Consider the following 52,038-nt stretch of genomic DNA (forward strand, 5'->3'; position numbering starts at 1 on the left):
TTGTCGATCCAGCACCTGATCCGCTTCCCGATACCAGCGTCACCGTAGGAGGCATAACATATACAAGGCCACTGGCCCACGCCGTTGGCACTTCCCAGGTTATGGTTGCAGCAGCGAGAATTAAAGGCGGACAACCAGCAGTCCTTATGACGTTTACCTTCATGATAAACGACGTTGCTGGTATTTCAGACAATGTAATCCCCCTTTCCATTCAGCCAAGCGTTGTCTCCGACACCAGCGCCGGGTACAAAGCTTCAGGAGAACAGGTCCCCATTCTGTACGGCATGGTGGAAGGAGAAACTGATCCTGCCCTTGCCTATCCGGCCTATTCTCCGGCAACTGTCTCCGGCTACATAGATGCCACAGAGACTTTTCAGGACGATGATGAAGATGGCATGGATGACAGTTGGGAGATACGATACTTTGCAGACACAGAAACAGCGGATGCATTGACAGATTTTGACGGAGACCACTATACAGATCTCCAGGAGTTTCTCAATTCTGTGGCCAATTTGACAGATCCGAACGGAGCTGACTTTGTTCCAAATGTTGCGAATGCAGCAGGAGGCGTCGGGTATAACAATCCCAACACCTCCAAAGCATTCTGGAACCTCATGCTGCCTGTACTGATTCACCAGCATGAAAAAAAACAGCCGCAGAAAAACTCCCCCTGATCCTTCAAGGGAGTGAACTGCGGCGTTCTCTTCGCGCCTCGCCTCTACGAAAAATATTCTCCTGAAAAATCCTGATCAAGCCCCCTTAGGGAGCACGGAAAATAATAAATATCCAAAAATTGCGTGGGATATCGGTTTGGTAACGCCGTCGCGTCAATGGCTCAATACGGCCAGCATGGAACCATTGACGCGACGACGTTAGCGAGTTGAGAGACAAGCAAGATTGGATAATTTATTTTTCCGTGACCCTTAATCAGCCTGTTGCAAAAGGAGATATATGGGCGCCATTATCAATCCTGATGGGGTCTTCTCAACTTCCCCCACGTAAGATTCGATAAAAGATATGTACTGAGAGGTACGTGTATTCACGCCATAATATCCAGCTAAGGCGCATCCATACCCCCATGAGACTATACCGGCGTGCCTCCATTTATTGTTATAATAGACCATGAGCGGCCCACCGGAATCACCCTGGCAGGAATCTTTGCCCCCATAAGAGTAACCTGCACACACCATGTTACTGGTAATCTGATTTGAATAGCTGGCATTACACACCGAATTGCTGACAATGGGAACCTCCACCTGTTGGAGCTTTTCGGCATAATCTATGTCATAAGAAGCCTGATTTCCCCAGCCGATGAGGGTTCCTGTCTCCCCGCTCAGACTGTTGCTGCTGTCGGTAAAAAGGGCCAATGTCTCTTCAGATGATTCCCGTGCAAGTTCAAGCAATGCCAGGTCACCATCATTGGTACGGCTATTATAGCCTGGATACGGCACAATTCTTTTTACACTGATTCTGTCACCGCTATTTGTGGTCAAGTCATGCACCCCCATGGCCACATCAATTTCACCGGCTGCCCTGAGGGAGCTACCATTATAAACGCAGTGAGCAGCTGTAAGCACCCATTTCTTTGTGATCAGGGCTCCTCCACAAAATTGCGCAGAAAAGAAGTCGTTGATATCTGAGTACAAGAGAGCAGCCATCCACGGCCAGGCACCTTTGACGGCGGTTTCTCCACCCACAATTTTTGTCTGGTTGGAATCTATGGCACTTTCTTCAGCAAAACCGATCTGCACTGTACCCAGTGAGGATACAATGCACATCTGGAGACAAAAGACCGTTAGTTTGACCCAACGTGCAAGGACTCGCTTACTCTCATCTTTGTTGTTCTTTGATTCGTTTTGTGTCTTCAACATACCGCATACCTTACTGCTGGGCTAAAAAGAGAACGAAAAAACAACTTACGAACGTTTCTCTCTTCAACCATCATCAATTATCTGGTTAACTGCCGATAACGGATTCGATGCGGCTGGTCAGCATCGGCCCCTTTCCTTCGTTTGTAATCCTGCTCATATTCACTGTAATTGCCTTCGAACCAGACCACTTCCGAGTTTCCTTCAAAGGCCATTATATGGGTGGCTATACGGTCGAGAAACCAACGGTCATGACTGATAACCACAGCACAGCCGGCAAAATTTTCCAGTGCTTCCTCCAAAGCACGCATGGTATTCACATCCAGGTCATTTGTCGGCTCATCAAGCAGGATGACATTCCCACCCTCCTTGAGCATTCGAGCGAGATGCACCCGATTGCGCTGGCCACCGGAAATCTCGCTGACCTTATTCTGCTGTTCAGCACCTGTAAAATTAAACTTGGCCACATAGGCCCGGGAATTGTATTCCTTGGTTCCCAGCCAGATAGTATCCTGTCCTTCCGAGATAGCCTCCCAGATGGTCTGATTTGCCCCCAGCGATTCCCGGGACTGGTCCACATAGGAAAGTTTCACAGTCTCGCCGATACGTATTGTCCCCGCGTCCGGCTGTTCTTTACCTGTAATCATTTTGAACAAGGTTGATTTCCCTGCACCATTGGGTCCCACAACACCGACAATGCCGCCGGGAGGCAAAGAAAATTCCACATTATCCAACAGAACCCTGTCATTAAAGGATTTACATAAGCCTTCCGCCTCGATAACAACCTTGCCGAGCCGAGGTCCTGGTGGGATATAAAGTTCCAGATCGGAATCCATTTTATCCACTTCCTGATTGAGCAGCTTTTCATAGGCAGTGATACGGGCTTTGGATTTGGAACGTTTACCTTTGGGACTCATGCGAATCCATTCAAGCTCTCGCTGCAGGGTACGTTGCCGTTTGGTTTCTTTTTTCTCTTCCTGAACCAGTCGTTTTTCCTTCTGTTCCAGCCAGGAAGAATAATTCCCTTTCCAGGGGATACCCATGCCACGATCAAGCTCAAGAATCCAGCCTGCCACATTATCCAGAAAATAACGATCATGTGTTACCGCGATAACCGTACCGGCATACTGTTGCAGATGCTGTTCCAGCCAGGAGATGGACTCTGCATCCAAATGGTTCGTAGGCTCATCAAGGAGCAGGATGTCTGGTTGCTTGAGTAGAATACGGCATAAAGCTACCCGGCGCTGTTCACCACCGGAAAGCACTCCTGTTTTCATATCACCAGGAGGACAACGCAACGCATCCATGGCCATATCCAACTTGCTGTCCAGGTTCCATGCATCCAGAGCATCCAGCTTATCCTGTACCTCTGCCTGCCGTTCGATCAATGCCTGCATGGCATCATCATCCATGGGCTCTGCGAATTTTTCATTAATGGCATTGAATTCAGCTATCAGATCAACCGTTGACTGAACGCCTTCCTCCACCACTTCCCGTACTGTTTTTTCCGGATCAAAACTTGGTTCCTGGGGCAGATAATCAATGGTAAAGCCTTCTGAAAGCATGGTTTTGCCATCAAAATCCGTTTCCAACCCGGCCAGAATACGCAACAGGGTACTTTTTCCTGCACCGTTCAATCCTAAAACACCAATTTTGGCGCCGTAGAAATAACTGAGGGAAATATCTTTCAACACCTGTTTCTGCTTATACTTCTTGCTGACTTTGATCATCGAATAGATAATCTTATTCGGCTCATCACTCATATACACATACTCCAAAATATGTTCAGTTTACTGAAGAAATAGACACGGCAAGACCTTTGCTTTTCCCTGTGAGGCCGCGAAAAATAAATTATCGGATTATACCTTCCAAAGCGTCGCAACTCAACATCTACCCATCTCTCCTTTACATTTTCATATACAGTATTGGCCTCCTCAGATGCATTACATCTGCCTGTCAGGGAATATTCCCTGTAATAGCTGTGTACTGGAAATATCATATTTGCTTTTTGTCAAATGTCTTTTACCTATTAAATCATCAGGAGTATGGACCAGCAGGGTAATATACAGTATGATACATACCGCAATACCAATACACACAGAATATTTCCTTCTGTGTGAAATATAAGCATGCCACAGATAACAACAAAATCTCACGTAATTGCCCTTAAACCCAGGATGTTTACCTCTGCCAGGTTTTTCCTTAGGGTCGCGGGAAATAAGAAATATCCGAAAATTGCGTAGGATATCGGTTTGCTAACGTCGTCGCGTCAATGGCTCAATACGGCCAGTATGGAACCATTGACGCGACGACGTTAGCGAGTTGAGAGACAAGCAAGATTGGATAATTTATTTTTTCCGTGCCCCCAACACTATACGTCATCACAGGTACCGCTGCCATGTGCAGTCATGATTGCCTGCCATGGCATATCAATGCGGATGCTCACGATGAGGTAACACGTACGACGCAGCGGTAATCTCCTACATTTATTCACACGTCTCCGGAGATACAATGTAACACCAATACAGAGATCAGGACGACAGACAGTTTCCCCCTTGCTTTCCGTTCCTCCAACGAATGGAAAACACAAGAAGCAGTTGATTTTAGGGTCGTGGAAAGTAATAATTCTCCAAAAACTTGGTAGGATAACGGTTTATCCTCATGACTTTTTCAATGGATCAAGAGCCAGCATGGAACCCTTGAAACAGTCATAAGAAAGAGTTGAAAGACCAACAAGATTGGATAATATATTGTTTCTGCAACCCTTACTTCCAGAGGACCAGTTTATATGGAGAACAACAAAGGACTTTACCTGCAACTCTTCAGTATTCATGGACTTATTCGTGGCAATATGCCGGAACTGGGAAAAGATGCCGATACTGGCGGTCAGATCAAATATGTTCTCGAGCTTGCCCGGGCCCTGGGAGATCATCCCGATGTGTGCCAGGTCGATCTGGTTACCCGATATATCGATGATAAGCGCCTGGCAGCGGATTATGCCCAGATCATAGAGCCTCTTTCTGAAAATGCCCGCATCGTCCGGATTCAATGCGGCGGGACCAAATATATGCGGAAGGAACTGCTCTGGCCGCACCTGGAGGAGTTCATCGAAAGGACTATCCGTTTCATCAAATCAGAGGGACGTATTCCCGATGTTTTTCACGGTCATTATGCTGATGCCGGATATGTTGCCATGCAACTCGCCAATGCATTTGACGCCCCTTTTCTGTTTACAGGCCATTCCCTTGGACGAAACAAACGCGTCAAACTGATCAGTGACGGCATGGATGAGAACAGCATCAATAAACAATATAAAATCGACCATCGCATTCAAATGGAGGAAGACATCATTGCCCAGGCTGATCTCATTATTACCTCCACCAGACAAGAGATAGAGGAGCAGTACGGCCTGTATAACGCTACGGCCAAAGGGTTTTGCGTTATTCCACCAGGCATTGATCTAGAGGCTTTTTACCCGTTCTATGACCTTGAACTGGATTCTGACCTCCTCAGTGAAGAAGTGAAACAGACCCGTTATACACTGCGCAAAGAATTGGACCGTTTCTGGGCTAACCCGGAAAAACCATTTATCCTTGCCCTCTGCAGACCTGACAAACGTAAAAATATCACAGGACTCCTGGAAGCATACGGTACGAGCAAAGAACTGCAAGCCATTGCAAACATGGCGATATTCGCTGGAATACGCAGTAATATCAACATCATGGAAGAAAACGAAAAAGCTGTCTTAACCGATATGCTCCTGCAGATGGACAGGTATGACCTGTATGGTAACCTCGCCATCCCTAAGAAACATGACTTTGCCACCGAGGTTCCCGAGTTATACAGGTTATGTGCTGAAAGTCATGGGGTATTCGTCAATCCGGCGCTTGTGGAACCTTTTGGGCTGACACTCATTGAAGCATCGGCCTGCGGCCTGCCTATCGTGGCGACCAATTATGGAGGCCCCGTTGATATCATAGGTAACTGTGAAAACGGACTTCTCATCGATGCGTCGCAGCCTGAAAAGATCGCAACGGCAATTAAAAACATTCTCATTGATCCGCAAAAATGGTCACAATATTCAAACAATGGTATCAATGGAGTCCGACAGCATTATGCATGGCAGGCACACTGCACCGCTACGCTGCAAAAAATTTATGATCTCCTGCCCGATTTCATTCAACCCTCACAGGAGAAGGATGCAATGAAAGACTCGCGCTCTTCAAAAAAATCGTACGGCGCCAGACTCACCAACGTGAATCACCTGCTCATAACCGACATTGACAACACCCTGGTAGGGGACGCAAAAAGCATGCGTCAACTGTTCAATATTCTGGATGACAATCAAGGACATTTAGCCTGGGGAGTTGCCACCGGACGCAGTCTGGAACTCACCATTGAGGCCATGACCGAATTCGACATTCCAGTACCTGATATCCTGATCTGCAGTGTTGGCACGGAAATCTATTATGGACCTGATATCAGGCATGACAAGGGCTGGCAGAAACATATCTCGGTCCACTGGAAGCCAGAGCGAATTAAGGAAGTGCTGGATGATCTGGGCTTTCTGGTGTTCCAGGAAGCAGAAGGACAGCGCAGCCACAAAATCAGCTACTACCTGGAAGATAAAAACACCCGACTGGATCGGGTGTACCAGGCGTTACAGGAACATAAGCTGCGCTGCAAGGTCATTTATTCCCATGGCCAATTCCTTGACATCCTGCCCCAAAATGCTTCCAAAGGTAAAGCCATTGATTACGTCAGCTATAAATTTGATTTTTCACCACGCCATGTCCTGGTTGCCGGAGACTCGGGTAACGACGAAGATATGATAGCCGGAAAATCCCGTGGCCTTGTTGTAGGCAATCACAGTGAAGAACTCAAGCATCTCCAGGGCCAGCCGGATATCCATTTCAGCAATGATGAATATGCGGCAGGCATTATAGACGGCCTGCGTCATTACGGTTTTATCTGACTGAGATATATTATTTTTTCAACCAACGCAGTAACGAAAAACCCCTTTATAACAGGGTGGTTCCATGCGCCAGTGCCGACATAAAAACACCCTGTTGTAACAACGTGAAAAATTGAAGCGGCTAATCCATTTCTACACAATTCATGGAAAGTTCGGATTAGCCGACATTGCGCATCTGCTCAGCTCTGTGACGAAACTGGAGATGATACAACATTTCCAGATAGCGGTTTGTTTCCTCTCGCTCCAGATTCGTCGAAAATTTCCAGAAGCCGTAAATGCAGGTCAGGGTAAGCAGCCTCTTGGCATACAGCTTCCACGTATACCGTTCGGCAACCCTCTGCCGGCCCTGGGCGCTGATAGTCTCCCAGTAATTGGGATCCTCCGCACATTTTTGGAAGAAATCCAACATAACCTGCGTCGCTTTATCACCATGATTAGGATCGATATGAAATCCAGAACGTCCATGCTCTATGATTTCCAATGGCCCACCAAAGCAGGTGGCGAATGTCGGCAATCCGGACACCATGGCTTCAATGACAGTCAGGCCAAAAGCTTCAAAGTAGGCAGGTTGTACAAAAACCCCTTTCCTGTCGGCCACATAACGATACAACTCACCTGAAAGTTTTTTATCCAGGCGAACTCCCAACCACCGCACCTTGGATTCCAGGTTATAGGTATCAATAATTTCATGCATCCGTAAAACCTGCTCACGCTCTTCATTATCCCCGCTGTAATCAGGATTGGTGGTACCTCCTATAATCAACAGGTTGCTCAGCTCCTGCAATTCAGGATTCTCTCCATACCACTGCACAAGCCCGGTGAGATTTTTAATGTGGTCCAGCCTGGCCATGGAAAACAGGAGGGGTTTATCCTTATCCGCCAGTTCTCCGCGACTGTCCGCTTGCGCCGAGCCATAAATCAAATCCTCAAGCTCTCCATGCAGACCATAGAGCCGCATGTCATTTTCAGTATAGGAAAAATAGGTTTCTTCGTCGGCTCCCGGGGACACGATATTGAATTTGGGGTCAAACACATCTACACCGTGAATGATACGCTGTAATCCTGGCATGGTAAATGAGCTGTAACTTTCATACTGCCCCACCACGTCACTGGATCCAGCTATCTCCTGAAAGGTGGAACTGATAATGAAATCAGCGGAATTCATCGCTATGAGATCAGCCGTAAACTGGCAGGAAAAGTGGTATTGTTCCTCCATATCCTTCCAATACAGGGCGGAATACAGATATTTGGTCTTTTCCAGGGCATGGGCAATGGTGCACATGGTAACTTCAAGACTCCGGGCAAGGAGGTAGGCCACCAGATTTCCATCGGAATAATTTCCGATTATCAGGTCAGGGCGCCTGCCCAGCCTGGCGAGAATCTCTTTTTCCGCCTCACGACTGAATTCCTCCAAATAAGGCCAGACCTGGAAACGTGATATCCAATGGGGGATAATTGTACCATCGTGGTTCCGAAAAGGGATACGTACAATACTGGCATTGTCCGTTCCATGAACCTGCTCCACCGGGTAGGAGCAGGTTGTACCTTCAGAATCCGGAATAAGACGGGTGATAATCAGAATCTGGGGAGTAAAGTCCAATCCCTGATTGTAAATTCGTTTCTGCATCTCCCTTTCCAGAGCACGGACCTGGTCCAGAATATATACAACCTGGCCACCGGTATCTGGCCTTCCGAGCACATGTTCCTGCCCGAAAAAACCATGGGGAGAAAGAATAACCACATTAAAAATCATGGGAATCCTGGCAAGAAACTGTTCCAGGATTTCGTGATCAGGAGCCTCGAGAAGATCTGCCAGCAGGCTCATACTGATCCTGATTCCTTCGATGGTGCGGCCCCATCCTGGTTCAAACCCCAAAACCCTCAAATCATGGGCGAGATCCGGCCATTCCCGATCCGGGGGTTGTTTATCCAGATATTCCATGCCCCTGATCAACGCCCTGCGCAAGTCTGCCGTACTATCAATCTTGTTATTGATCATAAAAGAGACATCCTGGTAGCCATGCACTTTGAGAAAGGCAAGCAACGGCTCTTCACCCTGGGCAAGTTCATTGGTCAGCTTGGTGGAAAAACGTCTGTTCAGAAACTCTACTCCATGACCGATTGAGCGTGACTGATTCATTTTAGGAAAGTTACGTTCAAAGGGATTAAAGTCGATTTCGAGAATGGGTATATTATAACTGTCATTGACGAGATTTTCCTTAAACGCAAGAAATTCTGCAGTGGAAACCTCTTCAAAACTCATACTTTCAAAATGGTAACGCACGTAGAGCCAGCGGGCTACCCGAGGCCTGATATCCAGATACAGCCAGGGATCTACAATGGTCGCTTCCTGGCTCTTTTTCAGTGCTTCTGCCAAAGGCGAGTCAAGGAGATACTCATGTCCGTTTTCTTTACAGAACCGAAGAAATTCATCCCAGATCTCACTGCCTAAAATAAGATTTCTGCCATCTCCCTGAAAACGTCTGAAGAGGCTGTATACAGCATCCTGATTATCTTCTACAAAGCGTCGTAATTTTGTCAGCATTACGGTCTCCTTTTTGATGGGATGTGCCTCGAAAGAGAAACACATCTGTTAGGGAAGCTATGCGATGTTCCTGGAAGGTTTATATACTGAAAAAATAAAGCCTATCAACATGGGTGGCTCAGCTTGCAAAGAGTGCAGTTGAGTACGCTCAATCTGAATATTTAAACAAGGTTATTTTTGGTTATAAACCAAAAGAGTGCAGCTAGCAACCAAGGCAGGGCAAATACAACCAGGTTACTCGGACAAACAGGTAAATCAAACCAGAATGCTTTGCAATTTACCTTGACATCCATTCTCAAAATAGTATGCTGCAATATTATTTATCCACAAACAGTATCATTCAACATAATATTTATTCAACATAATATTACCTAAAGCAATGAAGTCGGATACCCGACGACCTCATATAAATTGTTGTTCTTTCTGCTTTTCACTTCGCCCAGACCGGGCAAGGGGAAGTTGATTCCTGAACCCTGGTAATTTGAGCAGAGAAAAATCATGGAAAAAATCGTTGTTAAAAATCTTTTCAAAATTTTTGGCGAAAACCCCAAAAAAGCCCTGGAGTTGTTGGATAAGGGTTTGGATAAAGAAGCTATTCTGGATAAAACCGGGATGACCGTGGGTGTCCAGGACGCCAATTTCGAAGTACATGCCGGTGAAATTTTTGTCATCATGGGGCTTTCCGGTTCTGGAAAATCCACCCTCGTCAGGATGTTAAACAGACTCATCGAACCCACTGCTGGCTCCGTCCATGTCGATGGAAAAAATGTAGTGGAGATGACACCGAAAGAACTGGTCAGTTTTCGACTCAATAACATGAGCATGGTGTTTCAATCCTTTGCCCTGCTTCCCCATCTCACCGTCATTGATAATGTTGCCTTTGGCCTTGATCTGGCAGGAGCAGACAAACAGAAGAAAAAGGAACGTGCCCAGGAAGCTCTGGATCAGGTGGGGCTTTCCGGATGGGAAGACTCCTACCCCTCTCAATTAAGCGGAGGTATGCAGCAAAGGGTTGGCCTTGCACGAGGGCTGGCCGTTGATCCTGATATCATTCTTATGGACGAGGCATTTTCCGCACTGGACCCGCTCATTCGCACTGAAATGCAGGATGAACTGCTCAAATTGCAAAAAAACCACCAGCGAACCATTGTTTTTATTTCCCACGATCTTGATGAAGCACTTCGCATCGGGGACCGTATCGCCATTATGGAAGGTGGAAGTATTGTACAAGTCGGAACGCCTGAAGAAATACTTCAAAGTCCGGCAGATGATTATGTCCGAGCGTTCTTCCGAGGTGTGGACCCAACCAATGTTATTTCTGCGGGCGATATTGTCCGGGATACCCAACTGACAATTATCAAGTCCAAGGCAGGTAGTCTGCGAACCACCCATGAACTCATGTCCAGTAAAGACAGAGACGTTGGATATGTGCTGGATTCACATAGAAAATTCCTGGGCGTTGTCACTGTGGACAAAATCCAGCAGCTCATTGAAGAAGGAGCCAAAGACAACCCCATAGACCAGGGATTCATCGAAAATGCTAAACCCGTACGAGTGGATGACTCCATGCAGGACATTCTGCCGGAAGTTGCCCGCAGCCCCTGGCCGGTTCCTGTAATTGATGAAGACGGAAAATATCTTGGTGTGGTTTCCAAAAACCGTTTCCTGCGCACACTGCACCGTGCAGAGCAAGAGATGACTACCGCATAAAACAACCTACAGGAATACGTAATTATGTTTGAGGATAAAGTAATTCCCCTTGACTCCTGGGTCTCCCAGGCTGTGGATTTTCTTGTTGAAAATTATCGAGAATTTTTTCAAACCATCAAGTGGCCGGTTGAAAAAACGCTTAACGCATTGGATGTAGGGCTTAATGCCGTTCATCCTCTTATTATCATAGCAGTGATAGCTGCTCTTGCCTACCGGTTTGCATCCAAGGGGCTGGCTCTGTTTTCTGTTGTCACCCTGGTGCTCATAGGCCTGCTCGGACTGTGGGAGGATACCATGACCACTCTGGCCATGGTGCTGTCCTCTGTCCTGTTCTGCATGCTGGCTGGTGTTCCGCTTGGCATATGCTCCGGGCGCAGCGACCGTTTTGAAGCAGGATTACGGCCTGTTCTTGATGCCATGCAAACCACTCCTGCTTTTGTCTATCTGGTTCCCATTGTCATGCTCTTTTCCGTGGGTAATGTTGCGGGCGTCCTGGCGACCATCGTTTTTGCCCTGCCGCCACTCATTCGTTTGACAAGTCTCGGTATCCGCCAGGTGCATCCGGAGCTGGTTGAAGCAGCTCAGGCTTTTGGTGCCACACGCTGGCAGGTACTGCATAAAGTGCAGATTCCCCTGGCCATGCCTTCCATCATGGCCGGTTTGAATCAGACGATCATGATGGCACTTTCCATGGTTGTTATCGCAGCCCTTATAGGTGCGGGCGGCCTTGGCTCACCCGTTATTCTTGGTCTGAACACCCTGGATATCGGCATGGCTGTCATTGGTGGCTTCGGCATTGTATTGCTGGCCGTCATCCTTGACCGCATCACCCAGGCTATGGCACAGAAAAAATAAGAGACCGTATACGTCAGAGGAACTTATCGCTACAGATAACTCTAAAAAGGAGAAAGTAATGCTCAGATTTACCAAAGCCGCACTTGGCCTCACCCTTGCTCTTACACTGAGCGCCGGTTCTGCCCTTGCTTCGGATAAACCCGGAGAAGGAAAGACCCTGCAACCTGCCAGGGCCACCTGGAACACCGGTTTTTTCCAAGAGGCACTGGTACGTAAGGGCCTGGAAGAACTCGGGTACAAAGTCAAAAAACCAAAAGATCTGCAAAATCCGATCTTTTATAAATCCGTTGTTTTCGGGGATGTAGACTACTGGACCAACGGCTGGTTCCCCAACCATGACAGCCAACTCCCCAAGAATTTCGATGAAAAAGCAGGCAAATACGGATATGTCGTCAAGGCAGGTGGTTTACAGGGATACCTGGTATCCAAAAAAGAAGTGGATAAATTCAACATCCAGTCGCTGGACGATTTCAAACGGGAAGAGGTAAAAAAAGCCTTTGATAAAAATGGTGACGGCAAAGCGGATCTGACCGCATGCCCTCCAGGATGGGGATGTGAAAATGTTATCTCACATCATATGAAAGTCTATGATCTGGATGCGCATATTAACCCTGTGAAAGCTTCCTACGAGGCGGGTATGGCCTCAGCGCTGGCAGCTTACAAAAGCGGTGAGCCTATCTTTTTCTATACCTGGGCACCAAACTGGACGATCTTCAAGCTCAAACCAGGTAAAGATGTCATGTGGATTAATGTTCCGAAAATCATGCCAAAGGAATCCCAGAAAGCCGCAGAAGATCGTATGACTGTCTCCGGCATCCAGGGTGCTGTAAGCGATCCTGTGAAGCTTGGCTTCGTGGTTTCAGATATTCAGATAGTTGCCAATAAAAAATTCATTGCGGAAAATCCCGCTGCCAAGAAATTCTTTGAGGTGTTCACGCTTCCTCTGGAAGATATCAACGAACAGAACACCAAAATGAATGAAGGTGAAAAATCTCCACAGGATATCGAACGGCACGTCAGCGATTGGATTGCCAAAAATACCGACAAGTGGAACAGCTGGCTGGACGAAGCCCGTAAAGCAGCAGAATAAAACTGACCTGACAAGCCTGCAAGAGACCTCAGGCACTGCAAAGGAGCCTGGGGTCTCGCTGCATTTTTCAGTAACACATAGAAGTTTTTCCTTTCCTTTGTCATACGGTTTTCTGTTATCAGCAGGTGAGAACATAATTTTGTATCCTCTGCATTGTCCCATTGACAGATCTTGAACCTTTATTCTATATACACTGTGCATACGTCCATGGACCACCATGCCAAACATACCAAAAAATGCTGAAACCAGTCGTACCAATAGCCTTATGGATTTTCGCCAGCAACGAATGCAAAATATTACCAAACAGCTGCGAGTAATTTTCAGAGCTGTTCAGGCCCACTCTAAAACCGTGGAACGTTCCTGCGGCCTGAGTGGTGCAAAACTCTGGATGCTTTGGGAACTTTTTGCCAGTCCCGGATTAAAAGTTTCCGAGCTGGCCAGGGCTCTGACAATCCATCCTTCCACATGCAGCAACATGCTTGACCAGCTGGAAGCCCAGGATCTGGTACGCAGGGATCGATCAAAAAAAGATCAGCGTGCAGTGCATCTGTACCTCACGGAATATGGTACCAAACTTTTGGCAGATGCTCCCAGACCTGCTCAGGGAACATTATCCGAAGCTCTGGCTAGGCTGAACGATACTCACCTGGTCAATCTGGAAGATGGGCTGAACCAGTTAATAGCTGAAATGCATGCCACAGATGAAAGTGCAGGAATGCTGCCCATACCGGGAGAATAATCCATATAGCGGCTACTGGAATATACGCGTACCGCCGAGGATAAAAATTTAAGAAGAATACAGTCAACGGGCAAAAAAAGTATTTATGGACAGTCACAAGCCCAAAAGATGCTCGATCCCACCGCATAATTAGGCTATAGTCATTGTAGTTGAACTCAATTTTTCTTACCTGCACGGAAAAGTAATGGAAGTACCACCGATCACTACCTTTCAGGACGCCATTAAACGTCTTGCCCGATTTGGCATCGAAGAACAGCATATCTACCTGGTAGACTTGGTAATTCTGGCGGAAATGGCCTGGGCCGATGAATGTATTCAACAGGCAGAGGTCGAGCTTCTGGTCGATTACATGCTCGATCATGTTCAGGAAATCAACCAACTGGCAGGCTGCCTGGTACTGGATGAATACATGGCTGCAGATTTTGTAGCAGAACTGCTTGGCCAGAAACCAGAGCCCTCAATGCTCCATGCCATGCGCCAGGCATTTATTCCCATCCGACTTGCCAACAAAAGCCAGCAGGAAGCAGAAGATATTACTGCCAACCTGCTCAGTGCCTGCCTGGATATCGCCGCCAGCTCTGTCACAAAATATCCTTATGGGCTCAAGGAACGTTTTACAAGGGAAGAAAAATCCTATTTCCACGCCCTGCAGCGTTTGCTCAGCCAGGCTTTATGATTTTTAGTAACCGGTAACAAAAATACAGGGGAGTTTCAAGCTGACCGTCTCCCCTACGAGGTGGTATCCATTTTTAACGGTTACCTTTTTCGCACCCTTTTCATATTCCCTTCACATTCTGTTCACACTACCTGGCTAAGATGAAAGAAATACCATTATTCATCTTTTACCAGGAGGTTCCCCATGTATTCCGATCGAATACTGTTCTTCTGCTTGATCGTATTCATCTGTGTGCCCTTCACAGCTACGGCAAAAATACAAAGAGATACAACACTCTCCCCGTATTTCTTTATTGAAGGTGCAGAAAAATCCCACGATGATTTTCCCCTCAAGGACACCAAAGTCGAAGTAGTGATAAGTGGCGTAATCGCCAATGTCACAGTTCGTCAATACTATGCGAATAACGGCTCACATCCAATCAATGCAAAATATATTTTTCCCGGATCAACCAATGCGGCTGTTCATGGCATGACCATGACCATAGGTGAACGCCGGATCACAGCGCAAATTCACAAAAAAGAAAAAGCAAAACAAATTTTTGAACAGGCAAAGGCTGCGGGTAAAAACAGTTCGCTGCTCAGCCAGCAACGCCCCAATGTCTTCAGCATGGATGTCGCCAACATCATGCCTGGAGATACTGTTGAAATCGAGTTACGCTACAGCGAACTCCTGGTACCATCTGAGTCGATATACAGTTTTGTATTCCCAACGGTTGTCGGCCCCAGATACTCTGACCAACCAGCAACAAATGCCAGACCCGAGGACCAATGGATCGCCAATCCCTACCTGAAAAAAGGTGCTCAACCCCATACCGGTTTTTCCCTCTCTGCACGTGTAGCCGCCGGCATGCCCATCCATGATGTTCAATGCAGAACCCATAAAACACGTACAACCTATATCGACGAAAAAAATGTCGACGTACAACTTGATCCCGCAGCATCCTTTGGAGGAGACCGGGATTTTATCCTCAAATACCGTCTGCAGGGAAAGCAAATCACCTCCGGACTGCTCTTGCAGAAGGGGGAAAAAGAGAATTATTTCCTGCTCATGGCCCAGCCGCCTCAACGTGTCTTGCCCGAAGCAATTCCACCACGTGAGTATCTCTTTGTCGTTGATGTTTCCGGCTCCATGCATGGCTTTCCGCTACATACAGCCAAAACACTGATAAAAGACCTGGTCATGGGGCTTCGGCCGACAGATCACTTCAACCTGCTCCTCTTTGCCGGTTCGTCAGCAGTAATGGCCCCGGCTTCTCTTCCTGCAAACCAAGAAAACATCGACCAGGCTCTTCACTTTGTGAATAACCAGCAGGGAGGTGGAGGAACCAATCTGCTTTCTGCCATGAACGAAGCCCTGAGCCTCCCCAAACGAGAAGGTGTTTCCCGGACCATTGTCGTGCTCACAGATGGCTACATAGATGCGGAAAAAGAAGTGTTTCACACCATTCAGGAAAACCTGCAGCATAGCAACCTGTTTGCTTTTGGAATAGGCTCCAGCGTCAATCGATACCTGATTGAAGGCATGGCAAAATCCGGACAGGGCGAACCATTTATCGTCACTGACCCGGATATGGCACCAGCAACTGCCCAGCACTTTCGCGACTATATTTCAGCTCCAGTGTTGACCAATATTCAGGTTACTGCCAACAACTTCACAATGTATGATGTAGAACCTCAAAAATTCCCGGATCTTTTTGCACAGCGACCGGTTCTTGTTTTCGGCAAATGGAGGGGAGAACCGAACGGTGTTCTGGAAATTTCGGGAGCAGGCGGCAATGGCCCTTTTCATCAAAGCTACCAGGTGACAGAAGCAACCATTGTGCAGGATCGGGGACTGGAGTATCTCTGGGCACGAACTCGCATAAGCCGTCTATCTGATTTTGCGCAAAACAATATCAACCCTGAACACGTGGCAGAAGTTACCACTCTTGGGCTGACTCATAATCTGCTTACTGCCTTTACCAGTTTCGTTGCTGTTGACGAACGTATTCGTAATCCCCACACCCAGGCAGAAGATGTCACCCAGCCACTGCCCCTGCCTAAGGGTGTAAGTAACGCCAGCATAGGAAACGGTTCCATGCACAGGGTACCTGAGCCGGAACTTATTTTTCTGCTGCCTTTCATTGGACTGGTTCTTGCCTTCAGATACAGAAAACATCGCAAGGCCCAATCATGAACCTGTATCGACAGATAACACAGCACCCTGCCCGCATATGGGCAGGATGCTGTGTTCTCCTGTTTGCCCTGATATTAAAACTGTGGTTCAGCTCTGCCACCCCCGCTCAACTGTGCTGGCTTCTTGGCCCCATAGCAAAACTTATACAACTGTATACCTCTGTGCAGTTTACCTTTGATCCGCATCTGGGATATGTTAACCAACAACTCCAGATCATCATTGCACCGGTATGCTGCGGACTGAATTTCATGCTCATTGTCTTGTGCATGGTTGCCTTCCAGGGAATCATCACCCTGAACAGTTCTCAGCTCTGGAAATGGCTGCTGGTCACTCCGCTGCTGGCCTACACATACACAATCCTGGTCAACTCAGTACGCATTATTCTGGCAATCTGGCTTTTCAAACATCACATGGAAGCTGGTTGGCTTACCCCTGAGCGTGTACACAGATTGAGCGGCATTCTGATATATTATCTTATGCTGTTGTTTCTCTATAACGCCACCACTATATTGTTGGAAAAGATCGAACAATCAGCCCAGACGTGCTCATCGCAGGTTCTCGCTCTTTTCCCATTCTTCTGGTATGCTGGCATGACACTGGTTATACCGCTGCTCAACAGAAACAGCTATACGCTCAGGTACTGGGAGCACAGCGCCTCCATTCTGTGCATGTGCATTGTACTCACAACGGCATACTCTCTGTCCCGCAAACTGTGGCAGTCATATCGATCATCCGGTAAACATACAAATTCCCATGGACAAACCCCTGATCTTGATTGTTGAAGATGAACCCACCATCGCCGACACCATTCAATACGCACTGGAGACCGATGGTTGTCTCACTGAACGAGTGACGGCAGCCTTTCCTGCATTGGAAAGAATACAAGGTAACGTGCCTGCACTGGTAATTCTTGACATAGGCCTGCCTGACATGAACGGCATTGAGCTCTGTCGACAAATCCGTACATTCAGCTCCGTTCCTATTATCTTCCTCACTGCACGTACCGATGAAATCGACAGGGTAGTCGGTCTTGAAATAGGTGGAGATGATTATGTGGTCAAGCCATTCAGTCCACGGGAACTGGCAGCACGGGTTCGAGCAATACTGAGAAGGACACGGCAATCAGATACAGCCGAATTTCCAACGCCTTTCACCTGTATTCCGGAGAAACGGTTGATATACTATTACAAGACCCCCCTGGAGCTTTCCCGCTATGAGTACAATCTTCTTGCGCTACTTATAGCCTCTCCCGGAAAGGTATTTACCAGAGATCAGCTCATGGCCAGGGCATGGGACGAGCCAGATGCCAGCATGGACCGCACAGTGGATGCCCACATTAAAAACCTGCGTGCCAAACTCAAACAAATCCGTCCGGATATGGACATTATCACCACCCACAGAGGAGTAGGATACTCTCTCAAAGAGCTGTCATGAAACTGGGATCTCGAATTTTTTGCTGCAACCTTCTGCTGCTGAGTCTTTGTCTCTACTATCCGGTGAGCCAATATATCGGCACGCTCAGAACTCGTTATCTGGAAGGGGTGGAAGATCCCCTGGTTGATCAAGCCAATATACTGGCCGAATATGCTGGCAGGGAGATGGCTGCAGGCAATTTTTCCTCTCAACAATGGCACAACTGGTTCGACAAAGTCTACCATAGGAAACTACGGGCAAAAATATATTCCCTTACCAAAACCAGGGTCGACCTCCGGGTCTATATCACTGATGCAAAGGGCAAACTCCTGTTTGACTCTAGCCGTAAGGATGCCCTTGGAAGCGATTATGTTCTGTGGCGGAACGTGCAACGTACCTTACTGGGAGAATATGGCGCCCGCACCACCAGAATGGACCGTCTGGATGAGACCTCATCGGTTCTCCATGTTTCAGCCCCTATTCATGAAAAACAAAACATCATCGGAGTGCTGACTGTCGCCAAACCGACAGGTAATATCTGGTACTTTCTCAGACAGGCAAAACTGCAGATTATCGGCACCGCGCTATTCACCCTGGCCGTTGCCGCACTGTTCAGTTTTCTGCTGGCGCGCTGGTTAGCCGGACCTATTCGTAAATTAACCCGGTATGCCCAGGACATTGCCAACGGCAGACATCCTCCACGTCCCAAGTTGGGAAACAGTGATATCGGTATAATGGGAAATGCTTTTTATCACATGCAGGACGCTCTTGAAGGCAAACATTATGTTGAACAGTATATTCAGAACCTGACACATGAAATGAAAAGTCCGCTCTCTGCCATTCGCGGAGCTGCTGAACTGTTGACAGAACCCATGCCACCGGAGCAGCAGAAGCGTTTCCTGGCAAATATCCGGGAAGAATCCCTGCGCATGCAACAGGTAATCGATCGTATGCTGGAACTCTCATCCCTGGAGAACAGGAAAGAACCACTGCAAACAGAAACGGTGGCAATACAATCTCTGCTCAACAATCTTATAGAATCAGCCCAACCGATTCTTGAACAGAAGCAATTGCGCCTTATAGCTCCTCCCAGAAGAGAGGATACTGTGCAGGCGGATCTCTTTCTGCTTAACCGTGCCCTGAACAATCTACTCACAAATGCCATGGACTTCAGCCCGACCGGTGGAACCATTGAAATACGGCTTGAGACCTTTCCCGGTTCCATAACCTTTGTCTTTCTTGATCAAGGGCCAGGAATTCCTGACTTTGCAGGGGAAAGAATTTTTGAAAAATTTTACTCCCTCGAACGTCCTGAAACAGGGAAAAAAAGCACAGGATTAGGTCTGAGTTTTGTGCGCCAGGTAGCCAGGCTCCACAATGGACAGGTTATCCTGAAAAATCGCTTGCAGGGAGGCACCTGTGCCCAGCTTTCCCTGCCAATAGCCATCTTCTAAATGAGAGCCTGCACCCACACGCTTTGCCATTGAATATACTTTTACCATGAATGACAAGCTGTTCATCTCCATTAGGAGATGATTAGGATCAGCCTGTTGCCATTGACAAGCAAATACTCCAAAGTTTTAATTGGTTCATAGTGGGGAAGGACTAAGTGGTGCTGAACGCTTAGTCTTCTCCTGAAAGCATCACGAAAGGCAAACCGTACAATTCTCTGCTTCCTCAACCTATGACCAAATACATGAAAACTCTTCTTGTTATCGACAAACCAAGCCAAAACAGACAGTTATACATAGAACAACTTCAAAAAGAGGGGTACACAGTCACAGTTACTCCCACCAATGAAATTGCAGCGACTTTTCTGCTTAAAAACTCGACCTTTGATGGAATAATCTGTCCGGAAGCCATCCTTTCCCAACCAAACAACACACTCCTACCGCTCCTACAGTCGACTCTTCCCAATACACGGATTATACTACTGAAAAAGAACTCAGACGCCACCTTAAACGAAACTCTCCAACTTCCCTTATCAGGCCTTATAACCCAACCCGTTGATCCAGCCAGACTCATAACCCTGTTGCAGTTCATTGATACACCGGAACAAAGAGTCCAGCTCAGTGATATAGACTTCCCGCAGTATTTGACAAGCCTGTCCAGCCAGAGTGGCTCAAAAGCCATCAGTATTCAGGGCGAACAAGGCAAAGGATACCTGATTTTTCACCAGGGCAAACTTCATTACGCATCATATGGTGATCTGCGGGGAGAGTTGGCTTTTCAGGCCCTGATTGCGCTGGCAAAAGGCTCCTGTCAGGAAAAAAAATTGAAACAGATGCCCCCGGTCAATATTCACACATCTTTTGAACAACTCATGGAGCAAAGTCAGAAGCAGCAGCAACACCAAGCTGAAGATGCGATTCCTGTACTGAGTTCAGATTTTCTGATGGATGAAGAAAAAGTCCCCTCCAATACAGCCACTCTTGCCGGCAAACAGGCAACACCCTGGTACCAGCACACTCTTTTCTATGTATCGCTGGTACTTTGTATCTGTGCGGCACTGGGTGGTTATATCTTTTTTTACCACCAGAAGGACAGCAAAATTACAAATCTATCCAAAACAGACCCAAAGCTCGCCTCGCATCAGCAATCAGATAATAGTGCATCCAATAGCCACCGACTCGCGTCAGCCACTGGCAAAATTTCCACGGTATCAACAGCAAACGTAAATTCCGCTCTGGCAGTTACTTCATCCGCTTCTCCTGCAATCATTCTCAGGCTCCACGGATCAAACACCATTGGTTCCAAGCTGGCACCTAATCTGGCCTATACATATATGGAGCAGGTCTTACATGCCAAAGACATCAGAATTGAACAGAAAAAAGCAGCAGTTGAAAAAATCGTTACAGGCCAAACCAACGAAGGGCTTGTTGGCATAGAAATTTTTGCCCATGGCTCTTCCACTGGATTCAAAGATTTGCTTGCCGGAAGCTGTGATGTGGGTATGGCAAGCCGTAGAATTAAAGACAAAGAAAAAGCGGCGTTGAAAGAACACGGCGAAATGACCTCTCCCTCCAGTGAACATATTCTGGCCCTGGATGGCATTGCAGTTATCGTCAACAAGCATAACAACCTGAAAAATATAAACATTTCTCAAGTTGGGGATATTTTCAGCGGCAAGATTACAGATTGGGCACAAATACCCGAAAGTGGGTTGAAGGGAGCCATCAACGTGTATTCTCGTGACGACAAATCAGGAACTTACGACACCTTCAAAAGTATTGTCCTGAAGAAAACGCCTCTTACAGATGGTGCAAAAAGATTTGAATCAAACCCCGAACTCTCGGACAAGGTGTCCATGGATATGATGGGAATCGGCTTTACTGGCCTTCCCTACATACGTCAATCAAAGGCGATCGCCATTTCCTCACAGGGAACAGCGCCGGTGCTCCCAAGTTTTTTCACTGTTGCCACAGAGGATTACCCACTGGCACGTCGTCTGTACCTGTACCTTCCTGGAGATTCAAACAACCCGGTTGCAGCTCGTTTTATTGATTTTTGTCTTGCCAGGGATGGACAAAAAGTTGTGAACAGCACGGGCTTTGTTGACCTGCAGATTCGTGCTTTTACCGCAGCCATTGATACAGCACAAAATCAGGTGCAAAACCATGAAATATTCAACCGCTACCTACAGGAAATTGAGGGAAAAAAACGCCTCTCCCTCAACTTTCGCTTCAATGAAGGCAGCAAAAATCTGGATAACCGTTCTCTGCGGGATTTGGATCGTATGGTGGACTTTCTTAAAGAATACACCTTTGACACCCTGACCCTTATAGGGTTTACCGATAACATGGGCTCATATGCAAACAATACCAGGCTTGCCCTTGAACGGGCCAAAGCCATAGAAAACGAACTCAAGATAAGGGGAATACCTGTACGATCAATTCTCAGTGCATCAGAAGAGTTGCCGATTGCCTCCAATACAAGTATTGAAGGCAGGGATAAGAATCGAAGAGTTGAAATATGGGTAGGCGGCCATAACGGATAAAAGAATCCCGCCGACACCTTGTTTCTCGGAGTCTGCTTTGTTCTGCAAGCTATAAAGCTATTGCAAAACGGCAGACTCCGAAGATGGATGAATATTGCTCACAGCTCCTCCACACTCTTTCCCTGCCGAACGATTTCCCGCATATGCTGTAAATGCTTTTCCTGCTGCCCCACTCCACTTTCCAGATGTTGATACAACGGATCATCTTCACCAAGCAGTTTACCGACTTCATTAAGTAGTTGCTTTCCCCTGGCACAATATCGCTCAACTTCTTCCAAGGCCTGTCGTCTTCTGCGCTGTTTTTTCTGTTCCGAATCCAGAACGGGCTGTAATCTCTGTATGGATACCTCAACAAGAATGTCCCTTGGCATTTCGTGCTGTTTGGAAACCCGTTCCAGGGAAATCAAAGAATTCCTGCTTAATACATAGGTCTTCTGCTGTCTTGACTGGGCCTGACTGGTGTATTTTTCAGCTTCCCGGGCAACCCGATCAAGAACATCCTGGTCTTCAATCAGTTGGTCAAATAACGTCTTCTGTTTAATTCCTAGCTGGGCTGCTGCAATACTTAACAACCTGATGACCTCTTCGGGCAACCGAAATGTGGCGCGTACAGATTGCTTGCCTTTTAATGTATCTGCCGTCAATCCCAGGGTGTCAGTTTCTTTTTTCATACAATCACCTCTCGTCCCGCCTTTTACCCTTTTTATCATTAATAAGCAATTTGCATTACTTTGTCCATGCAATACAAAAAAGTAATGAAAGCCAAAAAAACATTTTTTTACACATCTCTTCATTGACACTATTAAAGCAATTACTATTTTATGAGACAAGAAAGAAATAGATCCAAATTATTAATTGGATAACATCAGGAGGTTACACTATGTGGATGAGAAGACATGATTTTGAAAGTTTATTTGAGCCCATGCATTTTTTCAGAACACGCCTTGGCCATGTGCTAGATGAGTTTGACCGGGTCTATACACATGGCACCCCTTGGCAAGCTGCTGGAAACTATCCGAAAACCAATATGGTTGATACCGGAGAAACACTGGAAATTGTTGCCGAATTGCCAGGCCTGCAAAAAGAAGACCTGGCTATCAAAATCCAGGGAAATTACCTGGCCATCAGTGGTAAAAGCAGCAACACGGTTCCCGAGGGGTACAGTATTCAGCGGTCAGAGCGCGGAGAAAAATCATTCAGCCGAAGCTTTACATTACCCTATGAGGTGAATTCAGAAAAAGCTACAGCAAGTCTAAAAGATGGCTTGTTAAAACTGACACTGCCGAAATCTGAGGCAGCCAAGCCAAGACAGATAACCATCAACTGATGGATGAATTGACAACGCGTTTACAGGGTCACGCCTGCAATGCAATACCACCAAATTGTGCAGGATAATACAGGTCATTCAGATGAAAAATTGACCGACGTTGATGGAACACAGGAAGGAGGAAAAATATATGAGTACAGGTAAAGACGTGGCCACAACCACACAACATGAAGTAGCAAAGCCCTCACAGTCTCTGACTGTGGTTACACCAGCTGTTGATATTTTGGAAAATGATCATGAAATTCTTGTACACGCAGAAATGCCTGGAGTACTCAAAGACGATATCGTGATCCATATTGACAACGGCAAATTGTTTGTTTCAGGAGAACGAAAACTAGTTTCTACAGGGACATCGGCATGGCAGGAATTTGGTGACGTTGAATTTCGACGTACCTTTGCCATTCCTCAGACCATTGATGTGGAAAAGGTTCAAGCGCATCTTAAAGACGGCGTCCTGGAACTGCATCTGTCAAAATCAGAGACAGCAAAACCCAGGCAGATAGAAATACAGGCTAATTAATTTACACCTGCATCAGCCGGATTCCTCAAACTGGCTACGAAAAAAGCAATACACCAGGGGCGTCATCAATGATGCCCCCTTTTTTTTCACAAACAAGACAAAATCGTTGCAGGACAACTAGAATTTTCGCCTCCCGCCCAAACCTGTCATCAATGGCCGACAAACACATTGCAACGCTGTACTATATGGCATATAGTTGTTGAAAATTTCCTTATCTCAACATCAACCATCCATACTATTGACTGAATATTCTTTTATGCCGTTCTGTATAGTTCCACTGAAAACTGAAACAGTTCCCAGCTTTTCCCTTATGAAGATTGTTTCAATATTTCAGGCACAGGTTTGTATCTTTCGGAATTATCCAGTAACAGCAGTATCTCCAGAAAATTAACGCTAGAATTACCCCTGTTATATGTCAAGCTCATCTCAACATCTCCAGAACCAACAATATCCTGGTCTTCACCCCTGGTACGTATATATTTTTACAGGAATTTCCGTTTCCGGGCTTTATCCATGGCTGCTTGTCTGCCGCCTTTTCTTCAGACAGGGATATAAAGCAACGGCCTGCCTGCTTGTACTGTGCAACCTGGGCCTATTTGCAGGCCTTGTTTTTCTCTCAATTTTCAGCCAGTTAACCTGGGACACCCTGTTGGCTATTGCTGTGACGACCAACACCCTCTGGTCCGCAGCAGCGTGGATTATGCAACGTTCTTTTTTCGGAAGAGCGCCAAAAAGATATTACTTGCGTTCCTGGAAAAGCTGGCTGGCACCATTTTGCATAGCTTTACTCATCGGTGCCGGACTAAGCGTTATCCATGCACTGTTCCCCATCATTGGCGAACGATTCAGGATGATTCAAAGCCGGGATCTGGAGGAAACCAGGGTTTTGCTCTGGGATCTTTTCCGCTATTTACCCTGGTATCTTCCATATAGTGCACTGGTAGGAATCTGGTGGGCAGGAGAAGAACGACGATTTTCTCCTGCCCATATTATTTCATTCCTTGGCGCGATCCTGTTTTTCGGCTGCTGCCTTATTCTGTTGAGCTGGCTGACCATGTTTATTCTTTTTCAGGGGGAGCTTTCTTACACTGGTTCCAGCTGGGCTCTGTTTCCACGAACAGATACAGATCTGTCTGTGAAACTGCTCTCTTTCTGGTCTAAAAATATGATTCCCTATGCGGTTATCCCCTTGCTCATTGGAGCAGCTCCCCGATTTAGAGATTTCTGGAAACGTTCATTCATGATCTATCCCCTGGTCTGCGTATTGCTTATTGGCCAGGAATTCTTTTCCCCCGAGCTCTGGCAAACATACCAAAAACAGATCATCTATGAACTCTCATCGCCGTCGTCAGTCAACCGTGAAAGAGCACATAGACAGATGGAGGTCATGATACACCGTTTCCCAAAACATGAAATCCATGCAGACCTCACTCAGGAGCTGGCTGATTTTTATTACCAGCAGGGAAAAAAGGAAAAAGCCCGGGACCTGTACCATCAACTTATTTCCAGCCCCTCAAGACCCCAGCTTTTTTCCGCCAGAACGCATGCTGAAGCCGCGCTGTCAAAACCGAAGTATCTCTACACGTCTTCTCCCATCGATATGCCGCTTATAAGCTATAACAAGTATATGACCAATAACTGGATGGTCCTGCTCAAAGCTGCCCGCCTGCATCGTAAAGATGTTTCCACTGAAGCAGAGCTACTGAGCTCTTTGAAGGATCTCTCAACCAAAAAGGAAAGTATTGCCCTCAGTCCAATGCCAACCCTGGCTGAACTGGATGATAATGCCCGGAATCTCGGACTTGCCTCATTTATTTTACACACAGATTTTGAGGTCACCCAGAAGCTTCTTGCCCATGGTTACCCGGTGATTGTACCGGTTAAAAACACCTTTCTCCTTGTATATGGCCTGGACTCTGAAAGAAATTTTGCCATCTGCTCTGACTACAGATACCTCTTATATAATCTGAAGCGCAACACAGGAGAAGACATAGATAAAGACCTTCTTCTTGAAAACGGTTCTGACGCAGACCGACACGAAGAACGAAAGCGCATCGAACATATAAGCAAATTTTATCTTCCCGGAACATACTGGGACAGTCCTTCTCAAAAAGATCTTTCTCCTTTCATGAGCGTACTTTTTGTACCTGGTGAGGAAAATACAATTGCGGAAATCCTTGGACAGCCCCCCCATGAAATCAAGCGGACAAGCAGGGCCCACCTCACAGCACTTATAGCTCTTAACAGCCTGAAAAGCGGCGATCCGATCCAGGCCATACACTGGGCACGGAAAAGCAGCCGATTGCAGCCATCTTCCCTGTCTCTCCAAATTGCCAGAACAGCTCATTTATTCTGGCAAACCAGAGACAGGCAGCCCCTGGCAAAATTTCCTCTTTCCCAAAACCTGCCGGCATTGAAAACCCTGGAAACGCAAATGCAGGATGAGGCTTCATCCACTTTCATGGAGCAGGCGGCACAGCAATTCAAGCAAGCGCTTGAGCACCAGACCCTGCCATGGATGATACGCATGCAGTATCGCGACCTTCTGGATCGGAGTATTCCAGAAGAACGAGCCATTCTTCTTTCTCTGATGCGAAAAAATGTAGAATCCGACCCCGGTGACAAACCTGGATGGCTCTATCTGGCGAGCCTGTATGAATGGCAGGGAGATATGGACCACATGATGCAGGCTCTGGAATCCGCCATATCTGCGGGGCATTGGGACAACAGTCTGGCCCTGGATCTGCTGACCCTGTACATCCGCTCCAATAAAATAACCCAGGCGGCCGACCTGTTTGGAAAAATTGACAAAAGCAAGGTACAGCACAACGCAGATTATCTCTATTGTCGTGCCGCCCTTCTGGCCGCTGAAGGAAAAAAACAACTGGCTGACGACCTGTATAACCAGGCAATTACCAAAAGAAAATACACCCCATTTTATCACCTGGACTATGCCAGATTATTGCTTACAAACAACAAAGACAGACAAAAAGCCCAAACCGCCCTGGAATGGGCAATACGAATAGATGCCGACGGTGCTGTGCGCCGGGAGGCGCAGGAACTGCTGGATTCATATTTCCCCGAATCAGAACAGCTCAACGACCAAGGAGCGCAAGGTGTTCAGTGACAGGAAAATTATCCGTAAGCCATACCCAGCCAATAACAAAGAGTAACGAACCAGCCCTACATACAACATACTATGAGCGAAACATCCCAACCAACCACGAGTAAGGAGGAGATGCCAGGCAAACAACGCAGTGAATGCGACAGCCCCCTGCTCTCTCCTGTTTCCCTGGCACTCTTGACTTTGATAGCCAGCCCACTGGCAGGAGGGCTGGCCTGTGCAATGGTTTTTGCACGCCTGCAGAAAAAAATCCGCGCCGTTGTTGTCGCTACGCTTTCCCTTCTTATCATGCCACCAGTCTACGGACTGCTCATCTTCCAGCCCATCAAGTGGTATTGGTCAAGCCTCGTGCTGATGGCGGTTCACATCTGTTGTACCGCCATTGTCTATATAAGCATGCGTAGAATCTACCTGGCTGATCAGGAACACTTTTGCATCCGTTTTTCTCCACGGAGACTACAGAAAAAATCGTATATTCTTGCAGGGATGTCAGGTGGCATGCTGTTCAGCCTTATCTTGGGCCTTGCCTGTTTGAGCATATATATACTGGCCAACGATCACCTTTTTGCCACCCTCATGCCTGTGGCTTTTAACGATGCCCAGGCCTTATCTTTATTGCTCACATGTCAGCTTGTCTTGCTGCTTTCAGGTATCATTGCAGGGGGATACATGGGCAAAATCAGACTTCGCATTTCCCCACTGCAAACCGTTGGTTATGCTATAGCTCTTATCCTGATTGCCCTGACCTGGTTTTTCTTTCTGCAGCTGACCATCGCATTGCCCAGCTTCCAGGCTGGCCAGGCCAGCGGCAGAGGCTGGGGCGCTGACTCGGCCATCTTTTTTGCCATTAACCTTCTGATTGGATCGTGGTGGATTCCATTTCTGCTCCACTATTATCTGCGTCCGGAATCTGCTGCAGGCAAAGGATTTCGCCTTGTACAGGTCCTGGCCATCAACAGTTGCGCGGCCATCAGCCTTGCCATCGGCTTCGGCGCACCGACCAACTGGTTCAGTACAGCCGGTAAATTTTTCGAACAACACGGTCAGGTTTCAAAAGCACTGTGGTGTTATCAGCATGGCCTGGAGAAACAACCGAACCAGAGAATTGCAGGTTACCTCCAATTCCGGGCTGCGCTTCTGGCCCATAAACTTGGTGATGATCAGGCTGCAAAACATGGGTTTCAAAAAGTTGTAGCTCAGTATAATGTCAACCAGGAACTGGTAAAACGATCAAGCAGATATCTCGACAATCTTGAAATTGATTCTTCAGACCTGAAAAGAATTGTACTTCCCGGTGTTGAGACCCCGATTACCTTTAAAGATGCTTATTGTGTGCCCAATTCACTGGCACTGGTCCTCAACTTCTGGGGAGCAAAACTCTCAGCAACAGAGATCGGCCACAGCATTACCGGCCTGGGCCGGGGGACACTGACCGTAGACCAGGCATGGTATACAGACAGCCTGGGCTTTCGAAACGACTTTTTTCCCATGGCAACCCTGCAGGATATAAAAAATGTCATAGATGCGGGTATGCCTGCGCTGGTGTATGTCCCTGGCCATGTGTTTGCCATTGTCGGGTATGATGAGCAGTTGAAAACGCTGGTCACATATGATGTCGCCACCCAGGATGTCTGGGTGGATTATTTCCAGGAAGATTTTGTCAAAGCCTGGAAAAAAGTCAACGCGACCCTTGCCCTTGTCTATCCTCAGGGTGAGGCATCCAGAGTACCCGCATCCTTGCGAAACAAAAGGGAAAAGATAAGTGATGCCTACCTCCATTATCACCTGCACTACCTTGACAGCCCTGACGGCTTTCCAAGCAAGGAACACCTGGAAATTGCACAAAGCCTGCACCCATCGTTTTTTCTACCATATGTAGCACTGATGGAATATTTTCCCAAGAGTCTGAACAAGCCACAGGTGCAGGAAAATGAAGTAAAAGCAATAAACAGCATCACCAATTTTTTTGCCCATGGGTTTGATGAAGGCGTGCATCTCTGGGGGCAAAGACACTACGAAGATTATGCCGAATCCGACCAGAACTTTTATGCAAGCCTTACCTACCTTATATACCGAAACCACCTGGATGATGCCAAACAGGTAATCAATCAAGTCGAAGCCACTGGACTCATCAGTGACGAAACCAAAGGATTACGAGGTATGCTGGACCTGGCAAATGGAAATCTCCCACGCGGTGTGGAGAGACTGGAAAGCATCTATGAACCGGACCTGGCCATTTATCAGGCCGCTGCTCAGATAGCCATGGAAAAATCAAGGGCAGCTGTGGCAAACCTGGTTAGGACAGTGGACAGCTGCACGTGCCATTACCAGAGGGATCCGGTCGGCCCCCAGGAAAGCAACATTTCACGATTTAAAAGATCTCAGATGCTTCCATCCATGTATCGTCGTTTCCGGGACAGAAAATATATTGTTGGGTTTGATCAATTCGGGTACCCGGCAACATACCTGGCTAATACACTCCTTCTTCAACAAAAGGAATATGGAGACAACTCCAAGGAATTGGAAGAGGCATGGACGGCATGGATACACTACAATCCTTTTGACTTTAAAGTTGCCAGACAACTGAGCACACTCCTGCAACAGCGTATTGCAGACGCTCCCAAGGGATCAAAAGCTGTCCACCAGTTGGAAAGACAGCTTCGCATTATAAACAAAAGGGAGCAGGCATACAGGGAATTGTATACAGCTGGGATGTAACATCAGAGTTTGAGCGGAACCGCCCAATATAAATCAGAAATCAGGGCAAACGCAAAAGTTTGATTTTTTTGTCCTAAAAAAAAGAGCAGAGCGTTTTTTCGCTCTGCTCAGGAGTGCCCAAAAAGATGAAAATGACAGGTCGTTACTTGCTGCGTTTTCTCCCAATGGCTGCAAGACCAACAAGACCTGCTCCGAACAGCATCATGGTTCCAGGCTCAGGAACAGAAGGGTTTGGATCGTCTCCAGAGGTTCCTCCTTCCCCTAAAGCATACACATTCAGGTGTGACAGAGACGGGGTCTGATCACCAGGATTACTGAAACTGATGCTATAGGAACCGTCATAAGACCCTCCACCAAACGCTATGCTGACATCATTAAAAAAATACAAAGCAAAACTGTTTGAAGCTTTAATGGCTAACACCAGGTCAAGAGATGTTGCAGTGCTTCCTCCAGTCCAGGAAAGCGTATATTGACCGTATGAGTCGAGTAATAAATCAAATTCATACCCCTGAAAATATGTATCGGAATCTCCTTCAGAAGAAGTAAGCAGGGTGTACGTATTACCACCGACAGATGAACTCCAATCGGTGTTAGCATCATTGCCTTCAAAAGGCCCAAAGGCATCACTAGCCTGATTACCATTGAGAAAAACGTCAAATAGACTCAAACTGGAACTGGCGCAGTGTGCCTGATGCACAAGACATAACGACAAAACGGCAACTGCTAAAGCTGAAAAACTTTTTTTCATCATTGCCTCCTAAAAAACATTATCTGTTATCTTGAATCGAATTACGTCAATATACACCGCGAATTTATTGCAAAAATTACACCGGACCATCGTAACAACGACAAATTCATCTTACGCAACGCAATCCCCCGTGAAATCTACCGATACTGACAAACACTTACATGCCACCTCTCCATTTACAATTTTCCGCTCACCATATATTCATTTTTTCGGAAAAAAAATCCTGAAAAGAGTTTTTTTAAATTTTATCTGCTTGTTATCAGCAGCACATGAGCCTGTACAAAGATAATCTGTACTGATTGCTCTTCAGGGCAATTTGTTACTCCAAGAGCTTTGGAGAATATGGTAAGGATATAATATACGCTGTCACCCTTAAGACTAACAACACATACATATTGCCCATTGACATCCAGAAAAAACACTCAATCCATCTCCGCAAGAACCCAGGCGTTGTGCACGCTTGTCGACTGGCATGCAAGCCGAAAGCCCATAGAAATTTTTCTCAACCAGTACACAGCAGACCTTCCGCAACGGGATAAATCCATGACAAAAAATCTTGTTTTTGGTGTATTGCGGAATTTGCAGACCCTGGATCAGGTTATAAGCCAATATTCCAAACATCCGCTGGCCAAGATGAAGCCGCGGACTCTGGTGGCATTACGTCTTGGGGTCTTTCAATTACTTTTTATGGAGCGCATCCCACAGTCTGCGGCTATCAATGAAACTGTCAACAGCCTGAAAATATCCCGTCAACCCAAATGGCTTCTTGGTTTTACCAATGGACTGCTCCGAAATGTTTCCCGAAATAAAGATGTCTTGCTGGAGCAACTCCAAAAAGATACGCCAAACAACCACCCTGGATGGTTGACAGATCGATGGCAAAAACGATTTGGGAAGGAAAGCATGCAAGCGCTCTACACGGCCAACAACACCATCCCTAAAATCTGCCTGCGAGTCAACACCAGTAATTGCAGCCGAACAGAACTCATGTCCCTGTTTGATCAAGCTGGAATACAGGCAAAGCTCTCTTCCCTGAGCCCCGAGGGTATACTCTTGGAAGAGCCTGAAAGTGTACCGAATTTACCTGGCTATACAGAAGGATTCTTTCAAGTCCAGGATGTTTCGGCACAACTTGCCACCCTGCTTCTCGAACCGAATCGCCCGGGACAACGCTTTCTGGATGCATGTGCAGGCCTTGGTGGCAAAACCAGTCACATCGCCCAGCACCTCTGCCGGGACTCGACTCTTAGCGCCACAGAACCGGATAAAAGACGTTTTGCGCTGCTTCAAGAAAATCTAACACGCCTCACCCTGCAGGACCGTGTCCGGGCTGTACACTGTTCGCTCCAGGAACTGTTGCAGTCGCAGCCGCAACCTTTTGATGCCATCCTCCTGGACGCGCCCTGCTCAGGAACGGGTGTTATCAGACGCCAGCCCGATATTCGCTGGAATCGTTCCCTCGAGGATCTGACAGCATACCAAACAACACAACAACAGCTGCTGGAATGTTGCGCAAACCTGCTCAATCCCGGTGGCCGCATCGTCTATGCAACATGTTCTTTGGAAACAGAGGAAAACCAGGCCGTGGTGAATTACTTTCTGGCAAAGCATGATGATTTTACAATCCAGGATGCCAAACCATTACTCCCACCTGAAGCAAGGCATCTTGTAACAGCAGAGGGATTTTTTCATCCTCTCCCCCAGGAGCAGTGCGACGGGTTCTTTGCAGCTCTGCTTGTTCGATCACCTCTCTTGTAGTTTTCAACAACAATGCTTATAATCGCAATCCACAAATTCCTCCCACTTTATCATCTTTCATTTGAGGAGAATCCCGAAAATGGCTGAAATACGATCAACAATGGATCTGGTTATGGAAAGAGCCGCCCGCATGGGTAAGGCTTCCAGTCAAGATATATCAACGGAAAACTCAACCAAAAAAGGCATGCAGCTGGCAGCTGAATTTCTCAACGACTTGACAGCAGCTGGAAGTCAACCTCCACCACTCATGGAATCCCTTGAGCAGAGCCCAAAAGATGAACAGACTGCAATCCGCAAAGGGATGCTGGAAACATTAATGCGTAACATTTTCATTCCCCGCGATGAACTGGCTCAGACACGTATAGGCAAAGCTCTGCAGGGAATCATTGAACTCAGCGGTAATGCGCAGGATATTACTGCCATGTGCCAGGAACTGCAGACTGTCACAGGACAGTACACCACCCACCGGGATCAATATCGCGAGCAACTTAAACAGCAGATGCAGATGCAAATAGAGCAAATTCTTGCCCAAAAAGGTATATCCAGTGAAGGCATGAATATAGACCCGACTATGGAACCACAATTTCAGGAGGAGTGGAGCAGAATCGAAGGAGAACTTAATGGGCAGTATGAACAGGCTCTGAACCAGTATCGTGATCAATTGAAACAGCGCCTGGGAGTTATCTGATGGGTGCAAAGAGCCTGCCTTCAACTCGTATCGCTCGCCTGCAGGCAAAGCTTAAACGGAAAAAATTTGACGCCGTTCTGATCAGCCAACCCGATAACCGCCGGTATCTCAGCGGCTATACCGCAAAAGACCATGGCATTCAGGAACCGGCAGGATTTCTCCTGATTCCGGCAAATGGCAAACCATATTTGCTTACGGATTCACGGTTTACCCTGCAGGCTGAACAGGAAACCAGTGGTTTTGAAATTGCCATCTATACCAAAGGACTTATCAAATTACTGAAAAAACTGCTGCCGCAGATAGGTGTACAGCGCCTGGCCTTTGAAAGCCATTACACCTTGCACTCCACCCATTCCAACATGCTCAATATGGGCCGAAAAATCTCTTTGGAGCTTGTTCCGACAAAGGATATGCTGGAAAAGATGCGCCTGATAAAAACAGAAGAAGAACTGGCCCTGATTCGGGAGTCAACCCGTATTAACGAGCAGGTCTTTCAATCTGTATACCTCTCCATTGAGCCAGGCATGACGGAACAGGAAGTCGCCCTGGCCATCGATTTAACCATGAAGGAAATGGGGGCTGAAGGGCCCAGTTTTGAAACCATTGTCGCCTTCGGCCCCAATGCTGCCAAACCCCATGCCGTTCCTGGGGATACAATCCTCCAATCAGGAGATATTGTACTCATTGATATGGGACTTATCTACAAGGGGTATTGCTCAGATATGACCAGAACCTTTGTGGCAGGAAAACCTGATAATCAATATCTAGAGCGGCATCGCCTGGTGAGGAAAGCTCAGTTGGCCGGTATTGCAGCCCTCAAGCCAGGAGTGACGGGTCAAGAGGTTGACCAGGCAGCAAGAAAAATATTTGACGATGCCGGATATGGAAAAGCCTTTCAGCACAGCCTGGGACATGGCGTGGGAGTTGCCGTTCATGAAGAACCTCGCCTCTCTCCCTTAAGTCAAAGGACATTGAAGCCAGGTATGGTGGTTACCATTGAGCCTGGCATGTACATTCCAGAATGGGGAGGTATCAGGCTTGAAAATATAGCCATTGTAACCCCGGATGGGTGCGAAGTGATTAACAAGGATACTACCTGCCTTGATCTTTAGGGTCGCTGGAAATACAAATTACCCAAGACCCTTCATCGCCCCCAAAATTTTTGAGTTATCCAGCAATTGAATACAGAGGATATTATGCGTTATTTTATGGTCGACGAAATCTCATTTCTGGAAAAAGATAACCTCGACAGCTACCTGAAACGAACTCTCAAACCCGGTTCACTGGAAGGGGTCTTTTTCCTTGAACTCCCCCAGGATCTTTACGGAGAAGCCCAGTTGGGACATGACGACTGCGCACCTTTCTACTTTTCAGTTATTCTGGAAGAGCGTTCCATCAAATTTGAACTGCTGGTTCGCAGTGCAGCAAATATGCATTGTTCCTGCATAGCCCAGGCTACTCCCGCCCAGAGACAATTTATTTTAGACTTTGCAGACAAGATGCTCAAAGAAGAAATGATCACAGCATGAAGAGAAACAGCATTCCACTTAACGAACGTATCATTTTCGCTCTGGATGTACCCACAGCTGAACAGGCCATTGAATTAGTGGATCGCCTGGATGGACAGATTACCTCTTTCAAGGTCGGCATGCAGCTCTTTTTCGCTAGTGGCTGGAAAGTTGTAGACCATATCGCCGCACGTGGTGGAAAAGTAATGCTGGACCTGAAGCTGTATGATATTCCAGCCACCGTTCGCCTGGCCTTTGAACAATTTGCAGGCAGGGGAGTACATCTGGCCACGGTTCATGGGTATACCCCTGTGGTGGAAGCGGCTCTGGAGGCAAAAACAGAAGTGCAGGTTCTTGCAGTCACAGTCCTGACCAGTTTTGGAGAACAGCAACTCCAGGAACTCAATTACCAGGGGACCATTGAAGACCTGGTGTTTGAAAGAGCAAATCGAGTGATAGGAACAGGATGCCACGGTGTGGTCTGTTCAGCACAGGAAGCCTCCATGCTGCGAAGCAAAATCACCTCTGATTTTCTTATGGTTACGCCGGGCATCAGGCCTTCCGGTTCAGATAAAGGGGACCAGCAACGAATTGCCACCCCTGGCCAGGCCATTGCCGACGGAGCGGATTATCTGGTTATCGGGCGACCAATTCGGGACGCGGAAAATCCAGGCCAGATGATTGCATCCATTAGCAAAGAAATTGAAATGGCATTGAGTCGATAAGAGAATAATCCGATTTCCGGCAGAAGGCTGGAAATCGGATTCATTCAGACGGGTCTCCCGGCAATGGAGCCTGCAATGCTGCAGTCCGCATTTTTCAGGAATGCTTTGAACTGCAACAATCTCAATTAACTTTCAGTTTGCCGCCCGTTCCCATTCCTCTGGGACCTGTAGCCTTCTGTGGCTTATAATTTTTGGTAGCCCGAACCAAATTGTTATAGGCATCTGTCATGGCAGCCAGAACCACTTTACCTTCCGGTGTCTTTTTATAGGCGCTCAATGCTCCTCCCATACTGCTGCCGAACATGCTGAACAAACCGCCAATATCCATGGAACTGCCGCTACCTTCTGCAACAACCACCTGAACTCCTGACCTGTTATCCACCAGTGTCAGCATGCTCTGTGCATCAGCAGTTTTCAAAGAACTCCCTATCGCAGCTCCAACACTGCCAAACATACCACCAAGGGCACCACCGATTCCCCCTGTATCATTACTGCCCACAAGCAAACTAGGCGTTACAGTATAATCCGCGGCAACTATCTGCCCTTTGCCAAAACTGCTCCCGGAACGAAGTTCACCTGATTGCTGCAGTTGCCTCTCACGCTGCATGTGACCTAAACCTGCGCCACGTTCGACTACGACAAAACAGTTGCTCTGTTGAGCCAGCAGGCGAAGAGCTGGAACAGTGGACTGAATACCGTAACGTCCGAGTATAGAATACAGATTACCTGAATCCTCATTGACGGCAAGAGTGCCAAAAGGTTCACTGCAATGCTCAAGGGCAGAATTTGCATTGGTAGTATTTTCTCCACCTGCACTTCCGGTAACAACACTTTTAGATCCGGTTGTGCCCATACTTACTTGACTGCAAGCTGTCAGGCCGAAAAGGGCCGCGGCCAGCAGCACTGCTGATGCTTTCATACTTTATCTCTCCTCTATTCAATAATAAGCCACAAAAACCAATGGCTCTAAAACGATGTATAAACCAATACTGTTAACCGGTGTCTGTCCATAAATGAAGATTATCGTTGGAGAGCAAGACACCTTCAAAATTTTACCGCAGGCATATAGCAGACATTCCAAGGATAAAACTTTAAAGACAGCACAGCTACCCGGCGAAAAGACCATTTATGGCCAGGCACTAACTGCAAGCTCATTGTAACCGTTGATCCAGCGGTCCGGATTCGTTCAAGCGAGTCTCTGCGCTATAGCTGACTATACCATGAGGGGTGATCGGGCCAAGATGCGGTACAGGAGAACAGTTCACTGTTACAGTATCAGCATTATTTAGGCTATATAAAAAATGCTGGACCGAACCTAGTCCATTTACGTGATGAAATCAAGATTTATCCCTAACTCTGACAAGTTAGAAATGCGGGAACAATAATCCACTTCGCTATTTTCCCTTGTGCCGCAACGATAACTTGCATTCTCTTTCTGACGTATTTTACAGGGGCAAGGCATGGGTATACACCAGGTATTCCTGGGATCAGGAAAACATAAAAAACGGCATAATCTCCTTAACGTGGCATAATACTATGCTTTCAACGACCTACAGCATCTAGGATGCCTGCCGTGAAAGCACTTTTTCCACCATACCTGGGCTATTTTCAAAAAAGCAATGCTCGCCATATCAACTCTATGGCTGTGCTTAATTTCCTGAATATGCCTGAACCTGAGAAAAAATAGCAACCTTCCGACAGCCCCCCTGGTAACATACAGATTTAATAACATTTTTCATATTTTTTCCTATTTTACCATCCTTTTCTTTGTTCCAGACCAAGGTGTGATACAATGCATAAGAGGCAAACGTACTGAGACTTTTTTTACGGTAAGTAACTCTAGACGACCATTTTTGCAGAAGTTCATTGTCCCCGTAGACAGGCTACCAACAACATCTCTCGTTGATCGCTTATCTTTAAACAATTGCCTTTTGCTGAGCGTTTAGACCTCTTACTGTTAAAAATGACCAACGCCGTATAAATTGCCCCTCCTCAGGATAATACTTTACGGCCTAGAGTTTCAGCTCATTTAACAAAGGAGGTTATCAGGTATGAGTATTCCCCCTAAGACGAACCCCGGCTGGAAAGAGATTGTAACAGGAAAAAAAGCATTTAGTCTGAAATTTCTAGCCGCCAAGATTCTTCTAGGCAGGTTAGTACGGACTGTAAAAACAGATCCGTCTCCCGATAGTGTTTCTGCTGCCATTGACGAGTTGCACGCCTTGTATACCAAGAATGCCGCAACCAAGTCTGCCCAAGACGATATAAAAACCATTTTTGGATAGGAGGAGTCATGCAACAGGAATTACTTAATATCAGCGAAGTTGAACAACTTATTTCAACCGGCAAGACCCTTCTTATAGCTGGGGATGAAAAACTCCTGCAACAGTTGCCAAAAGGAAAATGGATTGGAGGAACCATCCCATACTTTATATCTCCTGACCAAGGGGGCCTCGTTAGCCAAGACAAACTCTTTGTCACCGACATATCTGCAATCACTGCTTCTACAAATATTAAGGTATATGATCAGAATCAGCTTGGAACGGTCTATACAGATGCTGGTTCCGATGGCTTCAGTTTTATTATTATTCCTGCCTCCAGTTCCACACATATTTCCTTTGCTGTCAATGCGCCTAACTATAAGGACTTTGGCAGCCAACCGCTGCTCGGCTGGATTTCAGGCGTGCACCTTGATGATCTGGGGAAAATCAGCCCCAAGGTAGTGAACGGAGAAACCGGTGAGACTTTTCAGGACGAAGCAGTTGTTATGCATGTTGACCTCGTACCTGGAAAGACCGTTGATGTGGGAATCATCAATATCTTCGAACAGGGGGACGGAGATACCTTGACATTTACCAATGACGGTTTTTCCTGCTCAGAGGTAATGGTAAATGGTGTTAAAGAGAATTTTGCCGACTACATTACAAACAATAATCTGGATATTCAACTCCCCTTGGTTGCTGACTACTATGGTGCATTGATAAACATCAGTTTCCAGAGTGTTGATCCCGGTAAGGATGTGCAATTTTACGCGCCTGTATTTACAGGTGTTCGCTACAAGCACGCCAAACCTTTTGCTAATTATGCAGATGCTTTCAAGAAACAACTGGAGGAAAGCGGTGCAAAAGAAGAAGATATAACTTTTTCCTGTAACTGTATCCTGAATTATCTGTATTCAGGACTTGAAGGCCAGCGAACAGATCCTTTTGTGGGGCCGATCACTTTCGGAGAGATTGCTTATCAACTCCTGAATCAAACCCTGGTATATCTCCAGATACACGATGCGTAACAAAAACTTGAATCTCTGGCGGGTTAACACCTGAGTCTGAGTACTTACTCGGTATTACCAAGATACATGTAATACACTTGAAAACTCAGGCGCACCAGCCACCTGCGGGGCGCACAGGAGTAGCATATCTGCTGTGTTGGCAATGTATTAAGATACTCAAGTCGTATCAATTACATTGCCGCCTCGCATCTGCGCCACTCCAGAATGCTCACGCATTCAGGGAAAACTCGTTACTCCCACGAACTGGATATCTGTCCATAAATGAGGATTCTTGCTCAAGTTGAGGTAAGCGGGAAACGAGACTCCGAAAAGACCATTTATGGACAGACACGAACTAATCCCCCCTGTCATCAACGGATGTATCGATGACAGGGGATTGTTCTCCGGGTAAAAGGTAAATACCGTCTCCACCTCATGCATGAAAATATTGCTGCAGGTCTGCAAACACCGGATGACCATCCTGGTGCCGGTTGACATGCAATACATCGGAAAGCTTTTCAAGCTGTTTTACGACCTGATCCAGACGCTCCTCCTCTCCCACCTTGAGAAAAATTCTGCTCTGTCCGCCATCATCAACCGGCAGACACACAATGCCCTCCACATTATAGGCGCGACGTGAAAAAAGGCCGCAGACATGTGACATAACTCCGGGATGGTTGCGTACCATCAACTCCAAAACAGCTACATTTTCCACAGTATTATGCGCACTCATATTTACCTCCAATCATAACAGAATTTGCAGCACCTGGAGGCACCATGGGATACACATCTTCTTCGATATCAATGGGTATAGTAATCAAGGCTGGCCCTTCACTCTGTAATGCCACGGAAAGCAATTCGTCAAGCAGCATGGAAGTGGAGCCGTCAAAGGATTTTAAACCAAATCCCCGGGCTATGGCAGCCAGGTCAACGGTGTGGTTGTACTCCGATGCAACATAGTGTCCTTCATAAAAAAGCTTTTGCTGTTGCCGTACCAGGCCGAGGGACTGGTTATTGAGAACCACAACCTTAACATTCAGATTATGCTCGGCAAGGGTGGCCAGTTCCTGAATATTCATCATAATGCTTCCGTCTCCGCTAAAGCAGATAACCGGTCTGTCGGGATTTTGCAGAGCCGCACCTATGGCTGCCGGCAGACCAAATCCCATGGTTCCCAGGCCTCCGGAAGTAAGTAACTGGCGAGTTCGGTTCACAGGGTAGACCTGTGCTGTCCACATTTGATGCTTCCCAACATCAGTGGTCACAATGGCCCGGTCGCCGACTATTTCGGCAGCACGCATGATAATTCCATAGGGACTGGCAAAATCAAAATTTTCATCACAAAAGAAAGGATATTCAGCGCGCAGGTTACGCACCCGTTTATTCCAGCCATTGATCTGCCGCTCTGCAATCAAAGGAAACAGCTGCTCCAGAGTGGCGCGAATGTCACCTACCAATCCAAGATGAGCCTGTTTCAGTTTACTTATTTCAGCGGGATCAATGTCGATGTGTACTATTTTGGCATCTGGACAGAACGCTGAAATCTTTCCTGTGGCACGATCATCAAAACGTACACCTGCCGCAATAAGCAGATCACATTCATCCAACATGATATTGGTAGAGCGGGCAGCATGCATGCCCAGCATTCCCATGTACAGATCATGTTCCGGGGGCAATACCCCCAATCCCATCAGGGTCATGGCAGTAGGAAGACACGCTTTTTCAGCAAACCTGCGCGCTGCCTTTCCCGCACAGCTGTGTACAATCCCGCCACCGACGTAGAACACTGGACGTTCTGCCTGATTGATCATCTGAGCAGCTGTGTGAAGATCAGTTTCAGAAGGTGCTGACGGCCTGGTAGGTTCAGGCAAATCCGGCAGCCGGTCCACTGTAATATGAGCCAGCTGAACGTCTTTGGGAATGTCAATCAACACCGGCCCGGGACGACCGCTGGTGGCAGCATGAAACGCCTCAGGAAGAATACGCAGCAATTCTTCTACTGAACGGACCAGATAATTACACTTGGTGATGGGAATACTCAATCCATAGACATCAACCTCCTGAAAGGCGTCAGTACCAATCATGGAAAGTGGAACCTGCCCTGTTATGCATATGACAGGAGTTGAATCCAGGTACGCATCTGCGATGGCTGTAAGAATATTGGTGGCTCCCGGACCGGAGGTGGCAAAACAGACTGCAGGTTTACCCGATGAACGAGCCATACCCTGGGCAATAAAACCAGCTCCCTGCTCATGCCGTGCAAGAATGTGCCTGATTTCCGGGAATTGATGTAAGGCATCATAAAGAGGCAGATTCGCACCGCCGGGAATACCGGCAATGGTGGTAATGCCGAACTTATGAAGCGTCCGTATTATCAGTTGAGCACCTGTCATTTCTTCCATAACACATCTCCCTCATAGCCCTTTTAGGGCCGCAGTGATTGGTGTCAGCGCCAGGCAGGAGCAAAAAAAAACCCCTGCCGGCGAGGCGCCGACAGGGGTTGAAAAAACTCGTTATTACCCGCTACGGCGCCTCGCTCCTCACTAGAATAATGACCACCACGACCACAGAACACACCACTGCCTCGACGATTGCGCCTAGGATGTTAGAGGTGTGCAGAGTGTTGTTCATGAAAGAGGTGCTCGGTACAAGTAACGGTTTTAATCTTTGAGTACTCCCTGACTTACCAGTGTATGTGTAGGGCGTCAAGAAAAAAGACCTCTCTTTTGCAAAATTGGTCTATTTTATGATCCTGGCATAACGTAGCCGCAATTCATCACGGGGCCTATATTTTCTTGGTTTCACTTACCTCCTAACTGTAACTGACCACAGGTGCGTCATATTTGGACAAGTGTGTTTTTTGCAGGTAAGCGAAGACTCCGGGTAAGCGGAGACTCCGTTAGGCTATCTATGCGGGAAACCGCGATCGTGCAAAGTTACATGACATTGCAGAAATCGGTTCCGCACCTCTACTCGAAATAACCGATTTATAGACAGACACTAGCCTCCTTAAGTCCTTCTGAAACAAATGTGGTTACTCCACCTGCTGACGGTATAGTAAAGATATGGTGGTTCTTTATCACCTCTTTCTTCAGAACAGGTTTTACTACCATATCGCATTCGATTAATCGGTCGGCCAACAATTGCATTGTCCATTTCGAACGTCCCTTTGGTGTTGGCGAACAGGCTGTTGCAATTAAAAAAGCTTCAGCTTCTCCATCCAATCTTTTAGGGCGCCTGTGTTTTTTGATTTTGGGGTTAAGCGCTGAATCAAGGCCCTCAAGAACAAAACGTTTACGGACTCTTTCTACTGTTAATCGGCTGCAGTGTACAGCCTCTGCAATGGCCGTATCTGTTAGTCCCCCCGTATTTGAGGCCTCATCTGCGTGAAGCAATATTTGAGCATGAATTAACTTGCGAGCCGCTGTTTTTCCACGAGAAGCCAATTAGTTTAAAATGCCTCTCTCCTCTTCGGTGAGTTTCACTCGATATTTTTTTGCTACCACGCTTTACTCCTAAGTATTATTTTCTTTAAATTCAATACGTAAGAGCACTACACGTAAAAACACATCAAAGCGACCTTGCTGTTGCACTAGGGCCCCGATCAGACTCGCCTGACTCGATTTCTGTACGTCGCCCGTACTTTCACGCTACTCAGCCGTAGCCGAGGTACATCCTTCAAGGATTCGTTGCCGAATACCCGTTGCAATAGCGTTACGCCTTTCGCCTCCATCTGGCTGGGCCTGGGACTTGCCTAACTCTCTGAAATCAGGTACGGTTAGGCTCACCCTTAAGAACGTGTGCCGTGCCCGGCACACAACCAGGCGATAAAGAGGGACTGCGCGAGGCTCGGCGTTCAGAAAGTCTGAGATAGATCGAAAAGGAATCCTTGTCTAAAAATTAAATATTTAGAGGCCCCACAGCCTCTTAACTCAACGTTCATGGCAACTTTGTCGTCATGAATCCAAAGCTATAAATATGTTCAATATATTCAAGAAAAAGCCTTTATTAACTCAGGAGGCAAAGGATTTTCAAATAGATTGTTTCAAGTGGTTATTGACGTATTTTGGAGGCGATGATTTTTACAAAAAAACCGAACTAATACTCCCAACACAACAATATTTTCCGTTAAAATCATCCTCCCCCGATTCTCTAGCAATAGAAACATTCGAAAAAGTTAAGGCTTACGCTTGCATGGAAGAGTGGCCTTGTGTGCTTGAAGTTCAAGAAAAAGATCCTGAGATTAGAGTAGCACCAACAGTAATTTTACAAAATGTCCCGAATAATCCTTTAGGAACCTTCGAAGCACGAAGTGAAAACGAAATAGTCATTACCTACAACCCACGTCTATTATCAAACCCTATTCAATTGGTAGCAACTTTTGCCCACGAGTTATCTCACTATTTAACAGCTACAGCTCCTGAACCACCTCCTGGGGGTATGGATAATTGGGAGTATGCGACAGATATCTGTGCAACCTTCCTAGGATTCGGTGTCTTTGTTGCCAATGCCGCTTTTACGTTTCAACAATACTCAGATATTGAATCACAAGGTTGGAGCGTTTCTGGTGGTGGCTATCTCTCTGAAGAAGAACACAGCTATGCCTTAGCAATCTTCCTTCATTTAAGAGATATAAATCCAGAGCGTGCATATCCTCATTGTGACACTAATATAAAAGCATATTTGAAGAGAGCTTTTAGAGAAATAAATGATTCTGATGAAATAGGCATGCTCAAATCTGTAAAATATATAGATAATTCATAGTCGGGTAGCCGGATAATGAATCTTTACCCATAGATCTTTGATAGAAAGCAAACCTTGAGTCTTAAGCCATTGCTTAGTCATTCCAGACAGAGTTGCCAATGTGTGGGATAATCTCCACGGGCCTTTCCGACTCAAGCCGACCGAGATGGCAGTTCGCAGGAAAGTCCCGAGCTTGATCAGCTCACGCCCCTTGGTGCGACAGTAACGCCACTGTTTCAGGTAGCACATGCGTACCCTGCGACGTAGCCAGTGGTCGAGTTCGGGTATTGGTCGATACAGCTCCGATATCCCGTAATACCCCATCCAGCCACGTAAATACTCTGCCAATTTGAACAGTCGATAGTCCATGGAAACACCCAACTCCGTCCGGTCAACTCCTTGATGCGCTTTTTAAAGCGCACAAAGGCCTTGTCCGACCAACGGATCTTGGCACCAGTAAAGGAAAAACCGAGGAAGGTGATCTCGTTGGTGTGAGCCACCTTGCTCTTCTCCTGGTTGACTTTGAGCTTGAGCTTCTTTTCCAGGAACCGGCTAATGCTCGCCATCACCCGCTCACCCGCCCGACGACTCTTCACCAAAATGACGAAATCATCGGCATAGCGTGCGAAGCGGTGGCTTCGCCCCTCCAGTTCCTTGTCCAACTCATCCAGGAGGATATTACTAAGCAGTGGTGAGAACGGGCCACCTTGGGGAACACCTTCACGGGTCTCGTGAAGGCGGCCACCTATTACCACTCCTGCTTGCAGGTATGTACCGATCAACTTCAAAACACGCTTGTCGCGCACCTTTCTACTGACCCGGGCTATAAGCACATCGTGCTCCACCGTGTCGAAAAACTTCGCCAGGTCACAAATCGACAGCCACGCGTACCCCTCGCGGATGTAGTGACGGACCTGATACACGGCATCGTGGGCTGACAGTTCCTTACGAAATCCAAAGTTTATTTCCAAAAAAACAAGGTCGAATATTGGCACCAGGACCTGGACAGACAAGCGCAGACTTCGATGTCCTGTTGAATCAAGTGATCAAGGACAGCAGGTATCCCCAGAAGACGAGTACTCCCTGTTGCCTTTGGGATCTCTACCCGTTTGACCGGTAGGCAAGCGAAGACTTCGTTAGGCTATCTATGCGGGAAACCGCGATCGTGCAAAGAGGTAAGGGACATCGGGAGACTCCGTGGAGAACCTGTGACCAGTTACGACTTTTTTATTTCTTTTGAGGGCCAGAGACAAGCCAATCTGATAAATTTTAGACAACCACCTCGTAGTTTCATTTTATACGCAAACTAGGTAAAGTAGCACCACTTCAGTTTGTGCTATCTTCCTCTTTCTTTATCTCAATATATTTATGGCTTACGATGAACTTCAGGTAGTACTCATGCCGGATGGCGCACTTCAGCTTGAATGGGTGACTGTTTCCGGCAAGATGAGCAATAGGCAAAATCTGCTGCAAAACGAAATCTATGAGCATTATCTGTCCGAGCCGGACAGCTGGCTCCTTTTTCTCGGTTTTACCAGTAGGAAGACTCCCGTCTCATCTTCGTTGAATTTCTGGCGGAAGTTGGCTGCTCTCTTTATCAACACACTCAGGCTCTCATCAGACATCGAAGAATTACGTGGTGATATTAATCTCCCTTTAAGTGATGAAGAGCTTTCGGTCTGGCTCGATTCGGTCCCATTGATGACCGGAAGCGAATACCTGCAGCCGGAAGTTCTTTCGGCAGTATGGAGTGAATTGCACCAGTCATTCCGTGGCAAAATCAACGCATACGAAGGGACAGTTGAAGAGTTTTTCAAAGAATATAGCCCCGATATACATCTGGCCGGTCGTATCTACTTTCACTTGGTTGAAAATAAGGATCATGAAGCTCCATTTGCTTTTCTTGCAACCTATTCCACCATGGTCGGTGAAGAGGGCGAATCGAAACATCTTCCCTTGAAATTCGCCTTACAGGAATATCGTGACGATCAAGTCAAGCTGCTCGAACTGCTTGTCACCGTCGATACCGCTGCAAAAAAAAGTTGCCTTATCAGGGAAATGCGGGACAACGGCGATCTCTTTCATCCATTGGCCTGGTCCGGTCAGCAGGCCTTTCTTTTTTTGCGGGAGATTCCGTTATATGAAGAATCGGGTATCCTATGTCGTATTCCGAACTGGTGGAAAAAAAAGAGCGCCAACATCAGCGTGGCCATACATATCGGCGAGAAGATGCCATCCATGGTCGGCATGAACGCACTGCTGGATTTTTCACCACGTCTTATGGTCGGTGATACGGAAATTTCCGTAGAAGAAACACGCCGATTGCTTGAGGAGTCTGAAGGACTCGCTTTTTTGAAAAACAAATGGGTGGCCGTCGATCAGGAAAAACTCAGGCAAACCCTGGAGGCTTATGAAAAGGCCAGGCAATTAAACGACGATGGCGGAATGACCCTGCTGGAGGCTATGCGTTTTTCAATGTCTCCGCAAAAAAAACTGGGGCAAGATAATGCAGAAGCCCTCTCATCCGTCTCCCACGGAGAGTGGTTGAAGAAGATTTTCAACTCACTGCAAAACCCTGGAGAAATCGGCACAGTGAAAACCAGCGGAACATTCAAGGCCAAACTCCGCGGTTACCAGCAAGATGGTCTAAACTGGCTGTATACACTACATAGCTTAAAGCTTGGTGGTTGCCTGGCTGACGACATGGGGCTTGGAAAGACCATCCAGGTTCTGGCGTTTTTGAATGCCCTGAAAGCAGAAGAGGCAAAAAGCACAAATACAACACTTCCCTCCCTCCTCATTCTTCCAGCCTCGCTCCTGTCAAACTGGACAAGCGAGATTGAAAGGTTTTACCCGGCGCTGTCATGGTTTGTAGCCCACCCGGACATGCATAAACCTGCTAAAGTTCCCATCCCGGACAGGGAACAACTTCGTGCTCTGGACCTGGTGATCACAACGTACCAGATGGTCCAGCGCTATAGCTGGTTGCAGGAAAACTGCTGGAACTATGTCATCCTTGATGAAGCACAGGCGATCAAAAACCCGGGTACAAAACAGACCAAAACGGTCAAGGGGTTGAAAGCTGAAAACAGAATTATCATGACCGGTACCCCGGTAGAAAACAGATTGTCGGATATCTGGAGCCTGTTCGACTTTGTCAACCCCGGTCTGCTGGGTAATTCAAAGGAGTTTAGCGAATTCACAAAACAGCTGGAGGGCTCTCCGGAAGGATATACCGGCCTGCGCAAGGTTGTAAGTCCATTTATTCTCAGGAGACTGAAAAGTGATAAAGCGATTATCTCCGACCTCCCAGACAAGGTGGAGATGAAAAGCTGGGCGCCGATGAGTAAAAAACAGGCCGTGCTCTACCAAGAGTTCCTGGAAAGAATCAGCCAGGCCCTGGAAGAATCCGAAGGAATTCAGCGAAGGGGCCTTATCCTTTCTGCCCTGATGAAATTCAAGCAGTTATGCAATCATCCCTCCCAATACCTAGGGGAAGAGCTTTTTGAGGAAAAAGAAAGTGGCAAATTTCAGCGGCTCCGGGAAATCTGTGAAACGATCTATGAAAAGAGGGAGCAGGTCCTGGTCTTTACCCAGTTCAAAGAAATGACTGAACCGCTGTCCCGCTTTCTGACGACCATTTTCAAGCGGGAAGGATTGGTACTGCACGGCAGTATTCCGGTGGGACAGCGAAAAAAAATGATCGAAAAATTCCAGGGTTCTGATTATGTACCGTTTTTTGTTTTATCTCTCAAGGCAGGTGGCGTTGGCTTGAACCTTACGGCAGCCAATCATGTAATCCATTTTGATCGGTGGTGGAACCCGGCAGTGGAGAATCAGGCGACCGACCGGGCCTTTCGGATCGGTCAGAAAAAGAATGTGATGGTCCATAAATTTCTGACCAAAGGCACCATTGAGGAAAAAATAGACCACATGTTGATGGAGAAAGCCAAACTCTCCGAGGAGATTGTCGCCGCTTCCGGGGAAAGCTGGATTACCGAAATGAGCAACAATGAATTACGGGATCTTTTCACTTTAACCGTCTGAGAAAAGAGATAAAGGAGCATCTTATGAGTTATTGGAAATTTCCAAAATACGTCACTGTTGCCGAAAAAAAAGCGAAGACGTTGAAAAAGCTGGAGAAACTGAAGAAAAAAAATCCGGGTATCAGGCCAGTCCTCCTCCAAGGGACAACTCTAGCACGCAACTGGTGGGGAAAGTCGTGGAACAAGAATCTCGAACGTTATGCTGACTATGAAAACCGCATCGGCAGAGGAAGAAGCTATGTCCGCCATGGAGCTGTTCTCGACCTGCAGATCAAACGGGAAAAGATCAGTGCGCTGGTGGCAGGTTCTGCTGCCCAACCGTACAATGTTGAAATATCCATTAAGCCGATAACCCAAAAACGATGGCAAGAGATTCGACAACAATGTGAGGGACAGCTGCAGTCGCTAAAGGACCTTCTTGCCGGCAAGTTCCCAGAAGCACTCGCAGATATCTTTTTCAGCCAGGATAAGGGATTATTCCCCGACCCGAAAGCGATCCAACTGGATTGCAGCTGCCCGGACTGGGCCACTATGTGTAAACATGTTGCTGCAACACTCTACGGGGTCGGGGCCCGGCTGGATGAGGATCCGGCCCTGTTTTTTATCCTGCGCGGAGTCGACATCAACGAGCTGATAGCCAAAGCGGTAGAAGATTCGGCGGAAAAACTTGTTGCCAAAGCCGGAAAGAAGAGCAGCAATGTGCTTGGCGATGCCAACCTTTCAGACCTTTTCGGTATCGACATGGATGATGCGCCTGATTTCAGTAAAAAGAAAGCTGTACAACCTTCCTCGACGGAAAATAGAAAGAAAAAAACCGCCACCCGGAAAAAATCGGTCTCCGGCAAACGTACCAAACAAGTACCCCAGCAGCCAAAGACGCGACCGGAAACAGCAACAGCTCATGTTGCCGAGATAATAACTGCCAGCACCAAAGGGGTCACCATGGGTGAGCTTGTCGAACAGACTGGGTACGATAAAAGCAAACTGTACGCGATCGTGCACAGGTTAAAGAAGCAGGAAAAGATACTCTCAGTCTCACACGGGGTGTATAAGAAAGCATAATTTGGTGTGACCGTTCAACAGCACCCCACAGAATCTCCCGCGCTTTGTCACTTACCTCTTTGAACGACCACAGCTCTGTTTTTTTTGGTATTTTTTATGGGAGAATAGTAACCGCAGTTACCTACTCCGTTGCCATTGGACCGCTGATTTGTTACGCTGAGTAATATCAGATTTGAATTGCCAATCCTGACCCGACTTTGTGAGCTCAAACTTATGATTTGCATCAAGTCATTCCAAAGGACCTAAGCCAATGAACGGTTTAGGCAATTGAATTCACCGTTTATGGCGACTTCGTCGCCATGAATCGCGGTGCTGATTACGTCAAGCCCATCGTCCTGTCGCTTCGCGCCAGAACAAGGCACTTGACCAGACACCGTGAAGATCACAACCAAGCTACGCTTACTTGCACTGCCCAAGATGCGGGTTAGCAACACGATTCGGCTTTCACTCAGCACCATGTTAATTCAAAACTATGACTCTTGACTCTCGCCTCTCTCGCATAGATCAAAACAGATTAAGCATAACTAATCCTTATGGGGTAGCTGCAACTTTATTTGCAAATGAAGATGTTCCTGTAGACGCTTCATCTATTTCTGAACTCATTGAGCTTCTCGAAATAAAAAAACTATCGAAAGAGTGGCAGAGAGTACACCTGAAAGCTTTGGTGTCGTCCCCAAAATATCTCATATCGCACTTACTCCGGATTTTCATAAAGGCAAAGGTATCCCTGTAGGAACTGTACTGGCAACACAAGGTTTCATCGTTCCACAGGCAATTGGGAATGACATAAACTGTGGTATGCGCTTACACGCTACTTCTCTCTCTGCTGATCAAATAAAGGCAAACCTGGACAAACTTGAAACAGTATTTAGGCGCATTTTTTTTGAAGGTGGTCGCAATATTCCGATGTCGAGAGCGCAACGTGAGGCGCTCTTCAAAAATGGAATTACAGGGTTGCTTGATGCAACCCCCAAAAGCTTAATGGATGGTCTTTGGTCATTATTTCATAATCTTAATATAGAAAACGATCTTAATTCTATTTCGCAAAAAGGAAGCTTGAAAGCAAAGTCAACCTTCGGGCTTAATGATTTTCTTGGCCCAGCGGACCGTCTTTCTCGAGATAGTCAGATAGGAAGCATCGGGGGAGGAAATCATTTTGTAGAAATCCAATACGTAAAAAGTATCATTAATGGATCTATTGCTCATGCTTGGGGGCTAAAGCCTGGTATGGTCACAGTAATGGTTCATACTGGTTCTGTGGCTGTGGGCCACCTAAGCGGTAATTTTTACAACGATCTTGTTCGAAAAATATATCCTCAAAGTCTTAAATATCCCTCAAATAATATATTTCCATTGCCTGTTGGATTGAAATATCAAAAAGAGGTTGAGCAATTCTGGGATGCTCTAGCCAATGCAGCTAACTTTGCATTTGCAAACCGACTTTTTCTTGCAATTATGGCTCTTGATGCCTTACAAAACAATTTTGGTCAAGTTGAGTTTTCATTAATCTACGACTCACCACACAATTTAGTATGGAGAGAAACAATTAATGGTGAAAGTTGTTTTATACACAGGAAAGGTGCTTGCCCTGCTAACGGATTGAATGAAATGGTAAATACGCCATTTGAGTATTATGGAGAACCAGTAATGGTTCCAGGGTCTATGGGAGCCAGTAGCTATTTGTTAGCTGGGCAAGGCAATCAAGAGTCAATCCGTAGTGCTAGTCACGGAGCTGGCAGGGTTTTATCGAGAGGAAAAGCCCTAAAAGGATATGAAGCTGAATTTAAAAGGTTTTTAAAAAATTTTAGAGTAGTAACTCCTGTTGATCTGAGGAGACCCGATATCAAGTTAAGAAAAGATATTGTCCTGCAAAAATTTGCTGATATAAAACAAGAAGCTCCTTTTGCTTATAAAGGTATCACCCCCATTGTTGAAACTCTTTCTGGGGCTGGGATAGCAACACCAGTTGTAGAACTGGAGCCCTTAATGACAATTAAAGGATGACCATGCCTAATGAATAGAGATAGAGTGTATGAGTAAGGTACAAACGAACCACGATCTTATCCGTGGTTGAACAAGCCCGTCTCTTTAAGTAAATATCTATTTTTCAGATATGTTCAGATAGAGGTGCCTCGCTTACCATTCACCCAGATTGGCGGCAATCATTCCAGAATTTCAGGATGCGCATCGGCCTGCCGCAATACGGGAATGCAAACGTAACTGACCACGGGGTTAACAACACTTATATTTCAATCAGTTCCGAGTCGTAACTGGTCGTAGATGCTTCAGTTTTGGGCAAGCTCGTTTTTTCGCAGGGAAGCGAAGACTCCGGCAGGCTATCTATGCGGGAAAGCGCGATCGTACAAATATAATGCACCTTTGGTCAGTTACCTTTGAGTGTCTTTTCATGCATTGCATTGGTGGCGCGTAGTGGAAAAATCGCATAACCAAAGGGCTCCAGCGGATTGCCACACGCTGCGCGCTCCACAATCGCACTGAGAAGTCGTTAGATACTCACTGTTAAAAAAGAATAAAGGGAATGATTTATGAATAAAATTTCTATAACAAGGGCTTTGGTAGAATTAAAGACCTTGGATAAAAGAATTCAAAAAATTTTGGAAAACTTGGAACCCGTAACAATCCTGACAGGCAGCAAAATGGAAGTCGGCATTAAAAGCAAAGAAGATTTTGAAAAAAACACCAAATCTTCATATCAAAGCCTTACAGATCTTATCGAAAGAAAAAGGAAAATTAAGTCAGCCGTTGTCAAGTCCAACGCAACTACAGAAATTTATGTAGCAAATGAAAAAATGACTGTTGCGGAAGCAATTGAGAGAAAAAGTTCTATTGAAACAGAAAAAAATATTAGAAAATGTTTAGCAGAAAAATATTTTAAAAAAATCAAACAGGTTGAAAATCACAATGCAAATATCAAAAGCCAGCTTTTTAAATTATTGCAAGCTACTTATTCAAAACCTGAGACTGAAATATCAAAAGATGATTACGACAGGATTGCAGTTCCGTTTAAAGAAAATAATGAAGCAAAGCTCATTGACCCTCTTGAAATAAAAAATAAACTACAGTCAATTGAAGAGCAGATTGATATTTTTGAATCGGAAGTGGATATTGCTTTAACAGAATCAAATTCAAGAACTGAAATTGAGATTTTATGATTTCAGCAGTTTTTGATACGAAGAAAAAATAATGCGCATATGGCTGACCATACGAAAGTCGTTAAAAATCGGACCCGGCTCGGGGTTAAGAGCATCATGCATAGGGACCGGTGGTATTTTTATACCGTACAGGTTAAAATCCTGTCTTGCGATTATATCGTGAGTGGCGGAATGGCAGACGCGCCGGTTGCATTCACTTTGAAAGCTCAAAATCCAAATCTCAGTTTTCAGTTTTCAGATGTCATGATTCAAAGCTTAAAATGGGGAGCATCCGATGACTATGGCATCATTTGACGACGCGGAGTCTCTTTTCTCTGGTAACTCTTTTACCTTTGGTCTTTTCCTCATATCCATCAAAAAATGAGTCAAATTTAGAATTGTATTTGGCGCAGCGCAGTTTCAAAATATTATTGGCGTAGTCCACCTTCCACCAGGCACCGGATCTTTTAAGTCGAATATTGCTGATGAACTTATTGGCACTTTCAATTGCCCCGCTACCAAGAGGATAGCCTCCTCGCCGCAACCGGCCATATTCAATTCTATCTTTATTTTTCTTTAGGTAATTGACCAGTGTAGCTCTCTCTGTT

The 52,038-nt window shown here is 46.6% G+C and carries 37 protein-coding genes and 2 pseudogenes (1 of these 39 cut by a window edge); 28 read left to right on the top strand and 11 right to left on the bottom strand.

The annotated features are described in order from the left end of the window. On the top strand, positions 1 to 674 hold the 3' portion of the coding sequence (locus G493_RS0111200) for a cohesin domain-containing protein (protein ID WP_028580458.1). It extends 259 nt beyond the left edge of the window; 674 of the gene's 933 nt are visible here — the last part of the coding sequence; its start codon lies beyond the left edge, outside the window; the stop codon is at positions 672 to 674. A 249-nt stretch (positions 675 to 923) separates the two neighbouring features. Here G493_RS0111200 and G493_RS28900 read toward each other — a convergent pair whose 3' ends face one another. Continuing rightward, positions 924 to 1,871 carry a S1 family peptidase gene (locus G493_RS28900; protein ID WP_051309241.1) on the bottom strand — a complete coding sequence of 316 codons (948 nt, stop codon included), beginning with the start codon at positions 1,869 to 1,871 and terminating at the stop codon, positions 924 to 926. A gap of 77 nt (positions 1,872 to 1,948) precedes the next feature. Next, positions 1,949 to 3,631, bottom strand: a complete 1,683-nt coding sequence (gene ettA / locus G493_RS0111210) for an energy-dependent translational throttle protein EttA (protein WP_028580459.1) — start codon at positions 3,629 to 3,631, stop codon at positions 1,949 to 1,951. 1,025 nt (positions 3,632 to 4,656) lie between these two features. Here ettA and G493_RS0111220 point away from each other — a divergent pair. Next, complete coding sequence (locus tag G493_RS0111220) at positions 4,657 to 6,843, top strand: HAD-IIB family hydrolase (RefSeq protein WP_028580460.1); 2,187 nt, start codon at positions 4,657 to 4,659, stop codon at positions 6,841 to 6,843. 157 nt (positions 6,844 to 7,000) lie between these two features. Here the strand turns inward: G493_RS0111220 and G493_RS0111225 are convergent, their stop codons facing one another. Then, positions 7,001 to 9,388 (bottom strand): sucrose synthase, encoded by a 2,388-nt coding sequence (locus G493_RS0111225; protein ID WP_028580461.1) that lies wholly within the window; start codon positions 9,386 to 9,388, stop codon positions 7,001 to 7,003. Positions 9,389 to 9,886: 498 nt separating this feature from the next. Here G493_RS0111225 and proV point away from each other — a divergent pair, with 498 nt between their 5' ends. The 10 genes from proV (at position 9,887) to G493_RS32120 (ending at position 22,043) form a co-directional block, all read left to right on the top strand. Further along, on the top strand, positions 9,887 to 11,098 hold the full coding sequence (gene proV / locus G493_RS0111230; RefSeq protein WP_028580462.1) for a glycine betaine/L-proline ABC transporter ATP-binding protein ProV: 1,212 nt from the start codon (positions 9,887 to 9,889) through the stop codon (positions 11,096 to 11,098). Positions 11,099 to 11,122: 24 nt separating this feature from the next. Continuing rightward, entirely contained in the window at positions 11,123 to 11,953 is an 831-nt protein-coding gene (locus G493_RS0111235; protein WP_028580463.1) for an ABC transporter permease, read from the top strand. Positions 11,954 to 12,011: 58 nt separating this feature from the next. Next, a complete protein-coding gene (gene proX, locus G493_RS0111240; RefSeq protein WP_028580464.1) occupies positions 12,012 to 13,043 on the top strand; it encodes a glycine betaine/L-proline ABC transporter substrate-binding protein ProX in 1,032 nt (343 codons plus the stop codon). Between the two features lie 217 nt (positions 13,044 to 13,260). Beyond that, a complete protein-coding gene (locus tag G493_RS0111245; RefSeq protein WP_232363750.1) occupies positions 13,261 to 13,782 on the top strand; it encodes a MarR family winged helix-turn-helix transcriptional regulator in 522 nt (173 codons plus the stop codon). Between the two features lie 184 nt (positions 13,783 to 13,966). Further along, the gene (locus G493_RS0111250; protein ID WP_028580466.1) at positions 13,967 to 14,458 is read left to right on the top strand and encodes a hypothetical protein; all 492 of its coding nucleotides are present in this window, start codon (positions 13,967 to 13,969) and stop codon (positions 14,456 to 14,458) included. 183 nt (positions 14,459 to 14,641) lie between these two features. Further along, positions 14,642 to 16,633, top strand: a complete 1,992-nt coding sequence (locus tag G493_RS0111255) for a VIT and vWA domain-containing protein (RefSeq protein ID WP_028580467.1) — start codon at positions 14,642 to 14,644, stop codon at positions 16,631 to 16,633. Next, positions 16,630 to 17,415 carry an exosortase K gene (gene xrtK / locus G493_RS0111260; RefSeq protein ID WP_028580468.1) on the top strand — a complete coding sequence of 262 codons (786 nt, stop codon included), beginning with the start codon at positions 16,630 to 16,632 and terminating at the stop codon, positions 17,413 to 17,415. The genes G493_RS0111255 and xrtK overlap by 4 nt, the downstream gene beginning before the upstream one ends. Then, positions 17,387 to 18,067 carry a two-component system response regulator CreB gene (gene creB / locus G493_RS0111265; RefSeq protein WP_028580469.1) on the top strand — a complete coding sequence of 227 codons (681 nt, stop codon included), beginning with the start codon at positions 17,387 to 17,389 and terminating at the stop codon, positions 18,065 to 18,067. Before xrtK ends, creB begins: the two co-directional genes overlap by 29 nt. After that, positions 18,064 to 19,500, top strand: coding sequence for a two-component system sensor histidine kinase CreC (creC, locus tag G493_RS0111270; protein ID WP_028580470.1), 1,437 nt, complete (start codon positions 18,064 to 18,066; stop codon positions 19,498 to 19,500). The genes creB and creC overlap by 4 nt, the downstream gene beginning before the upstream one ends. 242 nt (positions 19,501 to 19,742) lie before the next feature. Further along, entirely contained in the window at positions 19,743 to 22,043 is a 2,301-nt protein-coding gene (locus G493_RS32120) for a substrate-binding domain-containing protein (protein WP_161629820.1), read from the top strand. A gap of 98 nt (positions 22,044 to 22,141) precedes the next feature. Here the strand turns inward: G493_RS32120 and G493_RS0111280 are convergent, their stop codons facing one another. Next, on the bottom strand, positions 22,142 to 22,714 hold the full coding sequence (locus G493_RS0111280) for a hypothetical protein (RefSeq protein WP_051309243.1): 573 nt from the start codon (positions 22,712 to 22,714) through the stop codon (positions 22,142 to 22,144). A 209-nt stretch (positions 22,715 to 22,923) separates the two neighbouring features. On the opposite strand from G493_RS0111280, the gene G493_RS0111285 reads away from it, so the two are divergent. The 4 genes from G493_RS0111285 (at position 22,924) to G493_RS0111305 (ending at position 29,732) form a co-directional block, all read left to right on the top strand. Next, entirely contained in the window at positions 22,924 to 23,370 is a 447-nt protein-coding gene (locus tag G493_RS0111285; protein WP_028580472.1) for an Hsp20/alpha crystallin family protein, read from the top strand. A 130-nt stretch (positions 23,371 to 23,500) separates the two neighbouring features. Then, a complete protein-coding gene (locus tag G493_RS0111295; RefSeq protein WP_028580473.1) occupies positions 23,501 to 23,890 on the top strand; it encodes an Hsp20/alpha crystallin family protein in 390 nt (129 codons plus the stop codon). Positions 23,891 to 24,302: 412 nt separating this feature from the next. Beyond that, positions 24,303 to 27,017, top strand: a complete 2,715-nt coding sequence (locus tag G493_RS0111300; RefSeq protein ID WP_028580474.1) for a tetratricopeptide repeat protein — start codon at positions 24,303 to 24,305, stop codon at positions 27,015 to 27,017. Between the two features lie 111 nt (positions 27,018 to 27,128). After that, positions 27,129 to 29,732: a C39 family peptidase gene (locus G493_RS0111305; protein ID WP_028580475.1), complete on the top strand. Its 2,604-nt coding sequence runs from the start codon at positions 27,129 to 27,131 to the stop codon at positions 29,730 to 29,732. A gap of 142 nt (positions 29,733 to 29,874) precedes the next feature. Here G493_RS0111305 and G493_RS0111310 read toward each other — a convergent pair whose 3' ends face one another. Beyond that, entirely contained in the window at positions 29,875 to 30,483 is a 609-nt protein-coding gene (locus G493_RS0111310) for a PEP-CTERM sorting domain-containing protein (protein WP_084813537.1), read from the bottom strand. A gap of 399 nt (positions 30,484 to 30,882) precedes the next feature. On the opposite strand from G493_RS0111310, the gene rsmB reads away from it, so the two are divergent. The 5 genes from rsmB (at position 30,883) to pyrF (ending at position 35,159) form a co-directional block, all read left to right on the top strand. Then, a complete protein-coding gene (gene rsmB, locus G493_RS0111320) occupies positions 30,883 to 32,238 on the top strand; it encodes a 16S rRNA (cytosine(967)-C(5))-methyltransferase RsmB (protein WP_161629821.1) in 1,356 nt (451 codons plus the stop codon). A 79-nt stretch (positions 32,239 to 32,317) separates the two neighbouring features. After that, positions 32,318 to 32,926, top strand: a complete 609-nt coding sequence (locus G493_RS0111325) for a DUF6657 family protein (protein ID WP_028580478.1) — start codon at positions 32,318 to 32,320, stop codon at positions 32,924 to 32,926. Beyond that, positions 32,926 to 34,038, top strand: a complete 1,113-nt coding sequence (locus G493_RS0111330) for a M24 family metallopeptidase (protein ID WP_035274235.1) — start codon at positions 32,926 to 32,928, stop codon at positions 34,036 to 34,038. Before G493_RS0111325 ends, G493_RS0111330 begins: the two co-directional genes overlap by 1 nt. Positions 34,039 to 34,122: 84 nt before the next feature. Beyond that, on the top strand, positions 34,123 to 34,455 hold the full coding sequence (locus G493_RS0111335) for a hypothetical protein (RefSeq protein WP_028580480.1): 333 nt from the start codon (positions 34,123 to 34,125) through the stop codon (positions 34,453 to 34,455). Next, positions 34,452 to 35,159 (top strand): orotidine-5'-phosphate decarboxylase, encoded by a 708-nt coding sequence (gene pyrF, locus G493_RS0111340; RefSeq protein WP_028580481.1) that lies wholly within the window; start codon positions 34,452 to 34,454, stop codon positions 35,157 to 35,159. The genes G493_RS0111335 and pyrF overlap by 4 nt, the downstream gene beginning before the upstream one ends. A gap of 121 nt (positions 35,160 to 35,280) precedes the next feature. Here pyrF and G493_RS0111345 read toward each other — a convergent pair whose 3' ends face one another. Further along, positions 35,281 to 36,078 (bottom strand): CsgG/HfaB family protein, encoded by a 798-nt coding sequence (locus G493_RS0111345; protein WP_028580482.1) that lies wholly within the window; start codon positions 36,076 to 36,078, stop codon positions 35,281 to 35,283. Between the two features lie 1,132 nt (positions 36,079 to 37,210). Between G493_RS0111345 and G493_RS0111355 the strand changes: the two genes are divergently transcribed. Next, positions 37,211 to 37,444 carry a hypothetical protein gene (locus G493_RS0111355; protein WP_028580483.1) on the top strand — a complete coding sequence of 78 codons (234 nt, stop codon included), beginning with the start codon at positions 37,211 to 37,213 and terminating at the stop codon, positions 37,442 to 37,444. An 8-nt stretch (positions 37,445 to 37,452) separates the two neighbouring features. Beyond that, positions 37,453 to 38,448, top strand: coding sequence for a DUF6976 family protein (locus G493_RS0111360; RefSeq protein ID WP_028580484.1), 996 nt, complete (start codon positions 37,453 to 37,455; stop codon positions 38,446 to 38,448). A gap of 412 nt (positions 38,449 to 38,860) precedes the next feature. Here G493_RS0111360 and ilvN read toward each other — a convergent pair whose 3' ends face one another. From ilvN to G493_RS34815, 3 genes are all read right to left on the bottom strand, one after another. Then, positions 38,861 to 39,160 (bottom strand): acetolactate synthase small subunit, encoded by a 300-nt coding sequence (ilvN, locus tag G493_RS0111365; RefSeq protein ID WP_028580485.1) that lies wholly within the window; start codon positions 39,158 to 39,160, stop codon positions 38,861 to 38,863. Beyond that, positions 39,147 to 40,829: an acetolactate synthase large subunit gene (ilvB, locus tag G493_RS0111370; protein ID WP_028580486.1), complete on the bottom strand. Its 1,683-nt coding sequence runs from the start codon at positions 40,827 to 40,829 to the stop codon at positions 39,147 to 39,149. Before ilvB ends, ilvN begins: the two co-directional genes overlap by 14 nt. Before the next feature lie 585 nt (positions 40,830 to 41,414). Further along, a complete protein-coding gene (locus tag G493_RS34815; protein ID WP_084813539.1) occupies positions 41,415 to 41,873 on the bottom strand; it encodes a helix-turn-helix domain-containing protein in 459 nt (152 codons plus the stop codon). A gap of 532 nt (positions 41,874 to 42,405) precedes the next feature. Here G493_RS34815 and G493_RS28915 point away from each other — a divergent pair. Beyond that, complete coding sequence (locus G493_RS28915) at positions 42,406 to 43,191, top strand: hypothetical protein (RefSeq protein WP_051309244.1); 786 nt, start codon at positions 42,406 to 42,408, stop codon at positions 43,189 to 43,191. Here the strand turns inward: G493_RS28915 and ltrA are convergent. Next, positions 43,186 to 44,287, bottom strand: a pseudogene (gene ltrA / locus G493_RS28920) (group II intron reverse transcriptase/maturase); the annotation flags it as partial. The gene G493_RS28915 and the pseudogene ltrA sit on opposite strands and share 6 nt — an antisense overlap. Before the next feature lie 251 nt (positions 44,288 to 44,538). Between ltrA and G493_RS0111390 the strand changes: the two are divergent. The 4 genes from G493_RS0111390 to G493_RS0111405 all read left to right on the top strand — a co-directional run bounded on the left by G493_RS0111390 (position 44,539) and on the right by G493_RS0111405 (position 51,451). After that, a complete protein-coding gene (locus tag G493_RS0111390; RefSeq protein ID WP_028580487.1) occupies positions 44,539 to 47,217 on the top strand; it encodes a DEAD/DEAH box helicase in 2,679 nt (892 codons plus the stop codon). A gap of 23 nt (positions 47,218 to 47,240) precedes the next feature. After that, positions 47,241 to 48,278, top strand: a complete 1,038-nt coding sequence (locus G493_RS0111395; RefSeq protein WP_028580488.1) for an SWIM zinc finger family protein — start codon at positions 47,241 to 47,243, stop codon at positions 48,276 to 48,278. 636 nt (positions 48,279 to 48,914) lie between these two features. Then, positions 48,915 to 50,282, top strand: a complete 1,368-nt coding sequence (locus tag G493_RS28925) for an RtcB family protein (RefSeq protein ID WP_205623668.1) — start codon at positions 48,915 to 48,917, stop codon at positions 50,280 to 50,282. A gap of 542 nt (positions 50,283 to 50,824) precedes the next feature. Then, complete coding sequence (locus tag G493_RS0111405; protein ID WP_028580489.1) at positions 50,825 to 51,451, top strand: hypothetical protein; 627 nt, start codon at positions 50,825 to 50,827, stop codon at positions 51,449 to 51,451. Between the two features lie 286 nt (positions 51,452 to 51,737). Here G493_RS0111405 and G493_RS28930 read toward each other — a convergent pair. Next, positions 51,738 to 52,038: pseudogene (locus G493_RS28930) on the bottom strand (ISKra4-like element ISDau4 family transposase); the annotation flags it as partial.

Origin of the sequence: Desulfogranum japonicum DSM 18378 (assembly GCF_000429945.1) — a bacterium.
Lineage (GTDB): Bacteria > Desulfobacterota > Desulfobulbia > Desulfobulbales > Desulfobulbaceae > Desulfogranum > Desulfogranum japonicum.

Excerpts from the sequence above, each read along its gene's own strand:
- G493_RS28900 (WP_051309241.1), bottom strand. The coding sequence starts at position 1,871 with ATGTTGAAGACACAAAACGAATCAAAGAACAACAAAGATGAGAGTAAG.
- ettA (WP_028580459.1), bottom strand. The coding sequence starts at position 3,631 with ATGAGTGATGAGCCGAATAAGATTATCTATTCGATGATCAAAGTCAGC.
- G493_RS0111220 (WP_028580460.1), top strand. The coding sequence starts at position 4,657 with ATGGAGAACAACAAAGGACTTTACCTGCAACTCTTCAGTATTCATGGA.
- G493_RS0111225 (WP_028580461.1), bottom strand. The coding sequence starts at position 9,388 with ATGCTGACAAAATTACGACGCTTTGTAGAAGATAATCAGGATGCTGTA.
- proV (WP_028580462.1), top strand. The coding sequence starts at position 9,887 with ATGGAAAAAATCGTTGTTAAAAATCTTTTCAAAATTTTTGGCGAAAAC.
- G493_RS0111235 (WP_028580463.1), top strand. The coding sequence starts at position 11,123 with ATGTTTGAGGATAAAGTAATTCCCCTTGACTCCTGGGTCTCCCAGGCT.
- proX (WP_028580464.1), top strand. The coding sequence starts at position 12,012 with ATGCTCAGATTTACCAAAGCCGCACTTGGCCTCACCCTTGCTCTTACA.
- G493_RS0111245 (WP_232363750.1), top strand. The coding sequence starts at position 13,261 with ATGCCAAACATACCAAAAAATGCTGAAACCAGTCGTACCAATAGCCTT.
- G493_RS0111250 (WP_028580466.1), top strand. The coding sequence starts at position 13,967 with ATGGAAGTACCACCGATCACTACCTTTCAGGACGCCATTAAACGTCTT.
- G493_RS0111255 (WP_028580467.1), top strand. The coding sequence starts at position 14,642 with ATGTATTCCGATCGAATACTGTTCTTCTGCTTGATCGTATTCATCTGT.
- xrtK (WP_028580468.1), top strand. The coding sequence starts at position 16,630 with ATGAACCTGTATCGACAGATAACACAGCACCCTGCCCGCATATGGGCA.
- creB (WP_028580469.1), top strand. The coding sequence starts at position 17,387 with ATGGACAAACCCCTGATCTTGATTGTTGAAGATGAACCCACCATCGCC.
- creC (WP_028580470.1), top strand. The coding sequence starts at position 18,064 with ATGAAACTGGGATCTCGAATTTTTTGCTGCAACCTTCTGCTGCTGAGT.
- G493_RS32120 (WP_161629820.1), top strand. The coding sequence starts at position 19,743 with ATGAAAACTCTTCTTGTTATCGACAAACCAAGCCAAAACAGACAGTTA.
- G493_RS0111280 (WP_051309243.1), bottom strand. The coding sequence starts at position 22,714 with ATGAAAAAAGAAACTGACACCCTGGGATTGACGGCAGATACATTAAAA.
- G493_RS0111285 (WP_028580472.1), top strand. The coding sequence starts at position 22,924 with ATGTGGATGAGAAGACATGATTTTGAAAGTTTATTTGAGCCCATGCAT.
- G493_RS0111295 (WP_028580473.1), top strand. The coding sequence starts at position 23,501 with ATGAGTACAGGTAAAGACGTGGCCACAACCACACAACATGAAGTAGCA.
- G493_RS0111300 (WP_028580474.1), top strand. The coding sequence starts at position 24,303 with ATGTCAAGCTCATCTCAACATCTCCAGAACCAACAATATCCTGGTCTT.
- G493_RS0111305 (WP_028580475.1), top strand. The coding sequence starts at position 27,129 with ATGCCAGGCAAACAACGCAGTGAATGCGACAGCCCCCTGCTCTCTCCT.
- G493_RS0111310 (WP_084813537.1), bottom strand. The coding sequence starts at position 30,483 with ATGATGAAAAAAAGTTTTTCAGCTTTAGCAGTTGCCGTTTTGTCGTTA.
- G493_RS0111325 (WP_028580478.1), top strand. The coding sequence starts at position 32,318 with ATGGCTGAAATACGATCAACAATGGATCTGGTTATGGAAAGAGCCGCC.
- G493_RS0111330 (WP_035274235.1), top strand. The coding sequence starts at position 32,926 with ATGGGTGCAAAGAGCCTGCCTTCAACTCGTATCGCTCGCCTGCAGGCA.
- G493_RS0111335 (WP_028580480.1), top strand. The coding sequence starts at position 34,123 with ATGCGTTATTTTATGGTCGACGAAATCTCATTTCTGGAAAAAGATAAC.
- pyrF (WP_028580481.1), top strand. The coding sequence starts at position 34,452 with ATGAAGAGAAACAGCATTCCACTTAACGAACGTATCATTTTCGCTCTG.
- G493_RS0111345 (WP_028580482.1), bottom strand. The coding sequence starts at position 36,078 with ATGAAAGCATCAGCAGTGCTGCTGGCCGCGGCCCTTTTCGGCCTGACA.
- G493_RS0111355 (WP_028580483.1), top strand. The coding sequence starts at position 37,211 with ATGAGTATTCCCCCTAAGACGAACCCCGGCTGGAAAGAGATTGTAACA.
- G493_RS0111360 (WP_028580484.1), top strand. The coding sequence starts at position 37,453 with ATGCAACAGGAATTACTTAATATCAGCGAAGTTGAACAACTTATTTCA.
- ilvN (WP_028580485.1), bottom strand. The coding sequence starts at position 39,160 with ATGAGTGCGCATAATACTGTGGAAAATGTAGCTGTTTTGGAGTTGATG.
- ilvB (WP_028580486.1), bottom strand. The coding sequence starts at position 40,829 with ATGGAAGAAATGACAGGTGCTCAACTGATAATACGGACGCTTCATAAG.
- G493_RS28915 (WP_051309244.1), top strand. The coding sequence starts at position 42,406 with ATGTTCAATATATTCAAGAAAAAGCCTTTATTAACTCAGGAGGCAAAG.
- G493_RS0111390 (WP_028580487.1), top strand. The coding sequence starts at position 44,539 with ATGGCTTACGATGAACTTCAGGTAGTACTCATGCCGGATGGCGCACTT.
- G493_RS0111395 (WP_028580488.1), top strand. The coding sequence starts at position 47,241 with ATGAGTTATTGGAAATTTCCAAAATACGTCACTGTTGCCGAAAAAAAA.
- G493_RS0111405 (WP_028580489.1), top strand. The coding sequence starts at position 50,825 with ATGAATAAAATTTCTATAACAAGGGCTTTGGTAGAATTAAAGACCTTG.